This is a genomic window from Nocardia sp. NPDC052254, assembly GCF_040679495.1.
Classification (GTDB): domain Bacteria; phylum Actinomycetota; class Actinomycetes; order Mycobacteriales; family Mycobacteriaceae; genus Nocardia.
Genome location: NZ_JBFAUW010000024.1, coordinates 1 through 56,733, shown reverse-complemented (window position 1 = coordinate 56,733; position 56,733 = coordinate 1). Strand labels below are relative to the sequence as shown.

Here is a 56,733-nt window from a genome sequence, read left to right as displayed (position 1 = left end):
ATCTCGCCGCTGGCCTTCACCTTGGCCTGCTGCACGACCTTCGCGTAGTCGTCCTTGCGCGAGGAGTACTCCTCCTTGAGCTGGCCGGAGGCCACCGACAGCACCCGATCGATATCCTGCTGTGCGCTGTCGTCCTTGATGTTGGTGAGGTTCAGGACGGCTTGTTTGGCGGTCTGTACGTAATCGCCGCGCTGCGAGGCGAGCGAATCGACCTGATGCTGGTGATAGAAGTAGAAGCCGCCGGATCCGAGCAGCCCCAGCAGTGACAGCAGCGCGACAACGGCGGCCGCCCAGCCCAGCACGCCGAGCTTGCGTTTCGCGGGCGCATCCGCGGCATCGGCGGCAGCTACGTCCGCGGTGGTTTGTTCGACGGTCGAATCGTCCGCGTCGGCTGTCGCGAGCTTCACGGTGGCATCGGAGTCATCGTCGGCCGGAGCCGCGGGCTTCGCGAGCTTCACCGTCTTCTCTTCGGCGGGCTTCGCGATTTTCGCCGTGGTGTCCTCGGCCGCGGGCGTCGTGAGCTTCGCGGTGGTGTCCTCCGCCGCGGGCTTCTCGGTCGTGAGCTTCACCGTCTCCGCGCTGCTTTCGGCGGTGGCCGTCTTCCCGGCCGGAGCGGCATCGCCAGTCGTTTGCTGCGTGTCCGGCTTCGCTTTCGCGGGGGCCGTGGCACGCACACTCGAATCGGCTTTGTCGCCGTCCACCGGCGGACCCGCCGGGCGTCCGGCGCGCCGCCGGACCCTGCCGGTCTGCGTGGATTCGGTTTCACTCATGCCAGTACCTCGATAGCGCTACGCCCGGCCGGGCGCGACCGCGCACTGTTGTGGTTGCTTTGCTCGCTCATCGCTGCTGCTGCTCCAGCATCGACTGCCAACTCGACGGTACCGTGCCCGAACCGTTGGCACCGATATCCCCCTGACGGTAGGTCCGGCCATCGGGTCCGGTGAAAGTACCGCTGCTCGGATCCAGCGATCGGTTCGAGAACGAGGCCGGATGGGTATCGGTGGACGGGGCCTGCGGCTCACCGGCCGAAGGCACCGGTTGCGGCGGGCCGAACGGCGGGTTGTCACCCTCCGGGACGTATCCGCGCGGATCACGGCACAGCTCCGGAGTCGGAGCCCGCTTGCCAGGAACCTCGGCGCACGGGAAGTTTCGGATACCGCGCACCGCGGTGCTCGAATCCTGAGAGATCTTGCAGTAGAGCTCCGGTGTGTCCGGGATGCTGAAATCGGCTGCCGAACGCCGCTGATCCGGCGGCAGGAAGCCGGTGGTACATCCGGGCGGATCGTTCAGGCCGAGCATGAAGTCCGCCTTCGCGCCGTACTTGGTCGGACCACTCTTCGCGGCGGTCATCAGGGCCGCGATCATCGGCGGCAGCACCACGAGGATCTGTTCCACGCCGGCGTGATACGTCACGCCCACCTGTCCGACGGACACCAGATTCGACAGCAGGATCGGCAGCGTCGGCTTCAGATCCTGGAAGGTCGAGCTGACCTTCTGCGCGGCCGAGGGTGTGCGCTCGATCAGGCTCCGCAACGACGGATCGTGTTCGCGCAGTTGATCGGTCACCGTCGCGAGATTCTGGGTCCACGCCCGGATATCCGGATCGGACCGGTTCTGTGTGTCCAGCAGCGGCCCGAGCTTCGCCAGCAGATCCTTCGTCTGCTCCGAACTGCCCTTGGCCTCCTGCACCAGCAGCGACGCGGAGTCGATGAAGCGCTGCAGATCCGGCCCGGCGCCGTTGAACGCGACGAACGCGTCGTCGATCACCTCACGCAGTTTGGTGTCCGCGACCGAAGACAACAGGCGGTCGGCCTGGTCGAGCATGTCACCGACGTCCTGCGGAAGTCTGGTGCGCTGCACCGGAATCACGGATCCGTCGCGCAGATTTCCGCCGTGCGGATTCTGCACCGGCACCAGATCCACATACTGCTCACCGATCGCGGACACGCTCTTGACATAGGCGTCCACATCGGCGGGGACCTTGTACTTGCTGCTGATGGACATGTTCGCGTCCACCCCCTCGGGGGTGAGCTTCACATCCTGGACCTTGCCGATGTTCGTACCCCGGTAGGTCACGTTCGCCGTCGGATACAGCCCGCCGGTGGCCGCCAGTTTCACCGTGACCTGGTAGCGGCCGATACCGACCATCGCGGGCAGGTGCAGATAGCTGGCGGACATGACGACCAGGCTGACCACGGCCACGATCGCGAAGATGACGAGCTGGGTCCGGACGAATTTACTGAGTGTCACTGTCCCGGACCTCCTTGCGGCGCAACGGGAACCGGAACCGTCAACCCGGGAATCGCGGGCAGGCCCGGAATCGGCGGCAACCCGGGAATCGCGGGACCGGGGGGCGGCGGCTGCAACGGTCCCTGGACGGGATCGCCCTTCTCACCGGCGGTGCCGGCGATCGTGCCCAAGGCCGCCTCGACACCGTATTTCGCTTGGACGCCACCGAATTTGCCACCCAGCGGGGTGCCGGTGAGGAAATTGGAGTCCATGCGCGCACTGGTCAGGTCGTAGGTGACGAACAGGTTCATGTAGTCACCCTTGATCGCCTTGTTGATGCCCTTGATCGGGAAGGGGAAGGTGAGCAGCAACTGCAGCGACGAGGCGAGCCGGTCACCGGTGTTCGCGAGAGTCTGCAGCGTGGGCCAGAGATTGGCCAGGTTCGCCTTCAGGTTGTCACCGCTCTGAGCGATCACCTGCTGCACGACACCACTCAGATCGCCCAGGGCCGTAATGGTTTTCGTGACATTCTCACGCTTGTCGGCCAGTACGGTGAGCGCCGGGTGGATCTTGGTGATGGCATCGGCCACCTTGTCCTTCTCCTGCGCCAGCGCGCCACCGAACCGATCCAGCCCGCCCATCGCCGAGATGATGTCGCCGGTCTGCTGATCGAGCGTCGTGGTCAGCTGATTCAGCTGCGGCAGCAGGTCGCGAATCGCGTCCTCCCGGCCGTTGAAGGTGGCGTTCAGCTCGTGGGTGATCGTCTCCAGCTGCGAGATTCCGCCGCCATTGAGCACCACCGACAGCGACGACAGCGTCTGCTCGGTGGTCGGGTACGTACCCGCCCGATCGAGTGGGATCAGATCGCCGTTCTTCAGCTGTCCCTGCGGCGGCACAACGGTCGGGGCCGCCAACTCGACGTGATTGCTGCCCAGCAGACTGGTCTGCCCGATCCGGGCGACCGCGTTCGCGGGCAGGTTCACACCCTTGTCGAGACTCACGGTGACCAGGGCGTGCCAGCCCTCGAGTTCGATACCGCTCACCGATCCGACGGTCACGTCGGCGACCTGAACCGGTGAATTACGGGTCAGCGTGGTCACATTCGGCATCTGGATGCGCACCTTCCACGCACCTTCGCCGGTTCCGGCCGCACCCGGCATCGATACCGAGTTCAGCCCGTCCCACTCACATCCGGTGGCACCCATCAGTACGGCCACGCCGATGGCGACGGCCGCTATCCGCCTGCGACGGTTACGCATCAACGACCTCCTGGGATGGCCAGACCCGCGATGCCGTTCGGCACGCTGCTCGGCGGGGCGGTATTCACGCGCTCGGCCAGATCCGGTGTGCTGTAGGTGAGCTGCTGCGGGAACGCGGTCTGCAACGAGGCCGGATTCGCCAGGATCGGCGGGTAGTTCATCATCAGCGAATTGATCACCGGCGCCACATACTGCCTGCACAGCGCCGCGGACTTGTCGGACTGGTCGGCCTCGATGGCCTCGACGGAACCGCACAGGAAGGCCGACGCGTTGGCGAAGTTCGTACCGGTGACGGCACCGGCCAGTGACCCCTGCGCGGGCTTGTAGATCTGATAGAAGTTCACCAGGCCGGTGGGGCCGGCGTGCAGGACGCGCTCGATATCGCCGCGCTTGTCGGCGAGCAGCTGGGTCACATCGCTGAGCCGCTGCACACTCTCGGTCAGGGCACCACCGCGTTCGTCGAGGAACCGCTTGACGTCACCGATCGCGGAATCGAGGTTGTCCAGTCCCGCGCCGAGATCGTTCGAGGTATCGGCCAGCACCGACGAGACCGAGGCCAGCCGGCCACCGAATTGCACGATCTGCTCATTGCTCTTGGACAGCACGTCGACGAACTGCTGCAGATTGCGAATACTGCCGAACAGGTCCGTCCGCCCGTCGGACAGCGTGTTGAGGGTGTGCGACAGCTCCTGCAGAGTGTCGCGGAAGGCCTGGGCATTGCCGTTGCCGAGGTTGTTCGCCGCGGTGTCGATGACCCGGCCGAACGAGCCCTGCTTGTCCTCACCGACCGGTCCGAGCGCCTTGGACAATTCGGTCAGCTCTTTTTTGATGTCGTCCCACTCCACCGGAACGGCGGTGTGCTCGATCGGGATCCGGCCGTTGTTCGCCATCTTGGGCCCGCCGGTGTACACGGGCGCCAGCTGGACGAACCGGGCCGAGACCAGGTTCGGGGAAACGAGCACGGCCTTCGCGTCGGCGGGAACGTCCACGCCGCGGTCGACGGTCATATCGACCTCGACCTGGTCCTTACCAGGCTTGATCTTGTCGATCCGGCCGACCTCGACACCCAGCACCCGGATGTCGTCACCGGCGTACAGACCGTTGGTCGAGGGGAAGTACGCCGTGATGTGCTTCTTGCCGATATCGGCGACGACCCCGTAGATCAGCCATCCGATCAGGGCGATCACCACCACGGCGGCGACGATCTGCGCCCAGCGCGGCACCTTGGCGAGTCTGCGCACTGCGTTCATCGCGGCGGCTCCGTTTCGGCGGGGTTGGTGGTGATCGGGTGGCCGAAGGAGTCGTACAGATCCTGCGGCAGGCGCTCCGGCCACACCAACGCATCGACCAGCGACCTGAGCGGGATACTTTCGACATTCGACAGGTAGGCCTGGAAGTACGGCCCGCTGCCCACCTGTTCACCGAGTGCCGCGGCGTACGGGCCCAGCGCGTCGAGCGCCTTGCCGAGGTTGTCCTTGTTCCGCTGCAGCAACTGCAGCACCGAATTCAGTTTGTCCAGTGTGGGTTTCAGCTGTGCTTCGTTGTCGTTGACGAAACCGGTCAGCTGCTGGGCCAGTTGGTTGACGTAGACGATCAGCTGGCTCAGCGAGGTCCGCCGGGCATCGAGTTCGCCGAGCAGATCGTTGCCGTCGGTCAGCAGCGCGTTGATCTGATTGGCGCGATCGGACAGCACCTTGGTCACATTCTGCGCGTGCGAGAGCAGTTCGGTCAGCGCCTCGTCGCGCTTGTTGAGACTCCGCGACAGCGCCGTCACGCCGTCGAGAGCCGAGCGCAGCGGTGCCGGGGTGTCGGCGAAACTCTCCGACAGGGTGTCCAGGGTCTTGTTGACCTGGTCGAGGTCCAGCCCCTCCACGGTCTTGGTCAGATCGCCGAGTGCGTCGTTGAGCGAGTAAGGAGAAGTGGTGCGCTCCAACGGGATCGGCTGATCCTGCCGGATCGCGCCCGGCCCCTCCGGATCGACGTCCAGGGATTTGCGGCCCAGCAGGGTGTTGGTCTTGATCGACGCGGTCGTCTTCTTCCCCAGCACGATCGACTCGTCGAGGCTGAACCGGACCTTGACCTTCGGGCCGTCGAGGCTGACATCCTCGACCTGCCCGGACCGCACACCCGCGACGTGCACCTGGTCACCGGGCACCAGCCCGCCGGCGTCGGCGAAATAGGCGCTGAACTCGGCACCGCTGCGAATGAACGGCAGCCGGTCGAACTGCAGGGCCGACAGGGCCACCGACACCGCCACGACGATGCCGACGATGCCGGCCGAAATCAGAGGGGACCGTTCGGCTTTCACTTGTCCTCGCACCTTCCCGTGGTCTGGTTACCCGACAGGTGCACTTCCATCGGCTTACCGTCCGGGCCGTCGGCGAGCATGGTGACGCCACAGACGTACATGTTCAGGAACGATCCGTAGGAACCGATGCGGACGAGCTTGCGGTATGTGGTCGGCAACTGCTGGAAGATCCACTCGATGTCACTGGAGTGCGCGTCGATGTTCTGCGACAGCTGACCGAGTTGCCCGAAGGTCTCCTTGAGATCCGGGCGGGCTTGCTGCAGCAGACCCGTCAGATCGCCGGTCGCACCGGCCAGCTTCGGCAGTGCCGCACCGATCGGATCCTTGTCCGCGGCCAGGCCGCTGATGAGCCGCTGCAATTCGGTGAGCGTGGTGTCGAATTCCTTGTTGTGATCGTCGATGGTCCCCAGCACGGTCTTCAGGTTGTCGATCACACTGCCGATCAGCGCATCCCGATCGGCGAGTGTCTTGGTGAACGAGCCACCGCTGTTCAGCAGCGAGACCAGCGTTCCGCCCTGCCCCTGGAACACCTGCAGCAGCGCACCGGTCAGATCGTTGACCTGGGTCGGATCCAGACCGCGCAGCAGGGGTTTGAAGCCGCCGAGCAGCATGTCCAGATCCAGTGCGGGCTTGGTCTTGTCGGTTCCGATGGTGCCGCCCTTTTTCAGGACCTCCGCGGTACCGGGCCCCTCCATCAGCTCCAGATACCGGTCGCCCACGAGATTCTCGTAACGGACGGTGGCACGGGTGCTGACGTACAGCTTGTACTTCGTGTCGACATCGAAATCGACATGGGCGAGACGGTCGGACCCCACCTTGACGTTCTTCACCGAGCCCACCGGAACACCCGCGATGCGCACCTTGGAACCCGGCAGCATGCCGGACGAGTTGGTGAACACCGCGTGGTAGCCGGTCTCGCGCGAGAATCGCATCTGGCTGAAGACCACGACCAGGAAGGCCAGTACGACCACCATCACCAGGGTGAAGATCCCCAGCTTCAGGGTCGACGAGTGCATTTTCAGCTTCATGGGTTGGGCACCCCCGGCAGTCCGGCGAACATGATCTGGAAGACCCTGGGGCCGTTCAGGTGTGTGTGCAGCTCAGGAGTCCAGACCTCGCCCTCCGACGTATCGGTGACCAGGTAGTTGGCGTGATCGTCCGGCTGGCGGGTGGCGACGCCCTCACAGTGCGGGCCACCGGTCGCGTTCACCTTGGGCAGATCCTGCGGGTACTTGTACGGCTCGCCGCCGGGCATGAAGCCGGCGTTGAGCAGCACGGTTCCACCCGGCCCGCCACCGAAGATCTTGTCCATGATGTCGACGTTGTTCCCGATTCCCTCGACCACACAGCCGAGTCCCGAGCGGTATTCGTTGAGCAGCGCCGTGGTGGGGCGCAGCAGGTCCAGTGAGGTGGCCAGGGCCTGGGCGTTGTCACTCAGAATCGGACGGGTGGTGTCGGCCAGGCCGATCAGGTTCACCAGCATCGCGTCGAAGTTCTTGTTCTCGTCGACGATGGTCTTACCGGTGGTCGTCGCATTCTCGGTGGTGCGCAACAGATCCGGGGTCACATCCGCGTACAGATTCGTCACGCCGACCGAGGTCTGCAGATCGCGCTGTAGATCCGGCAGGCTCGGATTGATGTCGGCCAGATACTGATCGGAATCGACGAGCAGCTGTCCGAGTTTGTCGCCGCGGCCCTCCAATGCGGTGCCGAGTGCGGTCAGCGTCGCGTTCAGCTTCTCCGGCGCCACCTTCGACAGCACGTCGGTCAAATGCTGGAACACGGTATTGAATTCGACGGTCACCGACTGCGCCGCCACGGTGGAACCGGGCTGCAGGTGGTTGCTCGAAGGCTCCTGCGGTTCGATGAAATTCACGTACTTGGCGCCGAACACCGTCGTCGAGCGAATATCGACGGTGGCATTGGCGGGCACCATCTTCAGCTGATCCGGATTCATCGCCAGGGTCAGCCGCGCGTGATCATCGGTATACGAGATATCGGAGACCCGGCCGATTTCCACACCGCGGATCTTGACCTTCGCGTCCTTGTCCATGACAAGACCCGCACGCGGCGCATCCAGGTATACCGGCTTGGTGGTGGTGAAGCCGCCGACGAACATCGTCAGAGCGACGGCGACGATTGCCGCCAGGAACAGGATCAGGGCCAGGCCCGAAAGCTTCACGCCCCAGTCGGCGCCGAAAAACTTTCCGGCACCTTCCTTTTCGACGAGTTTATTTGCCGCCATGCCGCCTACCCGGAGAGATGGAAGTTGCCGGAGGTGCCGTAGATAGCCAGCGACATCAGCAGGGTCACCGATACGACGGCGACCAGTGAGGCGCGTACGGCATTGCCGACCGCGATTCCGACACCGACCGGTCCGCCGGTCGCGTTGTAGCCGTAATAGGTATGAATCATCATGACCGCCAGGGCCATCAGAATCGCCTGCAGGAACGACCACAGAATGTCGCTGGGAATCAAGAAGGTCGAGAAGTAGTGGTCGTACACGCCGGCCGACTGACCGTAGATGACGACGGTGGCGAAACGACTCGCCACGAACGAGGCGATGACCGCCAGCGAGTAGAGCGGGACGATCGCGATCATGCCGGCCAGCACCCGGGTTCCCACGAGGAACGGCATCGGCCGGATCGCCATGGACTCGAGTGCGTCGATCTCCTCGGCCACCCGCATCGCGCCCAGCTGCGCGGTGGCGCCGGCGCCGATGGTGGCGGCCAGGCCGATACCCGAGATCACCGGTGCCGCGATGCGCACATTGAGGAAGGCCGCGAAGAAGCCCGTGAGCGCCTCGACACCGATATTGCCCAGCGAGCTGTAGCCCTGGACGGCGATGGTGCCACCGGTGAACAGCGTAAGGAATCCGACGATCACGACGGTACCGCCGATGACCGCCAAAGCGCCTGTGCCCATGCTGATTTCGGCGATGAGCCGAATGGTCTCGGTGCGGTAGTGCATGAAGGCCTTGGGCATCGAGGCCAGGGACCTCGCATAGAACTGGGCGTGATGACCGATTCCGTCCATCGAGCCCGACACCCGCCGCACCCGTCGAACAGTACGGGGGAAGCGGGAATGAATCACGAATGCCATCGGATCACCGCACCGTGAACTTGATGCCGACGGCGGTGACCACGACGTTCACCACGAACAGGGCCATGAAGGAGAACACCACCGTCTGGTTGACCGCATCGCCCACACTCTTGGGACCGCCTCGCACGTTCAGGCCGAGGTAGCAGGCCATCAATCCGGCGATCAGGCCGAACAGTGTCGCCTTGACCTCGGAGATCACCAGTTCGGGCAGGTGGGTGAGCAGGGTGAGCCCGTTGACGAAGGCGCCGGGGTTGACGCCTTGCAGCAGGACCGAGAACAGGAAGCCGCCGGCGATACCGATCGTGGAGACCAGACCGTTGAGCAGCGCCGCGACGAACATCGACGCCAGCACACGAGGTACCACCAGGCGATGGATGGGGTCGATACCGAGCACCTTCATGGCATCGATCTCTTCACGAATGGTGCGGGCACCCAGATCCGCGCAGATCGCGGTGGCGCCGGCGCCGGCGACGATCAACACCGTGACGATCGGACCGACCTGGGTGACCGTGCCGAATGCGGCACCCGCACCGGAAAGGTCGGCCGCGCCGATTTCGCGCAGCAGAATGTTGAGCGTAAAGCTCACCAGGACCGTGAACGGGATCGCGACCAAAATGGTCGGGACGATCGAGACCCGCGCAACGAACCACGACTGGTCGACGAATTCTCTCCGTTGAAATGGCGGCCGTATCAAGGCCCGCGCCACCGCAGCGACGAGTTCGAAGAACCCACCGACCGCACGCAACGGCACGGCAAGAACCTCGTTCATTCCGCGATTCCTCCTTGCCGACCCGTACGCGCAACGCTGCGCCTGCGAGCCTCCACACCTCTACTGCTCCGACAGAGTAGAACACGTTCTTGTCGAATCGGAAGAGAATTTGACATTTTTGACCTGCCCTTTTCAGCCGGACACCAATCCAGAAGCTAGAACAGGTTCATACGGTGTACAGCGCTCCTCTGTGAGGCGCCCCACAACCGTCGACCCCCATGTCTACCAAGTGCGGGACCGCCGATCAACTGGAGTTGGTCGGTTGACCTACACCTGACAAATCAGCCGAGATCGTGCAGCGCACTCGCGGAAAACGTACGCCCGTCGGGGCGCTCGGCGAAGTAGGTGCCGAGTGTGTCGGCGAGCCCGTCGGCACTCCATTCCGCACCTTCGGCATCGAAGCGGGCCTCGACCTCAGGTGCGGCCATGAGCGCCACCATCGGGCCGTAGACGACAAAGACCTGCCCGTTCACCGCAGCGGCGCCGGGAGAGGCCAGGTAGGCCACCAGACGGGCCACATGATCAGGCGAAAGCGGATCGACTTCATCGTCGGGCGCCGCGGAGAAAACGGATTCGGTCATCGCCGTGCGAGCGCGCGGGCAGATGGCATTGGCGGTCACGCCGTATCGCGACAAACCACGCGAGGCGGACAACGTCAGCGCGGTGATTCCGGCTTTGGCGGCGGCATAATTCGGCTGCCCGGCCGGACCCAGCAAACCCGCTTCCGAAGAAGTGTTGATCAGGCGTCCATAAATTGGAGTACCGGATTCCTTTGATTTCCCCCGCCAGTAGGCCGCGGCATTACGCGAGAGCAGGAAATGCCCGCGCAGATGAACCGCGAGAACCGAGTCCCAGTCCTCGTCGGAGAGACTGAAAAGCATGCGGTCGCGAACAATTCCAGCATTGTTCACGACAATGTCCACACTGCCGAAGGTCTCCTCGGCGGTGCGAATCAGGGCGTCGGCGGTGGCCCGCTCGGCCACACTTCCGGGCACGAATTCGGCCTTGGCGCCGAGCGCGCGGATATCAGCGAGAGTGGCTGCCACCGCCTCGCTCTCGGCGAGATCGTTGACCACCACCGAAGCACCGGCACCAGCCAGTGCCAGCGCCTCGGCCCGTCCGAGGCCGGCGCCGGCGCCGGTCACGATCGCTACCTTGCCGGACAGATCCGTCCCCGACTGATTCGACGATTCACTCACGCCGCGACTCTAGAACGTGTTTCAGTTATCGGCAAGCATCGAATTCACTCGAGACGCAGGGCGGCCTTCGGGCACTGTGCGACGGCCGTCTCGACGTCCGCGAGCCGGTCCTCGGGCACGTCCGCGGTGACGATGTGCAGGTTGTCCTCATCGTCGAGTTCGAAGACGTCGGGGGCGATTCCGACGCAGATGCCATTGGCTTCGCACTGATCGAAGTCCACGATGACCTTCATTGATAACTCCTTCACCACCAGGTAATGCCGAGCCTACAAGCCCGGACCGGCCACTGCGGGCGAAGCAGCCGGATTCGGTATCCATACTGGAACATGTTTCAGTAGTTATGCAATGATCGAGAACAGGGCCGCCGGACGGCCGCGGTCACGTTCAGACAAGAGCCGATGTCGCCACATCCGCCATCGCCCCATCACCGAGTACGAGGTAACCGCCATGCGGATTGCTTATACCGAGCAACAGGAGCAGCTGCGCGCCGAGCTCCGCGAATATTTCGCCAAGCTGATCACCCCGGAACGCCGCGAGGCACTGTCCTCCCAGACCGGCGAGTACGGCCAGGGCAATGTCTACCGCGAGGTGGTTCAGGAGATGGGCCGCGACGGCTGGCTCGCCCTGGGCTGGCCGAAGGAGTACGGCGGCCAGGATCGCTCGACGATGGATCAGCTGATCTTCACCGACGAGGCCGCCCTGGCCGGCGCTCCGGTGCCGTTCCTGACCATCAACTCGGTGGCGCCGACGATCATGCACTACGGCAGCGAGGAACAGAAGAAGTTCTTCCTGCCCAAGATCGCCGCCGGTGAACTGCACTTCGCCATCGGTTACTCCGAACCCGGCGCGGGTACCGACCTGGCCTCGCTGCGGACCGGCGCGGTGCGCGACGGTGACGACTGGGTGATCAACGGCCAGAAGATGTGGACCAGCCTGATCCAGTACGCCGACTACATCTGGCTGGCCGCGCGCACGGATCCGAGCGCCAAGAAGCACAAGGGCGTGAGCATGTTCATCGTGCCCACCGATGCCGAGGGCTTCTCCTGGACGCCGGTGCACACCATGGCCGGACCGGACACCAGTGCCACCTACTACCAGGACGTGCGGGTACCGCACAGTTCGATGGTCGGGCCGGAGAACGGTGGCTGGGCGCTGATCACCAATCAGCTCAACCACGAGCGGGTGGCGCTGACCTCCGCCGCACCCCTGGCACTCGCGGTCACACAGACCACCGAGTGGGCGCGCGATTCCAAGGACTCCAGCGGCGCACGCATCATCGACAACGAGTGGGTGCGGCTGAATCTGGCCCGGGTGCACGCCAAGGTCGAATTCCTCAAGCTGCTGAACTGGGAGATCGCCTCGGGCGCCGATGCCGGTGGCGACGCCGCACCACGGCCGTGGGATGCCTCGACCTGCAAGGTGCTGGGAACCGAACTGGCCACCGAGGCCTACCGGCTGCTGATGGAGATTCTCGGACCGCAGTCCTATCTGCGGCAGGACTCCCCCGGCGCGCAGCTTCGCGGACGGCTCGAGCGCATGCATCGCGCCTGCCTGATCCTGACCTTCGGCGGTGGCACCAACGAGGTGCAGCGCGACATCATCGCGATGACCGCCCTGAAACAGCCCGCTGCCGCCCGCTGAGCCGCGCAGAGTCGAAAGCTAGGTATCACCAATGGATTTCACACTTACCGAGGGGCAGCAGGATCTCGCGCGGCTGACCGGCGAGGTCTGCGGCAAACTCGTCACCGCCGATCGGCTGCGTGAACTCGACACCGCCGCGGTCCGCTTCGACGAGGCACTGTGGCGCTCGCTCGCCGAGACCGGCGTGCTGGCGGCGACCTTGCCGGAGTCGGTGGGCGGCAGTGACCTCGGCGTCCTGGAGCAGACCGCCATCCTGCGCGAACTGGGCAAATTCGTTGCCGCGGTGCCGTATCTGTGGTCGGTCGTCCTGGGCGCCGGCGCACTGGCGCGCTGGGGCAACGACGCACAGCGCGAGCAGGCGGCGAAAGCCGCTGCGGGCGAGACGATTCTGACGGTGGCCCTGTCCGAGGAGCGCAACTGGGAGCCGGCCCGGCCCACCACCACCGCCACCGAGGACGGCGGCTGGAAGCTCACCGGCGCCAAGACCGTGGTGCCGTTCGCCGCGCAGGCATCCCGGATCCTGGTGCCGGCCACGGTCTCCGGTGCGACCGCGGTCTTCCTGGTCGATCCGGCGGCGGCCGGAGTGCGTTCGGCGGATCAGCAGGTCGTCGACCGCAGCCCCGAGGCTCAACTCGAATTCGACGGCACCCCGGCGGAATTGCTCGGCACCCTCGACGACGGCCCCGAGATCCTGGACTGGTTGCTCGCGCAGGGCTGGCTGGGTCTGGCCGCACAGCAGCTCGGCACCCTGGAACGGGCGATCGAGCTGGTCGCCGAGTACGGCCGCGAACGCGAGCAGTTCAACCGCAAGATCGGCAGTTTCCAGGCCGTGGCCCAGCGCCTGGCCGACGGCTACATCGATCTACAGGGTCTGCGTCTGGCGGTCACGCAGGCCGCCTGGCGGGTCTCGGAGGGCTTGTCCGCCGACGCCGAGATCCACACCGCCAAGTTCTGGGCCGCCGAGGCCGGTCATCACATCGCCCACACCGCCGTCCACGTGCACGGCGGCGTCGGCATCGACCGTGACCACATCGTGCAGTGCTATTTCACCGCCGCCAAACACAACGAATTCGCGCTCGGCGGCGCCACCGACCACCTGCGTGCTCTGGGCACCCTCCTGGCCGAGGTCCACTGACGCAGGCGCTCGCCCGGGTTCGATCCGCCGCTCCACCGGACCGAACCCGGGCGAGCATTTTTCGTTCGACGGCCGGCTGTCCGCCGGTGAATTCCTCGAGCGGTTCCGCTATCGCGGCCACCTCCAGTTCCCCCTGACACACCGCGAGCACAAACGCCTCGGCGGAGTCGACATCGAAGGCGACGTTCAGCGGGTGCCCATTGAGGTGGAGAAATACCCACGTCGCGTACCAGGCGAGGCGCTTGTTGCCATCGATCAGCGCGTGATCGCGCGCCAGTGACTCCATCAGCGCCGCGGTCTTCTGCCATACCTCCGGATAATCGTGCCGGCCGAGGACACTCGCCGAACAGCTTTCGAGAGTCCTGGTGGCAGCCTCGAAGCACGCTCCGCAAGCACGTAGGAGTGCAGTGGCATGATCGGTCCGGCGGTGACGGCGAGGAGGGCCACTTCCATGGTGCGATCGGATGGTGCGCAGTCGCGCGCTTCGACCGGCAGAGCCTCACGGCGGGACAGCATCTGCGCGGCCGCCCTCGAACTCGCCGCCGAGGGCGGTAATCGAGCGGTGACCCATCACGCCATCGACGACCGGCTCGGCATCGCCCGGGGTTCGACCTCGTATTATTACCGGACGCGGCGAGATCTGTTGACGGCCGCCATCACTCACCTGACCACGACATCCCGCACTGCGTTCCGGGCAGCGCTCGACACCTCGCCTCGACGGCCGGACCCGGTCGGCGCCGCCGCCGATCTCATCGCCGGGCAGCTCGATCTGCTGATCGGGGAACGGCGGCGAGATGCCTTGGCCCGCTGCGCTCTTGCGGCGGATACCGCAGACGACGAGGAGTTGCGCCGGGCGCTGGCAGGATGTCTGTTCTCGGTACCCGCCGCCGAGAACCTGCTGATCTCCCTGAGCGCACCGGATCCGGTCGCAGCGGCGCGGGACCTGGTCAGCCTGCTCGAGGGGTTGCTCTTCGACCGACTGCTGGGGACCCGCGCGCTGCTCGACCTGCGGGCCGGAACCTCCGCGAGCATCGACGACCTCCGGGCGCCCGTGCACCGATGGCTCACCGCCCTGCTGGGCGACAGCTGACCCGGCCCCGGGCTAGGCCCCGGACGGATCACGTACCGGCTCGGCACGCCGCAGGATCTCGTCCACGGTCTGATCGACGGTGAGATCCGTTGTATCGAGCCATAATCCGATCGCCGGGGTTTCGGCGTGCAGCACCTCGTCGAGCTGTTCCACGGTGAAGGTGCCGTACGCCTTCTTGGCGCGCCCGGCCTCGCGCGCCGCGACAGCGGCCGGACGCGGCGACAGCACGATCACATACAGCGGATCGGTCCGTATCCGGTCGATCATCCACGGCAACAGCTCACCCAGCACGACGTCCTGAACGATCGCGGTGAAGCCCGCCCGCGCGTACTCGTCGGCCACGGACGCGGCCAGGTGATGACGTAATTCCAACTGCCGCAACGCCTCCGCGCTCGGCGTCGCGCACATCTCGGCGCGGCCACCGATCACGAAGCGCCGGAACACATCTCCGTGCACATGCGCGGAGCGGGGCAGGCGCTGCGCCAGCGCCTGTGCGACCGTCGACTTGCCCGCGGCCTGGATGCCCGTGATCAGGTACACGGCGCCGGGTGCGGTGTCCGGACGGTCGGCGGTTGCGGGATCTCCCATGGTCCGACGCTAGCGCGGCACCGTGTCGATCGGCGATCAATTTTCTTCGACCGAATTCGCTTCTGCACTGTTCAGCACCCCTATCGAGGCCGTCCGATGAGTTTCGAACCGCCACGGCGTCGGTATTGGTGACAACGACGAACGCAGGTGAGAGGACCCCCGCACATGGCCAGCAAGATGATCTTCATCAACCTCCCGGTCGAAGATCTGGAGCGATCGAAATCCTTCTACGAGGCACTGGGCTGGAAAATCAATCCCGACTTCACCGACGAGAACGCCGCCTGCGTGGTGGTCGACGACAACATCTGCATCATGCTGCTCACCCACCATCATTTCGAGGTCTTCACCAGCCGTCCCATCGCCGATACCCGTGCGGCCACCGGATCGATCTACGCGCTGTCCCTCGGCAGCGCGGCCGAGGTCGAAACGCTGATCGAGGCGGCCAAGGCGGCCGGCGCCACCGAGGAGATCAGTGAGGACAAGCGCGCCCAGGAGGAGGCGGTCGGCATGTTCAGCCGCGCCTTCCTCGACCCGGACGGGCATCACTGGGAGGCGTTCTGGATGGATTACCCGGGCGGCAACTGACCCGCGCCGATCGGCGGTCCGGTGCGAGCGGGTCCGCCGATCGCATCCGGTCAGCTCGTCCGGTCGTCGAGGAAGCCGACGATCTTGGCGATGAAGCCGTCGGGATCCTCCCCCGGCGCACCGTGCCCGGCATCGATTTCGGCGTACCGGGCATCGGGGATCGCGGCCAGCAGTTCCCGTTGCTGCACAGCCGGAATGATCCGATCGTGCGCGCTGGCCAGCACGAGCGCCGGTGCCGTGATCCGGCCGAGCAGATCGGTCAGATCGACGGTGCGGTCCACCTCGGTCTGCCGGATCGCACCGGGCGCGATCACTGTTGCCAGCTGTTTCACCAGCGCATCATTGTCTGCCGCGGTGACGTTGTCCCAATAGCGCGGCCCGAATGCCATCAGCGGCAGCATGCGGGCGAACAGATCGGTGCCGCGCTCGCCGTCGTGGCGCAGCAGGTCGATCCAATACCGGAATTCGGCATCCATCCGGGTATCGGTACGCACCCAGCCCGCGTGCATGAACAGCGACCGGACCCGGTCGGGCGCGGTGGCCGCCACCTGCGCGGCCACGACCGCGCCCAGGGAATGACCGACGAGATGGAACTGCTGAATCCCGGCGTGATCGGCGACCGCGGCGACCTCGGCGGCCAGATCGGCCACGGTCAGCGGCCCGCCGTGGTCGACGGTGTCACCGGATCCCGAATAGTCCAGTGCCACAACGGTGTAGCGGTCGGCAATCCGCTCGGTGAGCGGCGCCCACTGGTCGCGGGCGGCCGCGGTGCCGTGTACCAGGATCACCGCCGGGCCGGTTCCGGTGAGTTCATAGGCGACCCGGGCTTCGCCGCCGTGGAGTCGAGCTGTCGCGATAGGCATGATGGAGTCCTCGAATAGCAGAGTGGATGGTGATGCGGCAGCGGAAGTTCAGGCAGCCGCGGGGATTCGGAAGCCGGCCACGGCCGCCCGCAGCGCGGCGTTGAATTCGGCCGCGCGTTCCTGCTGCGCCATGTGCCCGGCGCCCTCGATCACGGTCACTCCCGCACCGGGGGTGAGGGCGGCGCACACCCGCGCCACCTCGACCGGGATCTCGGCATCCAGTTCACCGTGCAGGTAGTGAATGGGGGTGCCCAGGAGCGGAAGGTGCGGGCGCGGATCGTAGGTGGCGAAGGCATGGAACAGCTCGTCGATGTACACGCCCGAGTCGAGGATCTGCCGGATGGTCCAGTCCACCAGCACCGGCGTGGTGCCCGGCGCGTACCAGTTTGGCACCCAATTCGACAGGAATTCCGCTCGCCGATACCGCATTTCGTCGATGATCTCGGCCAGCGGCATCCCCTGTCCGGGCCAGTAGGCCGGTCCGTCCACGGGGATCACGCCGCCCAGCAGATCCGGATGTGCCAATGCCAGTTCGGTGGCGAAGGTCGCGCCGATCGACGAACCGACCACCACCGGCCGGTGCAGGTTCAGCTGCTGGATCACCTCGGCGATATCGGCGACCACGCCGGCGAGCGTATTGCCCTCCAGCGGGCGGTCCGAACGCCCGCAGCCACGCCAGTCGATGGTGACCACCCGGAAGTCCTGCGCCAGTTCGGCCTGCTGCGCGCCCCAGACCCGGCCGCTGGTACCCCAGCCGTGCAGGAACAGCAGCGGCAAGCCGGCGCCCTGATCTTCGTAGTAGAGCTGAGTGTTGTTCACGGTGATGTTCGGCATGCCATAAGACAACCGCGTTCGGCGTCCGCGAAAAATGGCCGAACCGAGCTGGCACTGTTCACGAAAACTGATTAATCTCGCACCGGTGGAATTCCGACAGTTGCAGTACTTCCTGACCGTGGCCACCGAACTGCACTTCGGTCGCGCGGCCGAGCGCCTGCATATCGTGCAGTCGGCGGTGAGTCAGCAGATCACCCGGCTGGAACGCGAACTCGGCGTCGCACTGTTCGAACGCACCACCCGCAGCGTGCGGCTCACCGAGGCCGGACGACGCCTGCTCCCCCATGCCGAGGAGGTACTGGCGGCGGCGTCACGGGCACGGGATGCCATCGATGATCTGCGTGTCGAGCGCTCGGGCACCATCCGGCTCGGCACCAGCACCGGACTCGGCACCAGGCTGGAGAACATCCTCGTCGAATTCGCGCGCTCGGCGCCCGATGCCCATCTCGAGCTGGTCAATGCCGATACCGAGGAGCGGATGAAGCGCGTGCGGTCGGGCGAACTGGATGCCGCGATCGTGCGCGGCGCCCGGGAGGAGCCCGGCCTCGAATTACTGCCGCTGTGGTCGGACCGGCTGGTCGCGGCGATTCCCGCCCGCCACGATCTGGCCGTGCTGCGCGAGGTCGAACTGGCCCGCCTGGCCGAACTTCCGCTTCGCCTGGTCGACCGCGCCCGCAATCCCGCCCTGCACGACCTGATCACCGACTCGTGCCGCCGAGCCGGTTTCGAACCGTGGTTCGGCCCCGGGTTCACCACCGAGCAGGACACTTTGGCCGCCATCGGTTTCGGCGCGCCCAGCTGGACGGTCTATTACGCCGCCCAGGCCGCCCAGCTGACCTTCCCGGGCGTGGTCTGGCGGCCGTTGCGCGATCCGGAGCCGACGATGCAGAGCTACCTCGCCGTGCGACCGGATCCGCCCCGGGCGGAATTGCGCGCCCTCGTCGCGGCCTGCCACACCATCGGCGACTGACCGCGAAACCCGTTCCAGCACAACGGAGTGCGAGCGCCGCGGGAGGACTTCGGCGATACCGCCGGCGGTCCGATCGCGGTCGGCACCGCCGGCGGTAGCGCCGACCGGCGACCCGGCCACCCTCTCCAGGAGGGATATCTCGACGTAGGCGGATCGGTTGCGCCCCTTGAATTTCGAACCGATTCCGCATGCCGGCCGGGCAACGACCGGCATGCGACAGCCCCACCAATCCATTGGTACCCCGTTAGGGTATACGGCGAAATAGCGGCCGCGACCTCGACGCCGCCGACACGACAGTTCCCGCGAACGTCATTTCCCGCGCAGCCTCGTTGGTTGGCAGCACTCCCGAATCGGCCCGCGCTGGATATTTGCCGTTATCACGGTGTGGCACAACCGATTCCACGTCTCGTATCCTTGAACTCCGAGCGGTGGGGGGTATCCGGTGAAACGTCTGCTCATCTTCGTCATCGCGGCCATCGTCGCGCTATCGGTGTACGACTACGCCCGCTCCCCCGGCCATATCGGCATGGTGATCGCCGGGGGCGTGGTCGTCGCCATCTGGCTCACCGCCAAAGCGATCGACTGAGCGCTACCCGTCGGCGGGCTCGCGCAGTTCACCCGGCAGACCGAACAGCGGGAACAGACGCTCGGTATCGAGGAAGAAGTTCAGGCCGCTGATCTCGTCACCGTCGAACTCCAGCACCGTGATCGACCAGGGGGAGTAGACGCCGGGCTCCTCGGTCGGCTTGTACTGACCGAAGGCGGGCAGTCCGTTGGCACCCGCCAGCGGAACCATCCGCGAGCCGCGACAGGCCGAAGGCCCCTCCGACAACATGAACTCCGCGACGTTCTGCGGTCCCGAGATCCACAGTTCGAGCGGCGGCATCGACAGCGCCACATCCTGTTTCAACAGCGAGGTCAGCGCATCCATATCGTAGGCCTCGAAGGCGCGGACGAAATCCTCGACGAGTTCACGCTGTGTGTCATCTGATTCGTCGTAGCTGCCGGACTCCGACGGCTGCACCTTCGACATGGTGGCGCGGGCGCGCTGCAGGGCGCTGTTCACCGAAGCCGGTGACATGGTGAGCATCTCGGCCGTCTCGTTGGCCGAGAATCGCAGCACCTCACGCATGATCAGAATCGCGCGCTGGGTGGCCGGCAGATGCTGACAGGCCGCGACGAAGGCCAGTCGCAGCGAATCCTTGGTGCTGGCATGTTCGGCCGGGTCAGCACCGAAGGCGAGTGCGTTCGGAATCGGCTCGACCCAGACGTAGTCCGGCTGTGGCGGCGGCATCGGACTGTCCGGACGCGACGGACCCGACAGATCCATCGGACGGGCCCGCCGCTGCGGCCCGTCGAGCATGTCCAGGCAGATGTTCGTGCAGATCTTGTACAGCCAGGACCGCACACTGGACCGGCCCTCGAACGAGTCGTAGGCCTTCCACGCCCGCGTGAAGGTGTCCTGGACCGCATCCTCCGCCTCGAACGAGGAACCCAGCATGCGGTAGGCGTAAGCGCACAGCTCCCGCCGATAACTCTCGAATTGCTGCAACACATCGTCGACGGTGCCGACGGATGCCTTTTCGCTCATGCCGATCACTGTGGCACAGGCCACCGACAGAAAACACCCCGGAAACCGGGGCACGGCGGACGACCCGCAACCATGCCGCGTAATGGCGCACAACGGCCAGGTGGCAAGGTGACGCCACCGCATCGGAAAACGGGAATCGCCGCGCCCCGGACCACGCTGTCCGAGACACGGCGATCTCGATTGCCGAATATTTACTTCGGCCAGGTAACTACTTCGACGTGGCGTGCGATTCCTCGTCGGCCGGCCGCGACTGGGCGTGATCATTGGCCCAGCGGTAGTCGGGCTTACCGGCCGGCGACCGCTTGATCTCGTCCACGAACCACAGGCTGCGCGGCAGCTTGTACGCGGAGATCTCCTGGCTCAGCACCGGGCGCAACTCCTCGAGGGTGGGCCGGTCACCACCGCGGCACTGCACGACCGCGGCCACCCGCTGACCCCAGCGCTCGTCCGGCACACCGATCACCAGGGCGTCGAAGATCTCCGGGTGACACTTCAGCGCACCCTCGACCTCCTCCGGGTAGATCTTCTCGCCACCGCTGTTGATGCTGACCGATCCGCGGCCCAGCATGGTGACGGTGCCGTCTTCCTCGACGCGGGCGAAATCGCCTGGGATCGAGTAGCGAACCCCGTTGAACTCCTTGAACGTCGCCGCGGTCTTGACCGGGTCGTTGTAGTAGCCGAGCGGGATGTTGCCGGTCCGCGCCAGCAGACCGACCTGACCGGAACCGGGCGCGACCGGAATGCCGTCGTCGTCGATGACAGCGGTGGAAGCATCGATCTTGACCCGCGGACCGCCGGTGTGGGTGGCGCCCTTGGCCGCCACCGACAGCCCGCCGAACCCGGTCTCCGAGGAGCCGATGGAGTCGGTGATCACGGTATTGGGCAGCAACTCGATGAACTCGTCCTTGAGCGCCGGGGAGAACAGCGCCGCACTGCTGGCCAGCGCCCACAGGTTCGAATGCTGGTAGTCCGCACCGGTTTCCGGGTTCCCGGTCTTCAGTGCGTCGAGCATGGGCCGCGCCATCGCGTCGCCGGTGATGAAGATGAGGTTCACGCCGTGGCGGTCGATCGCCTGCCACACACCGTGCGCGGTGAACTCCGGCAGCATGATGGTCTTGCCACCGTCGAACAAACCGTGGAAGGTGGCCGACTGCGAACCGCCGTGGATCATCGGCGGAATCGGGTAGCGCACCATCTGCGGGCCCGCGGCGCCGGCCTTGGCCTGCTGCCACTCGTCCTCGATGGCCTCACCGGTGACGAAGTTGATGCCACCACCGAGCACCCGCCACCAGTCCTCCTGACGCCACATCACACCCTTGGGCATGCCGGTGGTACCACCGGTGTAGATCATCATGATGTCGTCGTTGGATCGATCGCCGAAGTCGCGCTCACCGGACGTACTCGCCAGCGCCGCCTCGTATTCCACCGAATCCGCGGGCAGCGGCACGTCGGCCTCGGTGCCGTCGTTCACGGCGATGACCGCCTTCAGCTTCGGCGTATTCGGCCGCACGGCCGATACCCGCTCGCTGTACCGACGCTCGTGAATCAGCGCGACCATGTCCGAATTGTCGAAGATGTATTGCAACTCGTTCTCGACGTATCGGAAGTTCACGTTGACCATGACTGCCCGCGCCTTGAAGATCGCGACCATGGTCTCCACGGCCTCGATCGTGTTGCGCGAGTAGATGCCGACCTTGTCACCCGGTTGCACACCCTGTTCTTGCAGGTAGTGCGCCAATCGGTTGGCCCGATCCTCCAGCTCGGCATAGGTCACCGAGCGGACGTCGTCGGCCAGCGCGACACGGTCCGGCACGAGGTCGATAGTGTGTTCGACAAGGTCCGCTATGTTGTAGCTCACAGGACCAAAATAGAACGTGTTCACTCTCCTGACAAGAGCTAATTAACACAGTTTACTAATTCGCCCGATCCACCGATGAGTTTTCCCGAAAGGCGTATTCTGCGACGACTACGAGCCCGCCTGGTACCACCAGGCGGGCTCGGCCGTCACGGTATCGAGGGCGCCCGTCACAGGGCAGGACGAACGGGACGCCGGCCTCGATCCGCGAGTTCGTCGCTACGCGGTCACATACCGCTCGCGCAGCTTGCGCTTGTAGAGCTTGCCGTTCGGATCACGCGGCAACTCGGGCAGATAGTCGATGCTCCTGGGCAGCTTGTACTTCGCCAGGCGCGCCCTGGCGAACTCCATGAGCTCGGCGGTGAGCGCCTCGTCGCCGGCGATCCCCTCGACCGGCTGGACCACCGCCTTGACCTCCTGCCCCCAATCCGGGTGCGGGATACCGAAAACCGCCACATCGGCAACCTTCGGATGGGTGATCAAGTCGCTCTCGATCTCGGCCGGGTAGATGTTCACTCCCCCGGACAGGATCAGATCCGAGCGCCGATCATGCAGGAACAGGTACCCGTCGGCATCCATGTGGCCGATGTCGCCGACGGTGAACAGATCACCGACGCGCGCGTCCTCGGTCTTGGACTTGTCCTTGTGGTACTCGAAATTGGAACCGCCCATCTTCATGTAGACCTGGCCGATCTCGCCGGGCGGTAGTTCGACGCCGTCCTCACCGAGCACCTTCACCACCGCGTACGGCCAGGCCTTGCCCACCGAACCCGGCTTGCGCAACCACTCCTCGCCCGAGATCGACGTTCCGCCACCCTCGGTCGCCGCGTAGTACTCGGTGACGACCGGCCCCCACCAGTCCAGCATCTTGCGCTTGGTCTCCTGTGGACACGGCGCGGCGCCGTGGATCATGCACCGCAGCGAGGACACGTCGTAGCGAGCGCGAACCTCCTCCGGCAGCGCCAGCAGACGATGGAACTGAGTGGGCACCATGTGGCTGTGGGTGACCCGATGGGTGTCGATCAGCCGCAGCATCTCCTCCGGATCCCACTTGTCCATCAGAACGACCTTGTGCCCCAACTGGATCGAGATGGAGGCGAAATTCAGCACGGCGGTGTGATAGAGCGGCGAACCGCAGATGTGCACATGATCGTCGAAGGGCCGGATGCCGAACAGCCCGAAGAAGCCGGTCGCCTGCGGGCCGACCACATCCGGATCGGCCCCGGTGAGCGGACGCCGAACACCCTTGGGACGCCCCGTGGTTCCGGAGGTGTACAACATCGGAGCACCGGTGGTGCGCACATCCGGGCGCCCCCGCTCACCCGCACCCAGTTCCGACAGCGGCCGGAAGCCGTCGATGGCGCCGACCGAATAGCGCTCCTGGGCACCCACATTCGCCTCGGTCGCCGCGATCGTGGCGGCTTCGGCGAAGCGCTCGTCGGCGACGAACACCTTCGCCTCGCTGTCCCCGAGAACGTAGGCGACCTCGGGCCCGGTCAGATGCCAGTTGACCGCGACGATGTACAGACCGGCCTGATAGGCCGCGAAGTACACCGCGAGCGCATCGACGGTGTTGTGCACCATCGATACCAGAACATCACCGGGGACCAGCCCCTTGGCTTGCAGACCACGCGCGATCCGATCGGCCGCATCGGCCAGTTCCCGGTAACTCACCTCGCGACCGGACGGCTCGGCGACGGCGATCCGATCGGGATCGGATCCGGCGATATTCCACAGTCCCAGCGGCTGCTCCATCGAAGTCACTCCTCGAATCTAGAACGTGTTCTACTCCTGGACAAGGGGGGCGATACGCTGCAGCTGGTCGACATCACGCAGCGACACCGTCAGCATGCCGACCCCCGCGGCCTCCCAGACCTTCAGCTGGGAACGCACATGGTCCTCATCGCCGATGATCGCGGTATCGAGGATCAGCTGGTCCGGAATCACCGCCGCCGCCTCGTCCTTGCGTCCGGAGCGGAACAGTCTGGTGATCTCGTCGACCTCGGCGCCGTAGCCCATCCGGCGGTAGACCTGAGCGTGGAAGTTGAGCTCCTCGGCGCCCATCCCGCCGATGTAGAGCGCCATCACCGGCTTGATCCGGTCGATCTCGGTACGGGGGTCGTCGGTGATGATCACCTGGCAGCTCGCCGCGATCTCGAAATCCTCCCGCGAACGCCGGGCACCCGGACGCGCGAAACCCTCGTCGAGCCATTCGTCGTACATCGAGGCGAGCCGGGGGGTGTAGTAGATCGCCAGCCAGCCGTCCGCGATCTCCGCGGTCAACGCCACGTTCTTGGGCCCTTCGGCGCCGAGCCAGATCGGCACATCCGCACGTAGCGGATGGGTTATCGGCTTGAGCGGCTTACCGAGACCGGTGGAGCCGGGGCCGTCGTAGGGCAGCCGGTAATGCTTGCCGTCGCTGACCACCGGGGCCTCGCGGGCCAGCACCTGCCGGATGATCCCCACGTATTCGCGGGTCCGGGCCAGCGGTTTGGCAAACGGCTGGCCGTACCAGCCCTCCACCACCTGCGGTCCGGATACACCGAGTCCCAGGATGTGCCTGCCACCGCTGAGGTGATCGAGCGTCAGCGCCGCCATCGCGGTGGCGGTGGGCGTACGGGCGGACAACTGGACCACCGAAGTGCCCAGCCGCACCCGGTTCGTCGACGAACCCCACCACGCGAGCGGCGTGAAGGCATCCGAACCCCACGACTCCGCCGCGAAGACGGCGTCGAAGCCGATCTCCTCGGCCGCCACCACCAACTCCGCGGCGTTCGACGGCGGAGCAGCGCCCCAATACCCGAGCTGCAGTCCGAATCGCATCATCGACTCCTTTCGCCGAACCCCGTCGCCGGACGGCCTTTCCCTGGTAACTCTTGCCACCAGAATAAGAACCTGTTCTACTCGATATCGTGACCAATGGGAACACCATGACCGGCGCAATCGCGAAAGGCAGCGGTCCGGAAGCGGAACCCGCCCCCGAGGTACTCGGCGCCGAACTACGTATGAAGTTCGACTACACCCGATCGGTCGGACCGACCATAGGCCGGTTCCTGACCGGACTGCGCGAGGGCCGGATCGTCGGCGTCCGCGGCAGCGACGGCCGGGTGATCGTGCCGCCGGCCGAATTCGATCCGGTGACCGCGAAACCGCTGACCGACTTCGTCGACGTGTCGGATGTCGGGACGGTGCAGAGCTGGAGCTGGGTGGCCGATCCGCTGCCCGGTCAGCCCTTCGACCGTCCCTTCGCCTGGGCGCTGGTGAAATTCGACGGCGCCGACACCGCACTGCTGCACGCCCTGGACGTGTCCACGGCCGATGACGTGCACAGCGGGATGCGGGTGCGGGTCCGCTGGGCCGCCGAACGGACCGGGGACATCCACGACATCGCCTGCCTGGAGCCGGGGGACACCTCCGCGGCCCCCACGGAATCGACTGCGGGAGAGCCGGTTACCGGAATCGTCACCCCGATCGACCTGGTCTACAAGCACACCGCCTCCCCCGCCGAGACGCTGTATCTGAAGGCGCTCGCCGAAGGCCGGTTGATCGGCGGCCGCGCCGATGCCGACAGCAAGGTGTACTTCCCCGCTCGCGGTGCCGACCCGATCGACGGGCGGCCGGCCGAAGAGATGGTGGAGCTGGGCGACACCGGAACCATCACCACATTCTGCATCGTGAACGTGCCGTTCATGGGCCAGAAGATCAAACCTCCGTTCGTGGCGGCCTACGTGCTGCTCGACGGCGCCGATATTCCGGTACTGCACCGGGTGCTGGGCTGCGATCCCAGCGATGTACGCATGGGCATGCGGGTCAAGGCCGTGTGGAAGCCGCGCGAGGAATGGGGTTACACGTTGGAGAACGTGGACCATTTCGAGCCCAACGGCGAGCCGGACGCAGACTACGACAGCTACCGGCACCACCTCTAGGAGCTGAAAGACCTTGAGCGACAACGCGACAGATATTGCCGTGGTGGGCTTCGCCCACGCACCGCATGTCCCTGAAACCTACGGCACCACCAACGGTGTCGAAATGCTGGTGCCGTGCTTCCAGCGACTGTACGACAAGCTCGGAATCGGCGTGTCCGACATCGGCTTCTGGTGCTCGGGCTCGTCCGATTACCTGGCCGGCCGTGCCTTCTCCTTCATCTCGGCCATCGACTCGATCGGTGCCGTGCCGCCGATCAACGAGTCACACGTCGAGATGGACGCCGCCTGGGCGCTGTACGAGGCGTGGGTGAAACTCCGCTCCGGACAGGTGGATACGGCTCTGGTGTACGGATTCGGCAAGCCATCGGCCGGTACGCTGCGGCAGGTTCTGACGATGCAGATGGATCCGTACCTGGTGGCCCCGCTGTGGCCGGACGCGTATTCGGTGGCCGGATTGCAGGCACGCGCGGGACTCGATGCCGGCACCTGGACCGAACGCGATATGGCCGCGGTCTCGGCAGCTGACGAGGCCGAGATCGAAAAGCGGCTCGCCGCACCGTATGTCGCGAGCCCGCTGCGCGAGCACGACATCGCGCCGATCACCGACGGCGCCGCGGCGATCGTCCTGGCCCGTGGCGACAAGGCTCGTGAACTGTGCGAGCGCCCGGCTTGGCTCACCGGCATGACACATCGCATCGATACACCGATGTTCGGCGCGCGCGACCTGACCACTTCGCCCTCCACCGCAGCGGCGGCCCGGGCCCTCACCGGTGGCGACGGCGGCGGTTTCGACGTCGCCGAATTGCACGCGACCTACAGTCATGAACAACTGATCCTGAAGGAGGCCATCGGCCTCGGCGAGTCCACCCGCATCAACCCCTCCGGTGGTGCGCTGGCAGGCAACCCGATGTTCGCCGCCGGCCTGGAACGCATCGGCTTCGCGGCCGACGAAATCATCAACGGCACCGCCGGTCGAGCCCTCGCACACGCCACCAGTGGTCCGGCGTTGCAGCAGAATCTGGTGGCCATCCTGGAGGCACGATGACTCACCAAGCTGCTGTACTCGGCACCGGACAAACGCATCATGTGACGAAACGGTCCGACGTATCGATGGCGGGCCTGTGCCGTGAGGCAATCGACCGTGCCCTCGAAGATGCCGATCTGACCATGGACGACATCGACGCGGTCGTCGTCGGCAAGGCGCCGGACCTGTTCGAGGGCTCGATGATGCCCGAACTGTTCATGGCAGATGCGTTGGGCGCCACCGGAAAACCGCTGCTCCGCGTGCACACCGCGGGTTCGGTCGGCGGATCGACCGGAATCGTGGCCACCAACCATGTGCAGGCCGGCGTCTACCGCCGGGTGCTGGCCATCTGCTGGGAGAAGCAGTCCGAGTCCAACGCCATGTGGGCGCTGTCGAACCCCGTGCCGTTCACGGCGCCGGTCGGCGCGGGCGCGGGCGGCTACTTCGCACCCCATGTGCGCGCCTACATCCGGCGTGCCAACGCTCCCCTGCACATCGGCGCCATGGTGGCGGTGAAGGATCGGCGCAACGGGGCCAAGAACCCCGTCGCCCACCTGCATCAGCCCGATATCACCATGGAATCGGTGCTGGCTTCCCAAATGCTCTGGGATCCAATTCGTTTCGACGAGACCTGCCCGTCCTCGGACGGCGCCTGCGCCATCGTGATCGGTGACGAGGAGTCGGCGAAGGCTGTGGAGGCCAAGGGTAAGAAGGTCGCCTGGGTGCACGGCACCGCCATGCGCACCGAGCCGCTCGCCTACTCCGGCCGCGACCAGGTCAATCCACAGGCCGGCCGGGATGCCGCGGCGGCGCTGTGGAAGCAGGCCGGGATCACCAATCCGCTCGAGGAGATCGATGCGGCCGAGATCTACGTGCCGTTCTCCTGGTTCGAGCCGATGTGGCTGGAGAATCTGGGGTTCGCCGCCGAGGGCGAGGGCTGGAAGCTCACCGACGCACGCGAGACCGAGATCGGCGGAAAGCTGCCGGTGAACCCGTCGGGCGGGGTGCTGAGCTCCAATCCGATCGGCGCCTCCGGAATGATCCGGTTCGCCGAGGCCGCCAAGCAGGTAATGGAGCGGGCCGGCGATTACCAAGTCGACGGGGCGCGAAAAGCATTGGGCCATGCCTACGGAGGCGGGTCCCAGTACTTCTCGATGTGGGTGGTCGGCTCCGAGCCTCGGTGATCCGCAATTCCGGCGGTAATTCCGGGTCCGGAGAACCCGTCGGAAAGCTCATTTGCAATTCCATCAGCAAATTCACCGAAACCGCCGAGCCGGGAGTTTTGACATGACCACCACGACCACCGAGCATCCGGCGCGCATCGCCGGGCACGCATCGCAGTCCGCGGTGCGTGCCCGGGACAAGGTCGCCTGGCTGGCGTTGTTCGCCGCGGACGGCGTCGTCGAGGACCCGATCGGGCCCTCGGTTTTCGATCCCGACGGCGTCGGCCACCGGGGCCACGAGGCCATCTCGGCGTTCTGGGACAAGGCGATCGCGCCGACCGAATCCATCGAATTCGTCTTCGGCGACTCCTTCGCCTGTGGTCAGGAGGTCGCGTTCACCGGACTGATCCGCACACGACTGGGCGGGCACGTCATCGATGCCGAGGGTGTATTCACCTACAAGGTCGACGAGGCCGGAAGGATCCTGGCACTGCGTGCGTTCTGGGAGACCGACCGCGCGATGGGGACGATGCGCAAGGAATAGCGTCGGACCGAGTACAAGAAGGGCGGGCACCCCGGTTGGGTGCCCGCCCTTCTTGTATTTCGGTTCAGCTGGGACTTCTCGGATCGTCGACTGATTTCGCAAGGACATGGGTAACCCGCCGGGTACGCCCAGAACTTGTTCCGCGCCTCACGCAGGACCTGCGATCGGCTCCCACTGGTATGGCCTCAATCTCGGAGCGGCGGCACAGTGGCACCGTAGTCGACCTGGAATTCCTTGATGCCGTTGAGCCAGCCCGAGGTCAGACGCTTGGGATCGTCGATCTTGGTGATGTCGGGCAGGTGGTCGGCGATCGCATTGAAGATCAGGTCGATCTCCAGCCGGGCCAGGTTGGCGCCGATGCAGAAGTGCGCACCGGTGCCGCCGAACGACAGGTGCGGATTCGGGTCGCGCGTGATGTCGAAGGTGTTCGGATTCTCGAAGACCTCCTCGTCGAAGTTGGCCGAGCGGTACATCAGGAGTACGCGCTGCCCCTTCTTGATCTGCACACCCGACAGCTCGGTGTCGACCAGCGCGGTGCGCTGGAACGAACTGACCGGCGTCGCCCAGCGGATGATCTCGTCGGCCGCGGTCGCGGGCCGCTCGCGCTTGTAGAGCTCCCACTGCTCGGGGTTCTCCAGGAAGGCGTGCATACCGTGGGTGATGGCGTTGCGCGTGGTCTCGTTGCCGGCCACGGCCAGCAGGATCACGAAGAAGCCGAATTCCTCCGAGGTCAGCGCCTCACCGTCGATGTCCGCGTTGACCAGCGTGGTCACGATGTCGTCGGCCGGGCTGCCCTTGCGCGCTTCGGCCATCTGCCAGGCGTAGCCGAGGATCTCCATCGACGACATGGCCGGATCGGCGTCGCTGTCCGGGTCGTCGTAGCCGGTCATCTCGTTCGACCACTGGAAGACCTTCATCCGGTCCTCCTGCGGCACGCCGATCAGTTCCGCGATGGCCTGCAGCGGCAGCTCACACGCCACCTGGGTGACGAAGTCGCCGGTACCGCTGGCCGCGGCCGCGTCCACGATGGACTTGGCCCGGGCCGACAGCTCGGCACGCAGGCTGTTGATCGCGCGGGGGGTGAATCCCTTGGAGATCAGCTTGCGCAGCTTGGTGTGTTCGGGCGCGTCCTTGTTGATCAGGATGTGCCGCTGCAGTTCGATGGCCTCGCGCGGGATGTCGTCGTTGAAGCGCGGGATCGCGGTGTTCTCGTAAGTGGAGAAATCGTCGCGCCGCGAGACCTCTTTGACGTCGGCATGCTTGCTCACCACCCAGAACCCGTCGTCGTGGAAACCGCCGACATCCGGCGACTGCGGGTTCCACCAGATCGGAGCGGCCCGACGTAGTTCCGCGAACTCCTCGGCAGGGATGCCGCGGGCCCACATATCGGGATCGGTCGCGTCGAACCCTTCGGGGAGGTTCGGGGCTACTTGGGCGTCAACCACCAGTTGTCTCCTTCGACTAACTGAAACACGTTCTACCTTCATTGCAACACAGGTGGTATCAGTAGTAAAGAAGCCATAGTCCGCCCTCAGTACATCCACAGAACTTGTTTCAGTTTCTGTCCTGTTCCAGGTCTCTGTTCGAAAGGTTGAAGTTATGGGCACCCCCGTCATCGTCGAGGCCGCACGCACTCCGATCGGTAAGCGCAACGGCTGGCTGGCCGGTCTGCACGCCGCCGAAGTCCTCGGTGCCGCACAGCGCGGCGTGCTCGAGCGCGCGAAACTCGACCCGGCTCTGGTCGAACAGGTCATCGGCGGCTGCGTCATGCAGGTCGGCGAGCAGGGCAACAACATCACCCGCACCGCGTGGTTGCACGCCGGTCTCCCCTGGCAGGTCGGCGCGACCACCGTGGACTGCCAGTGCGGCTCGGCCCAGCAGGCCAATCATCTGATCGCCGGGCAGATCGCCCAGGGCGCGATCGATATCGGCGTGGCCTGCGGCGTCGAGTCGATGAGCCATGTCCCGCTGGGCGCCAACGTGGGCGAGAACGCTGGCCCGCGCCGGCCCGCCACCTGGGACATCGACATGCCGAACCAGTTCGAGGCGGCGGAGCGAATCGCCAAGCGGCGCGGTATCACCCGTGACGACATCGACGAATTCGGCGTGCGGTCACAGCGTTTGGCCGCCCAGGCCTGGGCCGAGGGCCGGTTCGACCGCGAGGTCCTGACCGTCACCGGCGCGCCCCAGGTCGACAAGGAGGGCAACCCCACCGGCGACAAGCTCGACGTCAACCGCGACCAGGGCCTGCGTGAGACCAGCCGGGAGAGCTTGGCGAAACTGAAGCCGGTGCTGGAGGGCGGCATTCACACCGCCGGCACCTCGTCGCAGATTTCCGACGGCGCCGCCGCGGTGCTGCTCATGGACGAACAGGCCGCCGTCCGTGCGGATCTGCGCCCACGCGCCCGCATCATCACCCAGTGCCTGGTCGGCGCCGAGCCCGAATTCCATCTCGACGGTCCGGTGCAGGCCACCACCCGGCTGCTGGAGCGTTCGGGTATGAGCATTTCCGATATCGACCTCTTCGAGATCAATGAGGCCTTCGCGGCGGTTCCGCTGTCCTGGGCGTCGGTGCACAAGCCGGATATGGATCGGGTCAATGTCAACGGTGGCGCGATCGCGATCGGACATCCGGTCGGCAGCACCGGCTCGCGCCTGATCACCACCGCCCTGCACGAGCTGGAACGCTCCGACAAGTCGGTTGCCATGATCCTCATGTGCGCCGGTGGCGCACTTGCGACTGGAACCATCATCGAACGGCTGTAATACCACACAGATTTCGATGGTGGTTGAACGTTCATCCGCACAACGTCAGAACGTGTCGTACGCCACACATACTTCGACGCAGGCAAAAGGATGAGACGTCAGCTATCTTCTGGTTAACAATAGCCCGTCGGGCGAGAGTCGTCCGACGGGCTAGAACCGGAGCGTACCGCCGTACGACCAGTCAGCCTGCGGTGACCCGCAAACGCCCCGACGCCGCCCGGTTCCCAGACCGGCCACCTGGAAGCTTCAAGGAAATCCCGAATCAGGCGTAGGTTTTCAGTTACTCAGCCGCTAATATCAATGATACGTATCCGAGATAACGACTAGTTAGTACAGCGAAGGGAATTGGGCGGCTCACAATGGCTGATTTCGCGGCGCGGCTGAACAAGCTGTTCGAAACCGTGCATCCCCCGGGGCGTAAGCCGCACACCAATGCCGAGGTGGCGGCTGCGCTCACCGCCTCTGGGCATCCGATCTCGAAACCGTATCTCTCGCAGCTACGGTCGGGGCAGCGGACCAACCCCTCAGACGAGACGGTTGCCGCATTGGCAAAGTTTTTCAAGGTCAAGCCGGACTACTTCTTCAACGATATCTACGCGGCCAAGATCGACCACGATCTGGAGTTGCTGTCCCAGCTGCAGGGCTACGGGCTGCGACGGCTTTCGAGCAGGGCGTTCGATCTCTCCGAAGAATCGCAGAACCTGCTGACCTCGATGGCCGAAAAGCTCCGGGCGAGTGAAGGTTTGCCCGAGGTACCACCGGACGGCACGGAATAGCACGTTCTTACACGAGAAACACAGTGCGGCACTCGGACTGCACTGTGTTTCTCGTGTAAGTCGGGTCGAAACAACGCGACCAGTCGATCGGCGCCGCCCGCCGCGCAGTGGCGCCCATCGACTGTTCGTCAATCGGCTTGTGCCGCCGCGGGTTTCCGATCGGAAGCAGTGGCACTGTCGAAGGCACGAGCGATGGCCTGCACCCAGCCCCTGGGGCTCAATCCCTCCGGTGGCGCTATCCACCGCGCGTCGACGATGTCGTCGCCCAATGGATTACGGGCCCAGCGGGCCACCTTCTGCGCGCGTTCGGTGACCGATCGCGCGGGATCTCCGGCCGCGGCCAGCTCCATTCCCCCACCGGTCTGCAGATACAGGGCGTCCATGATCTGGGCCACCTGATCCGATGCCTTGAGCTGTGTGGCCGATACCGTCTGCTCGTGTGCAAGGACCTCGGGGAACCGCTTGATCAGCGTCCGATGCAGGGACCGAGTCTGGCGCAACAACAGCCGGGCCCGCAGCCACAGTTCGATGACGATCCACACCGCGCCCACGGCGATCAGCAGACTCGCGACCTGCCAGGCCGGCCAGAACCAGCCCGGTTCACCGGCCCGCACCGGATGATCATCGACTGCGAGGCGCCGAATCGAGAGTGCGGCAAGGATTCCCGCGAGAATCGTTCCCGTGGTGTAGAGCGCGATTCCCCGGCCCAGCGCGGTCCAGTCGAGATTGCGCAGACCCGTCACCGCGATGAAGACACAGCCGATCAGCGTCATGATCCAGCCGAACATCAGTGACCAGGCGATGGTCACCGCGATCACCACGGCGCCGAGTGCGTAGACCAGCCAGGCGATCTGGCGCAGATTGCGGCGCGAGACCACCGGCCAGGCGGCGGCCGCCACGACGGAGGTCGCCACCGTGAACAGCAGCCAGGTCGCCACCACCAAGCGGTCGGCCAGTGCCGCACCGTTGATTCCCTGCGGCAGTGCATGATCCACCGCGACGCCGATCTCCGGAATCCCCAGGGTCGCCGACGCCGCGACCGCGGCCACCGCGATCACCACCGCCACCCGTGCGGTGGTCGCGGGTTTCACCAGTACCCGGCCGATTCGGGCGCCGGCCGCCATCCAGACCAGCAAGGCCGTCAACCAGAACGTCATTCGTCTACCCTGTTCCCCTCATCGGATGACCGAGAGACTCGGTCATCCGTGCCTTCCCCGGACGACCGAGAGGCTCTCCGTGGTAACGCAAGCTGCCGCCTCCGAGCCCTGACTCGCTCATCGGTATCCTCCGCGGACGACCGAGAGGCTCTCCGTGGTAACGCACGCTGCCGCCTCCGAGCCCTGACTCGGTCATCGGTGCCTTCCGCGGATGACCGAGAGGCTCTCCGTGGTAACGCAAGCTGCCGCCTCCGAGCCCTGACTCGGTCATCCGAGGGCCTCGTCGAATCGGAGTACCGAGACACCGGCACCCCGGTTGTTGAATACGCGCAATCGGGTCATCAGCATGCTGGCGAAGGTTTCGGCCTCCCACTCGTACTGGTCGTCCTGACCGTCGTCGACGATCTGCTGATGGGCACGCTGCGAGAGCATGTAGGCGATCAGGTCGTCACTGGCCTCGAGGGTGACCTCCGCGGCCGGTTCGCCCGGATGGTCGAAGACCACATGTCCCAATTCGTGCGCCAAGGTGTGATCGCGGCTCGGCAGAGCGGTGGCCAGCACGATCACATCCTTGTCGGGATAGCTGCGGCGCTGGCCGCACACCCCCGGGCCGAGCTGCGCATCGGCGATCTCGATCATGCGCCCGCGTTCGGCGGCGATCGCGAGGACCACCTCGTCCAGGGTGGTGGCATCGAAATCGGCGGCGACCGCGCAGACCGCGTCGACCGCGGCCGCGACCCGGCGATAGGAACGGCCCGTTTGAATCCGGCTCTCGGTCATCGCACGGCCCCTCATGCCCTCGGTCCGAAGAATTCCGCGCGCGCGGCATCGACACGTGCCTGCGCTGCGGCGGCGCTCTGGAAGCTGACCGCACCCGAACCGGCCGCGGCCAGTGCCATCGCGACCACGCCACCGAGGACCGCCAATGTCTTGACCTCGGGCAGACCACTGCTGGCCGCCGTCGGGCGCACGGCGGGATTCGGGGCGGCCACAGCGGGAGCCGCCGGTGCCGCGGGGGCGGCCGGCGGTGCCGCGGGCGCGGCCGGCGGTACGGCGGCCGGTGCCGGCGGAGCGGCGACCATCGCCGGAGCACCCGGCACCGCGGGCACCGGAGGCGCGGGCGGTGCGGCAGCGGGCGGTGGAGGAGCCGCTACGGCCGGGGGTGGCTGCAGGAGCAGCAGCAGGAGCAGTGGTGACATCGCGGCAGCGGATCCGACCGCCGCCGAGCCGGTGATCGCGGAGCCGGTGCCCAACAGGGTCGCCAGCGTGGCAGCCGTTGCAGCAGAACCGGTTCCGGCCAGACCCGCCAATGCCGAACCGGTCGCCGCGGAGCCCAGCCCGGTCAGACCGGCGAGTGCGGACCCGGTACCGGCCAACGCCGAACCGGTCGCGGCGGCTGCGGCCGAGCCTGTCGCCGCCGCCGCGGAACCTGTTGCGGCAGCGGCAGATCCGGTGCCCGCCAATGCGGAGCCGGTGGTGGCGCCTACCGAACCCGCTGCGGCGGAGCCGGTTCCGGCAAGTGCGGTACCGACACCGGCCAGGGCCGAACCGGTCAACGCGGAACCGGAGGCCCCCGCAGCGGAACCCGCTGCGGCCGAACCTGTTCCGAGGATGCTCAGCAATCCGGCGAAACCCTCACCGGCCACGGGGGTCGGCGTGATCGGCGGTGCGGCCGGACCGGAGACCTCGGCGGAATCCGGTGCGGCGGAGGCGGCCGAGCGACCGGGGATCGTCAGGGCGCCGTCGTAGTCGGCATCGTCGGAGGGCACCGGCCCGGTGGAACCGGTATCGGAGGGGGTGCGAGCCACCGGACCCTCCTGGCGCGATGCGGTGTCATCCGAGTGTCCGGTGGTACCCGGCGACTCGACCCGCCCCTGCGACGGATCACCGGGGCCCTGATCGGGTCCCGATCCGGGCGCCGGATCGGCGCCCGGCCGACCGGCGCCGGCTCCCGGTTGCGTGGCACCCGGTCCCTGCTGGGCCGATCCGGTGTCCAGCGGTACGGGCAACGACGGTACGGAATCGGTACGAATTTGCGGTGTCGCGGGGTTTGCCGGCGCGGGATTCGTGCCACCCGGGCCCGCCGGCTGTGCATTGGCGACGAAGGGTCCCAGCACCCCGCAACTACCTACTATCCCGGCCACAGCAATAACGCGCGCTATGCGACCCATGGTCATGCGCTTGCCTTCCCTCAACTTCTCAGCGCAGATTTCTACCCGGTCGCTAACCACCTCCGGGATTGAACGAATGCGGTCATCTTAGCTGCCCGCAGTTTGCTCGTGCAGCAAGATCGAGTGAGGCGGATCACTCCCGCCCGCCCGAGCGCATCGACGAACCGGGACTCGCGCCGCTCGCACTGCAGAGCCGAAGCGCCAGCTCATCGGGTATCGCCACGCGCACAAGGCAATTCGTGACGAACGCGCGGGCCGATCGCGGCCACGGGAAGGTTGCGGCGTGTCGCGATCGGCCCGCGCGTGTGTCGTTATCGAACAGTTGCGACGATCAGGCGCCGTAGACCGGTTCGGGGTCAGTCGATTTGGCGATCAACTCGCGCACCACCGGCCCCAATTCGGACGGCTGCCAACGCGCTCCGCGGTCCTCGGCGACACCGTGCCGCCAGCCGTCGGCCAGCGCGATCTTGCCGCCCTCGACCTCGAACATGCGACCGGTCACACCGGCCGAATCCGGGCTGCCCAGCCACACCACGATCGGCGAAATGTTTTCCGGCGCCATGGCATCGAACCCGTCGTCGGGGCGAGCCATCATGTCCGCGAAGACGGTCTCGGTCATGCGGGTCCGCGCCGACGGCGCGATGGCGTTGACGGTCACTCCGTAGCGGCCGAATTCCGCTGCGGCAGTGATGGTCAGCGCCGCGATGCCGGCCTTGGCCGCACCGTAGTTGCCCTGCCCGACACTGCCCTGCAGGCCCGCACCGGAACTGGTGTTGATGATGCGCGCATCGCGGGTGCGTCCGGCCTTCGATTCCGCGCGCCAGTACTCGGCCGCGTGACGCATGGTGGCGAAGTGGCCCTTGAGGTGCACGCGGATGACGGCGTCCCACTCGTCCTCGGCCAGATTGACCAGCATCCGGTCCCGGACGATTCCGGCGTTGTTGACCACCACATCCAGACCACCGAAGGTCTCGACGGCCTGGTCGATCAGGCGCTTGGCACCGGCCCAGTCGGCGATGTCGTCACCGTTGACCACGGCTTTTCCACCGCCGGACACGATCTCCTCGGCAACCTGAGCGGCCGGCGAATCGACGCTGGGGGCACCGTCGAGTTCGGCGCCCAGATCGTTCACCACGACATTGGCGCCCGCCGCGGCGAAGGCCAGGGCGTGCGCCCGGCCGATGCCGCGACCGGCCCCGGTCACGATGACGGTGCGCCCGGCGCAGATCTTCTCGGGGTTGTCGGTCATAGCTGGTGCTCTCATTTCCCTAGTGCTGCAGTGGTTTTCCCGGTCAGGCGTTGGCGGTGGCGGCGTCCAGGAAGGCGGGGCGCTCACCGCCGCCGTGCACGATCAGCGAACCGCCGTTGACGTAACCGGCCAGTGGCGAGGAGAGGAAGACCGCGACCCGGCCGATGTCCTCGGGGGTGGCGAGCCGGCCCTGCGGAATTGTCGCCTCGACCGCCGCGATGCCCTCGTCGTCGCCGTAGTGCAGATGACTGGATTCGGTACCGACCATGCCCACGACGATCGAATTGATCCGCACCTTGGGGGCCCATTCCACCGCGAGTGAGGACACCAGACTGTCCACCCCCGCCTTGGCCGCACCGTAGGCGGCGGTACCCGGCGAGGGGCGGTGGCCGCTGACGCTGGAGATCATCACGATCGAACCGCCCTGCTCCTGCTTCTGCATGACGGCATTGGCCGCCTGCGAAACCAGCAGCGGTGCAAGCAGATTCAACTCGACGATCTTGGAGTTGAAATTCCGGGAGGCGGTGGCGGTAGGGGCGAACGGCGCGCCACCGGCATTGTTGACCACATGGTCGAGACGGCCGTGGCGCTGCACGATCTCCTCGACCAGATCGGCCACCGCGTCACCGTCACGCACATCGCACGGCAGAAATTCCGCGGTGCGGCCGGAACTCTCGATCGGCGCCTCACCGGGACGGCGGGCGCACACCACGACGGTCGCGCCGGCGTCCAGGTAGACGCGGCTGATACCGGCGCCCACTCCCCTGACACCGCCCGTTACCAGAACGACGGATCCGGACAGGTCCACTTCGATTGCCACCGTGATAACCTACCAAGCACTTGCTTGTTTTGCCAACGAATGGACATGCGATGGGGATCAACCGTCACACCGAGACCTCCGGTATCGAGGTCGTCACTATCGACTATCCGCCGGTCAACGCGCTGCCCACCGCCGGCTGGTTCGGCGTGGCCGATACGCTTCGCGAGGCAGGCCGCGATCCGGAGACCAAGGTGGTCGTGTTGCGCGCCGAGGGCCGCGGCTTCAATGCCGGGGTGGACATCAAGGAGATCCAGCGCAATCCGGGGCATCAGACGCTCATCGATGCCAACCACGGCTGCTTCGATGCCTTCGCCGCCGTCTACGACTGCCCGGTTCCGGTGATCGCGGCGGTGAACGGCTTCTGCCTCGGTGGCGGCATCGGCCTGGTGGGCAACGCGGATGTCATCGTCGCCTCCGACGACGCGACCTTCGGCCTGCCCGAGGTGGAGCGCGGCGCACTGGGTGCGGCCACCCATCTGGCCCGCCTGGTCCCCCAGCACATGATGCGCACGCTGTTCTACACCGCGTCCACCGTGACCGCACAGCAGCTGCACCACTTCGGGTCGGTGCACAAGGTCGTCCCGCGGGCCGAATTGGATTCCGCGGCACTGGAAGTCGCGAAAGACATCGCCGCCAAGGACGGCCGGGTGATCCGGGCTGCCAAGCGCGCGCTCAACGGAATCGACGTCCAGGACGTGCACCGCAGCTACCGGTACGAGCAGGGCTTCACCTTCGAACTGAACCTCGCGGGTGTGGCCGATGAGATCCGGGCGCGGTTCGACGAGGATCTGGCAGCCAAGAAAGAGGCCCGATGAGTCCACAATGCGAAGCCGGACCAACGGGCCGATCGGGTGCGGGCGCCCCGCAATTCACAGCAGGCCCGATGAGTCCACAATGCGAAGCCGACCATCGGGCCGATCGGGTGCGGGTGCCCCGCAAAAAACAGGAGGCGAAGTAAGTGCGCGACAAGCGGATTTCGTTGGAAGAGGCCGTTTCCCAGCTGCGTAGCGGGATGACCATCGGCCTCGGCGGCTGGGGCTCGCGGCGCAAGCCGATGGCGTTCGTGCGGGCGCTGCTGCGCACCGATGTCACCGACCTGACCGTCGTGACCTACGGCGGACCCGATCTGGGGCTGCTGTGCTCGGCGGGCAAGGTTCGCAAGGCCTACTACGGGTTCGTCTCGCTGGATTCGGCGCCGTTCTACGACCCCTGGTTCGCCAAGGCGCGCACCGGCGGTGAGCTGGTCTCCCGCGAAATGGACGAGGGCATGGTCAAATCCGGTCTGCAGGCGGCCGCCGCTCGGCTGCCGTTCCTGCCCACGCGGGCCGGCCTGGGATCGGATGTACCGGCGTTCTGGGACGGTGAGCTGCGCACCGTGCAGTCCCCGTATCCGGATGCCGACGGCCGCACCGAGACTCTGGTCGCGATGCCCGCGCTGACCCTGGACGCCGCGTTCGTTCATCTCGATCTCGGCGATGAGCACGGCAATGCCGCCTACACCGGCGTCGACCCGTACATGGACGATCTGTACTGCCTGGCGGCCGAGCGCCGCTTCGTGTCGGTGGACCGGGTCGTCGAGACCGAGGAGCTGGTGAAAGCCGTTCCACAGCAAGCGATCGTGCTCAATCGCATGATGGTCGACGGGGTGGTCGAAGCGCCCGGCGGCGCGCACTTCACCCTGTCCGGCAGCCACGGCCGCGACGAGAAGTTCCAGCGTCACTACGTGGAGGCCGCCAAGGATCCCGAGACCTGGGCGGCGTTCAAGGCGCGCTATCTCGATGTCTCCGAGGCCGACTATCAGTCCGCGGTCGCGGAATTCGCAGCGGAACAGGCGAAATGACCGCGTCCCGCATATTTGAGGAGGCCCGATGACCGACACCACCACCATCACCCGCGCGGAGGTCTGCGCGGTCGCTTGCGCCGAGATCTTCCGGGGCGCGGGCGAAATCATGGCCAGCCCGATGTCGCCGACCCCCACCATCGGGGCCCGGCTGGCACGGCTGACCTTCGAGCCGGATCTGCTGCTGTCCGACGGTGAGGCGCTGTTCTTCGCCGAGACACCGGCGCTGGGCGCCAAGGCCCCCACCGAGGGCTGGATTCCGTTCGGCAAGGTGTTCGATGTGGTGGCCTCCGGGCGGCGCCATGTTGTCATGGGCGCCAACCAGATCGACCGCTTCGGCAATCAGAATCTGTCCGCCTTCGGCGCATTGCAGCAGCCGAACCGGCAGATGTTCGGGGTGCGCGGCGCGCCGGGTAACACCATCAACCACCCGACCAGCTACTTCGTGCCCAAGCACAGTAAGCGGGTGTTCTGCGATCAGGTCGACATCGTCTGCGGAATCGGTTACGACAAGATCGATCCCGAGAACCCGGCCTACCGGTTCCATCACCTGCACCGCGTGATCAGCAACCTGGGTGTCTTCGATTTCGGCGGGCCCGACCACACCATGCGTGCGCTGTCGCTGCATCCCGGTGTGAGCGCCGACGACGTCGCCGAGAACACCGCGTTCGAGATCGTCGGCCTCGACACCGCCGAGGTGACCCGCACGCCCACCGAGGAAGAGCTGCGGATCATCCGCACCGTGCTGGATCCGAAGGGGATTCGGGAGAAGGAAGTGGCGTCGTGAGTGTCCGCCTGCGCACTCCGCTGACCGAACTGGCCGGCATCGAACATCCGATCGTGCAGACCGGTATGGGCTGGGTCGCCGGCCCGGGTCTGGTCGCGGCCACCGCCAATGCCGGTGGCCTGGGCATTCTGGCCTCGGCGACGATGACGCTCGAGGAACTCGAGGTCGCCATCACCAAGACCAAGGCGAAGACCGACAAGCCCTTCGGCGTGAACATCCGCGCGGATCTGTCCGACGCACCCGACCGGATCGAACTGATGATCCGCGAGGGTGTGAAGGTGGCCTCCTTCGCACTGGCCCCCAAGAAGGAACTGATCGCGCGCCTGAAGGACAACGGCGTGGTGGTCATGCCGTCCATCGGTGCGGCCAAGCACGCGGTCAAGGTGGCCTCGTGGGGTGCGGACGCCGTGATCGTGCAGGGCGGTGAGGGCGGCGGGCACACCGGTTCGGTGGCCACCACCCTGCTGCTGCCTTCGGTGCTGGACGCGGTCGACATCCCGGTCGTGGCCGGTGGCGGTTTCTTCGACGGGCGCGGCCTGGCCGCGGCCCTGTCCTACGGCGCCGCCGGTGTGGCGATGGGTACCCGATTCCTGCTCACCCAGGATTCGAGTGTGCCGGATTCGGTGAAGCAGCAGTATCTTTCGCGTGGCCTGCAGGACACCGTGGTTTCGCTGAAGGTCGACGGAATGCCGCACCGGGTGCTCAACACCGAACTGGTCGACAAGCTCGAACATTCGGGTAGCTATCGCGGCCTGGCCGCCGCGGTGTCGAATGCCGTCAAGTTCAAGGGTATGACCGGCATGAAGTGGTCGACCATGATCAAAGACGGACTCGCCATGCGCAAGCAGAAGGATCTGACCTGGTCTCAGGTGATCATGGCGGCGAATACCCCGATGCTGCTGAAAGCCGGCCTGGTGGAGGGCGATACCCACGCCGGCGTGCTGGCCTCCGGTCAGGTCGCCGGCATCATCGAGGATCTGCCCACGGTCGCCGAGCTGATCGACCGGATCGTCGACGAGGCGGTGGAGCGGATCGACGCGCTCGCATCGCTGCGCGACAGCGCCGGCTCGGGCACCTCCGCATAACGGAAAATCTCTCGGTCACAACGTAGGAGGCCGTCGCATCCCGGATGGGACGCGACGGCTTCCTGCGGTTCACTGCCCCGACAGATCCGCGGACAGGTCCCGCACCTCGACACCCTCCGGAATCGCCACCTCCTCGATCGGTTCCGGCCGGTCGTCGAATTCCAGCCGTAGCGCCCGGCACATCGTGGCGTGCATCTCGTAGAGCGCGGTGATGTAGGTGAGCTCCAGGATCTCCGGATCGCCGAGGTTGGCCCGCAGGATCGCGAACACCTCATCGGGCACCCGGCCACCGTCGTGGACCAGGCAGTCGGTGTAGGCCAGGATCGCGCGTTCGAGTTCGGAGAAGCAATCGGCGACCTGCCACGACGGAATGGCCGCGATCTTCTCCTCGGGCGCACCCAGCGAACGCATCTGCTTGCAGTGCTGGGAGAAGACGAACTGACTACCGCGCGCGTATCCGGCCCGGCACTGGCCCAGCTCCCGCAACAATGGATCCAGCCGGGAGTTCCGGTACACCGCGAAGCCCCGGACCGCGTGCCGGAACACCTCCGGTGACTGGGCGAAGACGGTCCACCAGTCGCCCGGGGTGGCGTGGATGGTGCCATGATCCACGGCCGGGTCCTTGTCGGGACCGAACAGCCGATCGTAGTAGAACAGAATTCGCTCGTCGGTGACTTCGGCGCGGGGAACCTCACGCAAGCGGGGCATATTCGTAAACCTCTCGGGTAGTGCCGATTTCGCTGCTGATGCGGCCGTCAGAGTCCGGCGGGGGCATGCCGGTCGGCCGCCGTCTTCGGCTCGTGTGACACATCGGATGCGGTGAATGTGCGCGTCCAGCAAGCGAATTCGAGAAGAATGCCGTCCGGGTCCTGAAAATAGAACGAACGCACGAAGGTGCCGGGATGTACGTGCCGCGATACGCCGTCGGGGCTGTCGTCGTGATTGAGAACCCGGCTGACCTTGATGCCATCGGCCTTCAATCGCTGGTAGTAGTCGTCGAACCGCTCCGGCGGCACCGCGAAGGCGACATGGTTCATCGACCCCACCCCACTGGCCAGCTCACCTTCGTCCGGCAGCCCCTTCGGCGCCGCGAGCCCCGGGGTGGCATCGGGTGAATCCGCCAGCCAGAAGAAGGCGACGGTGTTGCCGCCACCGCAGTCGAAGAAGAAGTGCTGCCCCAGCCCACGCGGTAGATCGATCGTCTTGATCAGGGGCATACCCAGTGTGCCGGAATAGAATTCGATCGTTCGCCGCATATCGGAACACACCAGCGCCAGATGGTTGATTCCGCGTAGTTCGAATTTCTCGTTGGAGGCGCTCATCGCAATCCTTTCGACCACCTTAACTGACTTGACAGTCATGTCATGTTCAGGAATAGTGTGGTCCGTGCCGAAGTCATCTGTCAATAGCGCACCCGCCGCTGTCGAGACCCTCACACCGCGCGGTCGCCGAACACGTGACGCGTTACTGGATGCCGCACAGACGGTTTTCGAGACGGTCGGATTTCTCGACACCCGGGTGGAACAGATCAGCGAGGCGGCCGGTGTCTCCTACGGGACCTTCTACCGGTATTTCGAATCGAAGGATCATGTGTTCGGCGAGCTGAGCACCCGATTGTTCGAGGACATGCACCATCGCGATCCGGCCCCGGGCGAGCTGTCGCCGACGGCCCGGCTGATCGCGGCCAATCGTTCCTACTACGCGGCCTACCGGCGCAATGCCCGCATGATGGCGATCGTCGAACAGGTCGCGACGTTCAACGAGGAGTTCCGGCAGCTGCGCCACGAACACCGGCGCCAGCTGATCGATCGCACCTCCCATGCCATTGCCCGCTGGCAACGCGAAGGGCTGGTACGCAAGTCCCTCGATCCCGAGCTGGCCGCACGGGCCATGGCCGCGATGGTCGAACACACGTTGTATCTGTGGTTGATCCAGGGCGAGGACGCCGACGAAGAGGCGCTGCTGAACACCCTCGACCAGATGTCGGTCGGCGCACTAGGACTCGATCCGGACGACAAGTAGGCAGCTGGGACCGGGTGCGGGCGCTTCGCATCGACACAGGAGGCATCGTGAGCGACAATCGCGCAGCGGCTCACGATGCCGACCGGGTGCGGGTGCCCCGCATCAATACAGGAGGCATCGTGAGCGACAATCGCGCAGCGGCTCACGATGCCGACCGGGTGCGGGTGCCCCGCATCGACACAGGAGGCATCGTGACAACCGATCCGCAATCCAGTTCGCCGGCCGAAACCGACATGGCGCCAATGGATCCCGGGCCCGGCGCCCTGGACGGGTTCCGGGTCCTGGAGCTCGGGACGCTGATCGCGGGACCGTACTGCGGCCGGCTGCTCGGTGACATGGGCGCCGACGTGATCAAGATCGAGGCGCCGGATCGCCCCGACCCGCTGCGGGATTGGGGGCAGGCCAGCGGCGGCCACCAGTACTTCTGGACCGTGCACGCCCGCAACAAACGTTGTGTGAGTCTGGATCTGCGGGTACCGGCCGGGCGCGAGGTGTTTCTCGAGCTGGTGCGTACCGCGGATGTCGTGGTGGAGAGTTTCCGGCCCGGCACCCTGGAGCGCTGGGGTATCGGATACGACGTGCTGAGTGAGCTCAATCCGGGGCTCGTGCTGGCGCGCGTCTCCGGCTACGGGCAGACCGGGCCGTATGCCTCGCGCGCGGGCTACGCCTCGGTCGCCGAGGGCATCAGCGGCCTGCGCCATCTCAACGGATTCCCCGGGCAGGCGCCGCCGCGCATGGCCCTGTCGATCGGTGACAGCCTGGCTGGGCTGTTCGCCTTCCAGGGTGTGCTCGCCGCATTGCTCGTGCGGGAACGGACCGGTCGCGGCCAGATCGTCGATGCCGCGTTGACCGAGGCGTCGCTGGCGATTCAGGAGTCGACGGTGCCGGATTACCACAAGACCGGCCATGTGCGGCAGCCCTCGGGTACCCGGCTGGACCGGGTCGCGCCGTCGAATCTGTACCGGGCCAAGGACGGGCTGTGGGTGATCATTGCGGCCAATCAGGACACCGTGTTCAAGCGACTGGTGACCGCGATGGAGCGACCCGAGCTGGCCACCGACTCCCGCTACGCCACACACGGTGCGCGCGGTGAGCGCCAGGACGAACTCGACGAGATGATCGCGGCGTGGGCGGGCGATTTCACCGCCGCCGATCTGATCGAACTGCTGAACCGGCACGGCGTGGTCGCCGGCCCGGTCAACACCGTCGCCGAGGTCATGGCGGATCCGCAGTTCACCGCGCGCGGGATGTTCGTCGATCATGTCGATCCCTCGGTGCGCAGCACGGAGCCCGAGTTCGATCCGGTTCCGGTCAAGGGCGTGGGGGTCGTGCCGCGGCTCAGCGACACCGCGGGCGGAGTGCGCTGGGGTGGTCCGAGCCGACCCGGAACCCATACCGACGAGGTACTCACCGACCTGCTGGGATATGACCGCCAGCGGCTCGACGGCCTGCGGGAACAGGGCACGATCGGATGAACGCCACACCCGATGTCGAGATCCGCGAGGTCGGCCCGCGCGACGGACTGCAGATCGAGGATCCGATCCCGACCGAGGCCAAACTGGAGTTCATCGACGCGCTCGTCGCCACCGGTGTGCGCCGGGTCGAGGTGACCTCGTTCGTGTCCCCGCGCGCGATTCCGGCGCTGGCCGATGCCGAAGCGGTTGCCGCCCAGCTGAATCGGTGGCCGGGTGTCGAATTCTCGGCGCTGGTCGCGGGTCTCGGCGGGGTGCGTCGTGCCCTGGCCGCCGGAGTGAACGGCCTCGAGTACGTGGTCTCGGCCTCCGACGGGCACAGTCGCGCCAATGTCGGCCGCGACAGTGCCGAATCGGAAGCCCTCATCGCGCCCATCGCCGAGCAGGTGCACCGCGCGGGTGGGCGGCTCGAGGTGATCATCGCCATCGCCTTCGACTGCCCGTTCGACGGACGCACGCCGCCGGATCGAGTCGTCGACATCGCGGCGCGAGCGCTGGCGGCCGGAGCCGACACCCTGTCGATCGCCGACACCGTGGGCACCGCGTCTCCGGTCCGGACACAGGATCTGATCGACCGCGTCCGTACCGTGGCACCCGAGGTCGATCTGGGGATTCACCTGCACGACACGCGCGGTCAGGGGCTCGCCAACGCCTGGGCCGCCTACGGGCACGGCATTCGCCGATTCGATTCCGCCGCAGGCGGTCTCGGCGGTTGCCCGTTCGCGCCCGGTGCGAGCGGCAATATCGCGACCGAGGAGTTGGCGTACCTGTTCGAAGACGGTGGCATCAGCACCGGCATCGATATCGACCGGGCGCTCGATGCCGCCCGGTTGATCTCCCGGCTGCTCGGCAAGTCCGTCGGCAGCAATCTGCTCGCCGCGGGCGGCCGCCTGCGACCGGGCGCCCCGACGGCGCGCTGATCCGCCCGCCGCGTACGAGAATCACCCCGGAAGAAGGTTCTTCGCATGGACGAACTGGCCGATCGCTTCTTCGCCGCAGTCAGTGCGGGCGATACCGAAACGCTCACCTCGCTGTATTCACCCGATGCCCGGATCTGGCACAACGACAAGCAGGCCGAGGAGACCGTCTCCGAGAATCTGCGAGTGCTTCGCTGGCTGTCACGGACGGTGGAAGACCTTCGCTACGAGGACATTCGGCGGCACTGCCTGCCCGACGGTTTCGCCCAGCAGCATGTGCTGCGCGGCCATCTGCCCGGATACGGCGCGCTGGAGGTACCGGCGAGCCTGTTCGTGCGGATCGACGACGGTCACATCACGCGGATCGACGAATACGTCGACTCCGCCGCGACGCAGCCTCTGCGCGAGGTCTCGGATCGGACCCGCCGATGAGCACCACACCGCAGCTCGCCGAATTGATCACGCGCATGCGCTCCTTCATCGACGAGGAGGTCGTTCCCGCGGAACCGGTGCTGGCCGCCGAGAGCGCGGAGGCCGACGCCGCGCTGTCCCGATTGAGGGATCGCGCGAAGGAACTCGGACTGTGGGCGCTGGGCCATCCCGCCGAACTCGGCGGTGGCGGTGTGCCTTTCCTGGATTTCGTCCATCTCAACGAGATCATCGGCCGCTCGGAATTCGGGATGCTCGCGGTCGGATCGGTGTCCATGCAGGACACCATCATGATGTACCGGCACGGCAGCGATGAGCAGCGACAGCGCTGGATTCCGCCGATGGTGGCCGGTGACATCCTGCCCTCGGTGGGGCTGACCGAACCGGAGGTCGCCGGATCCGATCCCACGCTGATCGCGACCACTGCCGAACTCGATGGCGACACCTGGATCGTCAACGGGCACAAGTGGTTCACCACCGGTGCGCAGCAGGCCGCCTACTGTACGGTCTTCGCGCGCACCGAACCGGAATCCGAACCTCGGCACGCCCGGATCAGCGCGATCATCGTGCCCACCGATACCCCCGGCTTCGAGATCGTCCGCTCCATTCCGACCATGGGACACGATCCGAGCGATCACTACGAGGTGCGCCTCACCGATGTGCGGGTGCCGGCCGCCAATCTGCTCGGTGAACGCGGTGCGGGTTTCGTGGTGGCGCAGGATCGGCTGGGCCCGGGACGGATCTTCCACTGCATGCGGTGGCTCGGGCAGGCGCAGCGTGCCTACGAATTGATGTGTGCGCGAGCCAATTCCCGCTACGTTCACGGGTCGCTGCTCGCGGACAAGGGCGAAATACACCGCTATGTCGCCGAATCCGCGGCCGAGATCCACGCCGCCCGGCTGATGACCCTCGATGCCGCCCGCGCGATGGACGCCGGCGAGGACTATCGGGTGCGGGTGGGGTTGATCAAATTCTGGGGTGCGCGCATGCTGCACAATGTGATCGATCGCGCTATCCAGGTGCACGGTGCCCTCGGACTCACCGCCGACACCCCGCTGGAGCGGATGTACCGCCAGGCCCGCTACGCCCGTATCTACGACGGTCCCGACGAGGTGCATCGGATGTCGACCGCGCGCCGGCTACTGCGCTCCTCCGAGGCCGCGCCGTGGCTGTGACTCCGGAACCGGCGGCGGGACAATCGATCACATTCGAAGACGGTGTGCGTGCGATTCTCGGCGCCGTCACCGGGCAGGCGGTCTCCGATATCGCGTTGCGACAGTTCACCGGCGGTGCGAGCCGGCAGGTCTACGCGATCGACGCGCGTGGTGAGACGGATGAACCGCTCCGCGCGGTGCTGCGCCGCGACCCACCCGGGCACGGCGATGCGCTGCGCATGCGTGCCGAGGCGGCCTGCCTGCGGGCCGCTGCCACAGCCGGGGTCCCGGTGCCCGCGGTCTTCGCGGCGGCCGACGACGCGGCGGGGATCGACGCGCCGTATCTGCTGATGGAACGAGTCGACGGTGAGTCGATTCCCCGTCAACTGCAACGGAATCCGGAGTTCGAACAGGTGCGGCCGCGGCTGGCCGGGGAACTCGGTCACGTGCTCGGCCTGATCCATCGCACCCCGCTCGACACGCTGGACATCCTCGACGACCACGACCCCCTGGCCACGATCGAGCAGATCTACCGCGATCTCGACGATCCCCGGCCGGTGGTCGAGGCGGGACTGCGCTGGCTGCGCGAGAATCCACCGCAAGATCACCCGAAGGCGCTGGTGCACGGTGACTTCCGGCTCGGCAACTTCCTGATCGCACCGGACGGGGTGCGCGCCGTACTCGACTGGGAGCTCGCCCATCTCGGCAATCCGATCGAGGACCTGGGCTGGTTGTGCGTGCGCTCCTGGCGGTTCGGCGCCGAACCGCCGGTGGGCGGACTGGGAACCCGCGAGCAGTTGCTGGATGGGTACCAGCGGGCCACCGGCTATCGGCCGAGCGCGGCGGAGCTGCACTGGTGGGAGGTTTTCGGGACGCTGAAATGGCTGGTCCTGAGCCGCTTTCAGGCCGAGCGCCATTTCAGTGGGGCCGAGCGCTCGATCGAACTGGCCGCCATCGGCCGCCGGGCGTGCGAATCGGAATACGATCTGCTCGACGTCCTGGGACTACTCGACCCATCGGTGGAAATTCCGGCGTCGGCGCACACAGCCGCGACCGTTCACGATCGGCCCGCGCCGACCGAGATCCTCGAACTCGTCGCCGCGACTCTCGAGGACGACATCGGTTCCGCACTGACTCCAGAGCAGGGCCGGTCCCGCTATCTGCTGCGGGTGTGCGCCAACCTGCTGGGCATCGCGGCGCGGGAACTGTCGGCGGGTCCCGCGACCACCGGCGAAGTGCTCGGATCGCTCGGCGCGGTGGGCTGCGAATCGGAGCGGGAGCTCGCCGAACAGCTGCGCGGCGGACGGTTGTCCTACTCGGAAGACACCGTGCGCCGGACCATGTCGACCGCAGTGCTCGCTCGCCTGCTCATCGCGAACCCCCGCCACATCGGCTGATCCCGGGCCGACACGGTGCCACCGGTCGCCGTCCGAGCGCTGTGCGCTGGTGGGGCCCGTCCCGATTCGCCCAGCGGCAGACCGCTCCTACTCCCGGTCCTGGGTCTCGTCCGCGCGCTCCTGTTCGTTGAACAGCGCGCGCGCCTCGTGCGGCGGAATCGAGGACGACACCTCGACGATGCGACCGGAGTCACCGACCAGGAAGATCGATCGGCCGACCGGCACATCGAGAAATGCCATGGGGTCGTTGTCATCCACCTCGACCGGGGCGTACACACTCCAGCCGGTTTCGAATCGCTCCGCGGTCAGATTCTGCGTCGGATAATCGATTTCACGATCTTCGATCAGCTCCACCACCCGGGCGATCGCCGCGTCGGCCCCCGTGGGCGCTGCCGGGCTGGACTCGCCGCGCTGCTCGGCTTCGAGCCGATCCGCGAGCTGCGACCGCTCGGCCTCCTGGCGGGCCAGGAGTTCGGCACTGTAGGCGTCCCACAGCTTTCCGTCCCGTTCGCTGTCCGGGGTGTCCTCACCGAAGCCGAATTCGTTGCCGGGATGGTCACGGCAGAACTGATCGAACAGCCGGCCCAGTTCGATACTGTGCCGGCGATTGAGCTCTATTCTTCTCGGATCCATCGGCAGGTCCTCATCGTCTGTCGAACCGCGATGGAACGGGAGGATCCACCGCATTCGTCCTAGCGCGACGGTAGCAATTCCGGCTGGTCCGGTCACCGGAGTTCACGAAGGTATTCCCGATCCGAGACGACAGTGGGCCCGCCCGAGGTCGGGCGGGCCCAGCGTCGAGGTCACTCAGGAGAACCGATCGCGGAGATCGCGTTTGAGAATCTTGCCGGTGACGTTCTTGGGCAGCGCCTCGACGAACTCCACCCGCCGGGGTACCTGGAATCCGGCCAGATGTTCGCGGCATGCCGTGATGATGTCGTCAGCCGTCGCGGTGACCTGGTCGCGCAGAACGACAACCGCGCACACCACCTCACCCCAGGTGTCGTCTCGCACGCCGATCGCCGCGGCCTCCGCCACCTGCGGATTGCGGTACAGCGCCTGTTCCACCGTCAGCGAGGCGACATTCTCACCGCCGCTGATGATCAGGTCCTTCTTCCGATCGACGATGTAGACGAACCCCTCCTCGTCCTGGCGGACCATATCGCCGGTGCGGAACCAGCCGTCGGTGAAGGCGGCCGCGGTGGCTTCGGGGTCGTCCCAGTAACCGATGCTCACCTGATCCGCGCGTACCACCATCTCGCCGATCGCACCGGTCGTCACCTCCGCGAAGTCCTCGTCGACGATCCGGATATCGGCCAGCCGCATGGGCTTTCCGGCCGAAGCCAGCAGGTGGGTCTCTCCGTTCGCGGCCCGGCGATGCGCGTATTCGTCCAGATGCAGGACATTGCCGGCGAGTTCGGTCATCCCCATGCCCTGGTAGAAATCGCAGCCGAACCGTTCCAGCCCCGCGCGCAGGACGGCGGACGGGATCGCCGAGGATCCGTATCCGATCGCCCGCAATGTCTGGAGCGAGTGGTGCTCCAGTGCCGGGTCCTGTAGCAGGAAGTTGATCATCGTCGGCGCCAGGCCGGTCTGGGTGACCTGCCATTCGTCGACCAACCGCAGGAAAGTCGCGTTGTCGTAGCCGCGCAGAATGCCCACGGTGGCGCCGAGCAGATGATTGATCAGCACCACGTACCCGCCGACGTGGCACAGTGGGAAACAGAACAGGAAGACCGTCTCCTCCGGAATCGGCCACTGCAGTGCCGAAGAGGTCACGCCCGCAATCAGATTGCGATGCGAGACCATGACGCCCTTGGGGGTGCCGGTGGTTCCACTGGTGTACACCAGCCAGGCGATATCGTCGGGGCCCGGCCGGTACGCCGGTGCCTGCGAGGAGGCCGGTCCCACGAACCCGTCCCAGTCGAGCGCATCGTCGGAGCTCCCGATCACCACGACCGTGGTCACCGATGGAATGCGGTCGCGAATCCCGCGCACCAGATCGGCGAACTCCTGCGCCACGATCAGCACCCGTGCCCCGGAATGCTGGATCAGCCCGGCGATCTGGTCCGGATGCAGCCGGAAGTTGAGGATCGTCAAGGCCATTCCGGCCATCGGCACACCGTAGTAACAGTGCAGATAATGCGTGTTGTTCGTCGACAGGATCGCCACCCGATCCCCCGGATCGGCCACGCCCAGCAGTGCGTTCGCCAGTCGCCGGCAGCCGTCGCGCAAGGCGCGATAGTCCAGCGTCTCGTTCTCGAACCGCACCGCTATCCGGTCCGGATGTTTGCGTGCGCCGTATTCGACGATGTCACCGATCAGCATCGAACCGACCTCACCGGATCGCCAGCGGGTTGATCGGCGAGCCGACACCGCGGGTGAACGGCAGCGGCGGTCCGGCGTAGAAGAAGTCCCATCGGCCGTCGGCCGCACAGGCGGCGGCGAGCTCCTCGAAGTCCAGCATCTCCGCGAGTGTCATGCCCATATCGCGAATGAGGACCATGTGCAGTTCGAAGGCGCTGCCCGGATGTTCGCCCGGCATGACCTCGATCGCCCAGTTGTCGGAGCCGACCACGGCCACATCGCGGTCCCGCAGCCAGCTCGCACAGTCCAGACCCAGCCCGGGTTCGCCGGCCATGAATCCCGCTGCGTCCTTGTCCGCCAGGAACTTCCGCCGCCAGCCGGTGCGGATCAGGAGAATGTCACCGGCACCGACCTCGACCTGCTGTGCCGCGGCAACGGCCTCGAGTTCATCCGGACCGATCGCCGTACCGGCGTCGAGCCAGTCCACCCCGCGATGGCGTGCCACATCGAGCAGCACCCCGCGCCCGGCGATACCTCCGGCCTGGGTGTGGATTCCGCATTTGCCGGCACCCTTCACCGTCACGCCGTCGCCGGGATGACCGTTGTAGAGCTGATCGTCGTAGTGCACATGGGCCAGCGAGTCGTATTGCGAACCGGCCTGCAGCGGCATGAACACATAATCGTCGGCCCATTTGAAACCACCGGGCAGCACCTGTTCCTGACCGGTCTCCGACATCAACCGGATCGGGTTGGTTCGCGCACCGCCGGGTTGCGGGCCGTCCCCGTCGAGTGGGATGCCGAGCGCGAACATCTCACCCGTACAGATGAGCTCCGACGCGGCCCGCACCCGTTCGGCGGTGATCAGATTCGTTGTGCCCCGCTCGTCGTCGGCTCCCCACCGACCCCAGTTGCGAACCTTCCGGCCCAGCGCGCGCATATCGGGAACTTCCGGCACCGTTGCCTCCTGCCAACTCATGACCTGACAGTCATGTCATTTTTGTGCGGCAAGTGTGTCCGAAGGCACATCGAGTGTCAATAGACGGATGTCAACTTGCGCCGGAAAGGCCAGGCCCTCCACGTTTCCGCAGGAAATCCTGGTTATTCACCTCGGCTATCCGGACGTGTCGCCGACCGGCATCGTGGTGGCGGTCAGATCGGCGAGGATCCGCAGGGCCGCGTCGGAGGGTGAGCCCGGTTCGGCATTGAAGACGGCCACGCGTTGTCCGTCGTCGTTCGGGAGGGTCATGAATTCGGTCGTGAGTGCCATGGTCCCGACGAGGGGGTGGCGGTAATTGCGGTCGGCTCCACCACAGTCGCCGACTGCGTGCGCGGCCCACAGCTTCGCGAACTCGGGACTTCCCAGACTCAGTTCGCCGATCAGGTTGCCGAGAGCAGGGGCAGCGGAGTGCTGTCCGGCGATCAGTCGCAGGTCCGCCACGGTGGAGCGGGCCTTGCGAGGCCAGTCCTCGTAGAGCTCGCGGATATGTGGGTCGAGGAACACCATGCGGGCGATATTGGGGCGATCGCCGGGACGGTTCGGGGCATCGAAGTCGAGGTGTCCGGCCAGCAGGGCGTGTGCCATCGGATTCCACGCGAGCACGTCGACGAAGCGTCCCAGGACCAGCGCGGGCACATCCCCGAACGACTCGATCATCAGCCGGACTCCCGGCCGTACCCGCTCGGGTTTGTCCGGGCGCCGACTCTTCGGCTTCGGCCGGGCCAGCGAATACAGGTGAGCACGCTCGGCCTCGTCCAATCGCAGAACGCGGGCGACAGCGTCGAGGACCGCGTCGGAGGCGTTGGGGCTCTGCCCCTGTTCGAGACGCGTGTAGTAACCGGCGCTCACCCCGGCCAGCTGGGCGAGTTCCTCGCGGCGCAGGCCAGGAACGCGGCGGCGGCCACCGTAGGTGGGAAGCCCGGCGTCGGCGGGCCGAAGTCGCGCCCGCCTCGATCTCAGGAACTCTCCCAGCTCGGTACGCGCGCTCATGCGTACCAGTGTCACCTACGCGCGGCGGCCGAGCCTGTACCTGTCGGATGTAGTCACGGCAGACCTACGTCCGGCAGCGGGCTGGGTCCGGGTCGTCGACCGTTGCAGGCTCGTTCCGACACAACAGCCGCGATCTGGATCCATGAGGGACGAACTATGAAGATTCTCGTGATCGGTGCCACCGGGACCATCGGCAGCGCCGTGGCCGACAGCCTGGCAGCGCGCCATGAGGTGGTACGGGCCGCACGCCGCGGACCGGTATCGGTGGACATGGCCGATGCCGAGACGATCGACGCCCTGCTCGCAGCGGTCGGCGAAGTGGACGCGGTGGTGTGCTGCGCCGCGAGCGGCGGTCTGACACCGCTGAACACCCTGTCGGACAACGACTTCTGGACGGGCCTCGACGGAAAGCTCATCGGTCAGGTGAATCTGGTCCGGCGCGCGATCGCCCACGTACGGGACAGCGGATCGGTGACGCTGACCAGCGGCCGGTTCGCCGAGCCCGTCCCGGGAAGCTCGCTGGGATACCTGGTCGACGCGGGCCTGGAAGCGTTCGTACACGCCGCGGCCACCGAGATGCCGCGTGGCATCCGCTTGAATACGGTGAGCCCGGGCTGGGTGCGCGAAACCCTCCTCGGGCTGGGGATGGATCCGGCCGCCGGCACCCCGGTCGCCGATGTCGCGCAGGTATACGTGGACGCCGTGGAAGGCACGGCCCACGGCCGCACCCTCGATGTGGGCGCGGCGTGAGCGTCGACCGAAAGACCGGATCCGGGTTGCCTGCGGACAGCGATCGCCGCCGCAGGCTCGCCGGACCCCTCAGGCGATCCGCTCGATGATGGTGGCGTTGGCGGTGCCGCCACCCTCGCAGATGGTGAGCAGGCCGTAACGGCCGTTCACGCGCTCGAGTTCGTTGAGCAGGGTGGCGAACAGCTTCGCTCCCGTGGCGCCGAGGGGGTGGCCCAGCGCGATGGCGCCGCCGTGGACATTGACCTTGTCGGGGTTGGCGCCGGTTTCCTTCAGCCATGCCAGGACCACCGAGGCGAAGGCCTCGTTGATCTCGATGACATCCATGTCGTCGATGGTCAGGCCGGTCTTCTCCAGCGCCCACCTGGTCGCCGGGATGGGCGCGGTGAGCATGTAGATCGGATCGGCGCCGCGGGCGCTGACGTGGTGGATGCGGGCGCGCGGCTTCAGACCGTATTCGGCGACGGCCCAGTCGGAGGCGAGCAGGGTGGCGCTGGCGCCGTCGGAGATCTGGCTGGCGACCGCCGCGGTCAGCCGGCTGCCGTCGGCCAGCGGCTTGAGGCCGGCCATCTTCTGCAGGCTGGTCTCGCGCGGTCCCTCGTCGATCCAGAAGTCCCCGACCGGGACGATCTCACGGTCGAAGGAACCCTCGGCGATGGCCTTACGGGCGCGCTCGTGCGAGCGAAGTGCCCAGTGCTCCATATCTTCCCGGCTGATGTCCCACTTCTCGGCGATCATCTGCGCGCCATTGAACTGCGAGACCTCACCGGTGCCGTAGCGGTGGTCCCAGCCCGTCGAGCCGACGAACGGGGAATCGAAGCCGTACTCCTTACCGGCGAGCATGGCGGCCGAGATCGGGATGGCGCTCATGTTCTGCACACCACCGGCGACGATCACCTCGGCGGTGCCGCTCATGATGGCCTGGGCGCCGAAATTGATTGCCTGCTGGCTGGATCCGCACTGCCGGTCCACCGTGGTGCCGGGCACCTCCTCCGGGTAGCCGGCCGCCAGCCACGCGGTGCGCGCGATATTTCCGGCCTGCGGGCCGATGGCGTCGACACAGCCGAAGATCACATCGTCGACCTTGCCCGGGTCGATGTCGTTGCGGCCCAGCAGACCCTGCAGTGCGGCGGCACCGAGATCGGCGGGATGCACACCGGCCAGCGCACCACCGCGCTTGCCGATCGGGGTCCGCACGGCATCGATGACATAGGCCTCGCGCACCGGTGCGTACTGGCGGCGATCGGACGGTGTGGACATGTAACGCTCCTCTTGAAAAGGTGCCGGGAGCCATGCGTCGCAATGACACGGTCCGGCGGACGCGGCTTCGGATTATGTTGTTTCGGAACGGGTTTCGGGATTGGTGAGCCCGTCCAGCACGATGGTGAGGTACTGCTTGGCGAGGATGTCGGCGGTGATGCGGCCACCGGGCGCGTACCAGCGCACGGCCACCCACACGGTGTCGCGCAGGAAGCGGAAGGCGAGTTCGACATCGAGTTCGGACCGGAAGCTGCCGTCGCGGACCCCCTCGGTGAGCACATTGCGCCACAGCCCCCGGAACTCCCGGTTGTATTCGGCGATGTACTCGAAACGCGGTGTCTCACTGAGCCTTTTGGCCTCCGCCTGGTAAATCGCCACGGCGGAATGCCAGCGATCGAAGGATTCACAGGACGCGATGACCAATGCCTCGAGCGTGGCCCGGGGCGACAGGCTGGCAGCGACGATCTCGCGGTAGCGGCCGAACAGATCGTCGAGGAAGCCGCGCAGGATCTCGTCCACCATCGCCTCTTTGGAGTCGAAATGGTGATAGAGACTGCCCGACAGGATGCCGGCCGCATCGGCGATATCGCGGACCGTGGTCGCACGCAGGCCGCGCTCGGCGAACAAGCCGGCGGCCAGGCCGAGCAGTTCGTTGCGGCGTGCGGATTTGGAGGCCTCGGATGCGGTCACTCGGCCATAATACAACCAAGCATTTGCTTGGTCCAGCATGGCCGATCCACGCAGGCGGTCGCTCAGCGAATGGAATAGCGCAACGGCGAGGACATCGACAGATCGACGAGCAACCGATCACAGATCTCCAGAGGCGGCAGCCCGGCCCGCTTCATCCGCGCCACCAGCGCCAGCCGCCGTTCACAACTGTCCCATTCCACCTGCAGCGGGCCGCGATCCGGACCGGCGTCGACGGTCGCGAACACCCGGGGCGGGCCGCCGGGTTCAGGAACCTCGCTGAGCTTGAGCACCATTCCGCGCCGCCACGCCAGATAGGTGTCGCGATCGGCCGCGTCCTCGAGTTTGCCGGTCGCGGCCGACAGCCCCTGGTCGATACCTTCGGTGAACGCGATGTGATCGAACCGGAACCGGCGGCAGCGGCGCACCACCTCCAGCAGATCGGCGCGGACCTCACACAGCAATTCGGTCTGTTGCCGCCGACGCTCCCGGGCCGGATCGGACTCCCCCGGCGCGCACGCCGCGCCGATCCGGCGAGCACGTCGCAGGTCACGGGCCATATCGGCGCGCAGCGCGGCACGCGGATCGCGGGCGATCTCGGCTTCGTCCACCTGATGCGCACGCAGAATCCGCGCGGCACGCGAAGCGATGTCACCAGCGTGATCGAGTAATTCGGCGCCGAGTGTGAGCGCGGCCAGCACCACGCCGTCCTGCTGCCGCCGAGCCAGCACCATTCGGCGTATCAGCTCGAGCTCCAGTAATTCGTTGTCATCCTGAGAACCGTCCAGACCCATGGGGCTTGGTCCCTTCGAACCGTCGGAACCGGACAATCTCAGGATCGCACAGGTGGAGGCGGTCGGCGCAGTGATTATTTGCCTCCGCTTCGCTCCGGCGGGGTTTTTGGCCTTCGCTTCGCTTCGGCGGGGGTTCACGGCCCCTTGGTCTCGCCGTTCGGGTGCCGCTGCTTGCTCCTTCGTCGCTTGCGCGAAGTGTTCGAGATTAACGATCAGCCCGCCGCCGGCGTCGTC

The 56,733-nt window shown here is 66.3% G+C and carries 56 protein-coding genes and 1 pseudogene (1 of these 57 only partly in view); 23 read left to right on the top strand and 34 right to left on the bottom strand.

The window, feature by feature from the left end; translation table 11 throughout:
• From AB0L57_RS31880 to AB0L57_RS31830, 11 genes are all read right to left on the bottom strand, one after another.
• A protein-coding gene (locus AB0L57_RS31880; RefSeq protein WP_364970259.1) for a hypothetical protein crosses the window boundary here: on the bottom strand, window positions 1-770 show its 5' portion. Its footprint begins 178 nt before the window's first position; 770 of the gene's 948 nt are visible here — the first part of the coding sequence; its start codon is at window positions 768-770; the stop codon falls past the left edge of the window.
• Between the two features lie 67 nt (window positions 771-837).
• Complete coding sequence (locus AB0L57_RS31875) at window positions 838-2,250, bottom strand: MlaD family protein (RefSeq protein WP_364970256.1); 1,413 nt, start codon at window positions 2,248-2,250, stop codon at window positions 838-840.
• Window positions 2,247-3,488: an MCE family protein gene (locus tag AB0L57_RS31870; RefSeq protein WP_364970254.1), complete on the bottom strand. Its 1,242-nt coding sequence runs from the start codon at window positions 3,486-3,488 to the stop codon at window positions 2,247-2,249. The genes AB0L57_RS31875 and AB0L57_RS31870 overlap by 4 nt, the downstream gene beginning before the upstream one ends.
• The gene (locus AB0L57_RS31865) at window positions 3,488-4,738 is read right to left on the bottom strand and encodes an MCE family protein (RefSeq protein WP_364970251.1); all 1,251 of its coding nucleotides are present in this window, start codon (window positions 4,736-4,738) and stop codon (window positions 3,488-3,490) included. Before AB0L57_RS31865 ends, AB0L57_RS31870 begins: the two co-directional genes overlap by 1 nt.
• Entirely contained in the window at window positions 4,735-5,796 is a 1,062-nt protein-coding gene (locus AB0L57_RS31860; RefSeq protein WP_364970248.1) for an MCE family protein, read from the bottom strand. Before AB0L57_RS31860 ends, AB0L57_RS31865 begins: the two co-directional genes overlap by 4 nt.
• The gene (locus AB0L57_RS31855; RefSeq protein WP_364970244.1) at window positions 5,793-6,824 is read right to left on the bottom strand and encodes an MCE family protein; all 1,032 of its coding nucleotides are present in this window, start codon (window positions 6,822-6,824) and stop codon (window positions 5,793-5,795) included. Before AB0L57_RS31855 ends, AB0L57_RS31860 begins: the two co-directional genes overlap by 4 nt.
• On the bottom strand, window positions 6,821-8,041 hold the full coding sequence (locus AB0L57_RS31850; protein ID WP_364970242.1) for an MCE family protein: 1,221 nt from the start codon (window positions 8,039-8,041) through the stop codon (window positions 6,821-6,823). Before AB0L57_RS31850 ends, AB0L57_RS31855 begins: the two co-directional genes overlap by 4 nt.
• A 5-nt stretch (window positions 8,042-8,046) precedes the next feature.
• Window positions 8,047-8,898 carry an ABC transporter permease gene (locus AB0L57_RS31845; RefSeq protein WP_364970239.1) on the bottom strand — a complete coding sequence of 284 codons (852 nt, stop codon included), beginning with the start codon at window positions 8,896-8,898 and terminating at the stop codon, window positions 8,047-8,049.
• 4 nt (window positions 8,899-8,902) lie between these two features.
• Entirely contained in the window at window positions 8,903-9,667 is a 765-nt protein-coding gene (locus tag AB0L57_RS31840) for an ABC transporter permease (protein ID WP_025346897.1), read from the bottom strand.
• Window positions 9,668-9,948: 281 nt separating this feature from the next.
• Window positions 9,949-10,866: a 3-oxoacyl-ACP reductase gene (locus AB0L57_RS31835; RefSeq protein WP_364970236.1), complete on the bottom strand. Its 918-nt coding sequence runs from the start codon at window positions 10,864-10,866 to the stop codon at window positions 9,949-9,951.
• 44 nt (window positions 10,867-10,910) lie between these two features.
• On the bottom strand, window positions 10,911-11,099 hold the full coding sequence (locus AB0L57_RS31830; RefSeq protein WP_364970235.1) for a ferredoxin: 189 nt from the start codon (window positions 11,097-11,099) through the stop codon (window positions 10,911-10,913).
• A 214-nt stretch (window positions 11,100-11,313) separates the two neighbouring features.
• Between AB0L57_RS31830 and AB0L57_RS31825 the strand changes: the two genes are divergently transcribed.
• Both AB0L57_RS31825 and AB0L57_RS31820 read left to right on the top strand, forming a co-directional pair.
• Window positions 11,314-12,507, top strand: coding sequence for an acyl-CoA dehydrogenase family protein (locus AB0L57_RS31825; RefSeq protein ID WP_364970233.1), 1,194 nt, complete (start codon window positions 11,314-11,316; stop codon window positions 12,505-12,507).
• 31 nt (window positions 12,508-12,538) lie between these two features.
• Window positions 12,539-13,642, top strand: coding sequence for an acyl-CoA dehydrogenase family protein (locus AB0L57_RS31820; protein WP_364970231.1), 1,104 nt, complete (start codon window positions 12,539-12,541; stop codon window positions 13,640-13,642).
• 157 nt (window positions 13,643-13,799) lie between these two features.
• On the opposite strand, the pseudogene AB0L57_RS31815 reads toward AB0L57_RS31820, so the two are convergent.
• Window positions 13,800-13,985 (bottom strand): annotated as a pseudogene (locus tag AB0L57_RS31815) (Fic family protein); the annotation flags it as partial.
• A gap of 108 nt (window positions 13,986-14,093) precedes the next feature.
• Here AB0L57_RS31815 and AB0L57_RS31810 point away from each other — a divergent pair.
• A complete protein-coding gene (locus tag AB0L57_RS31810; protein WP_364970228.1) occupies window positions 14,094-14,732 on the top strand; it encodes a TetR family transcriptional regulator in 639 nt (212 codons plus the stop codon).
• A gap of 12 nt (window positions 14,733-14,744) precedes the next feature.
• Here AB0L57_RS31810 and AB0L57_RS31805 read toward each other — a convergent pair whose 3' ends face one another.
• Window positions 14,745-15,320, bottom strand: coding sequence for an AAA family ATPase (locus AB0L57_RS31805; protein WP_364970226.1), 576 nt, complete (start codon window positions 15,318-15,320; stop codon window positions 14,745-14,747).
• A gap of 165 nt (window positions 15,321-15,485) precedes the next feature.
• On the opposite strand from AB0L57_RS31805, the gene AB0L57_RS31800 reads away from it, so the two are divergent.
• Window positions 15,486-15,905 (top strand): VOC family protein, encoded by a 420-nt coding sequence (locus AB0L57_RS31800; protein ID WP_364970224.1) that lies wholly within the window; start codon window positions 15,486-15,488, stop codon window positions 15,903-15,905.
• 50 nt (window positions 15,906-15,955) lie between these two features.
• On the opposite strand, the gene AB0L57_RS31795 is transcribed toward AB0L57_RS31800, so the two are convergent.
• Together AB0L57_RS31795 and AB0L57_RS31790 are read right to left on the bottom strand one after the other, a co-directional pair.
• Window positions 15,956-16,768 carry an alpha/beta hydrolase gene (locus AB0L57_RS31795; RefSeq protein ID WP_364970223.1) on the bottom strand — a complete coding sequence of 271 codons (813 nt, stop codon included), beginning with the start codon at window positions 16,766-16,768 and terminating at the stop codon, window positions 15,956-15,958.
• A 48-nt stretch (window positions 16,769-16,816) separates the two neighbouring features.
• The gene (locus AB0L57_RS31790; RefSeq protein ID WP_364970220.1) at window positions 16,817-17,602 is read right to left on the bottom strand and encodes an alpha/beta hydrolase; all 786 of its coding nucleotides are present in this window, start codon (window positions 17,600-17,602) and stop codon (window positions 16,817-16,819) included.
• 85 nt (window positions 17,603-17,687) lie between these two features.
• Here AB0L57_RS31790 and AB0L57_RS31785 point away from each other — a divergent pair, with 85 nt between their 5' ends.
• Window positions 17,688-18,572, top strand: coding sequence for a LysR family transcriptional regulator (locus AB0L57_RS31785; protein ID WP_364970217.1), 885 nt, complete (start codon window positions 17,688-17,690; stop codon window positions 18,570-18,572).
• 442 nt (window positions 18,573-19,014) lie between these two features.
• Window positions 19,015-19,158 carry a hypothetical protein gene (locus AB0L57_RS31780; protein WP_364970214.1) on the top strand — a complete coding sequence of 48 codons (144 nt, stop codon included), beginning with the start codon at window positions 19,015-19,017 and terminating at the stop codon, window positions 19,156-19,158.
• A gap of 3 nt (window positions 19,159-19,161) precedes the next feature.
• On the opposite strand, the gene AB0L57_RS31775 is transcribed toward AB0L57_RS31780, so the two are convergent.
• From AB0L57_RS31775 to AB0L57_RS31760, 4 genes are all read right to left on the bottom strand, one after another.
• Window positions 19,162-20,163: a sigma-70 family RNA polymerase sigma factor gene (locus AB0L57_RS31775; RefSeq protein ID WP_364970211.1), complete on the bottom strand. Its 1,002-nt coding sequence runs from the start codon at window positions 20,161-20,163 to the stop codon at window positions 19,162-19,164.
• Between the two features lie 208 nt (window positions 20,164-20,371).
• Window positions 20,372-22,021, bottom strand: a complete 1,650-nt coding sequence (locus AB0L57_RS31770; protein WP_364970208.1) for an acyl-CoA synthetase — start codon at window positions 22,019-22,021, stop codon at window positions 20,372-20,374.
• Between the two features lie 216 nt (window positions 22,022-22,237).
• Complete coding sequence (locus AB0L57_RS31765) at window positions 22,238-23,773, bottom strand: acyl-CoA synthetase (protein ID WP_364970296.1); 1,536 nt, start codon at window positions 23,771-23,773, stop codon at window positions 22,238-22,240.
• A gap of 30 nt (window positions 23,774-23,803) precedes the next feature.
• Window positions 23,804-24,841: an LLM class F420-dependent oxidoreductase gene (locus tag AB0L57_RS31760; RefSeq protein WP_364970205.1), complete on the bottom strand. Its 1,038-nt coding sequence runs from the start codon at window positions 24,839-24,841 to the stop codon at window positions 23,804-23,806.
• A gap of 107 nt (window positions 24,842-24,948) precedes the next feature.
• Here AB0L57_RS31760 and AB0L57_RS31755 point away from each other — a divergent pair, with 107 nt between their 5' ends.
• The 4 genes from AB0L57_RS31755 to AB0L57_RS31740 all read left to right on the top strand — a co-directional run bounded on the left by AB0L57_RS31755 (window position 24,949) and on the right by AB0L57_RS31740 (window position 28,675).
• Window positions 24,949-25,944 (top strand): OB-fold domain-containing protein, encoded by a 996-nt coding sequence (locus AB0L57_RS31755; RefSeq protein ID WP_364970294.1) that lies wholly within the window; start codon window positions 24,949-24,951, stop codon window positions 25,942-25,944.
• A 13-nt stretch (window positions 25,945-25,957) separates the two neighbouring features.
• Window positions 25,958-26,989 (top strand): thiolase domain-containing protein, encoded by a 1,032-nt coding sequence (locus AB0L57_RS31750; RefSeq protein WP_364970202.1) that lies wholly within the window; start codon window positions 25,958-25,960, stop codon window positions 26,987-26,989.
• Window positions 26,986-28,152 (top strand): thiolase domain-containing protein, encoded by a 1,167-nt coding sequence (locus tag AB0L57_RS31745; protein ID WP_364970200.1) that lies wholly within the window; start codon window positions 26,986-26,988, stop codon window positions 28,150-28,152. The genes AB0L57_RS31750 and AB0L57_RS31745 overlap by 4 nt, the downstream gene beginning before the upstream one ends.
• Window positions 28,153-28,255: 103 nt before the next feature.
• On the top strand, window positions 28,256-28,675 hold the full coding sequence (locus tag AB0L57_RS31740; protein ID WP_364970197.1) for a nuclear transport factor 2 family protein: 420 nt from the start codon (window positions 28,256-28,258) through the stop codon (window positions 28,673-28,675).
• Between the two features lie 185 nt (window positions 28,676-28,860).
• On the opposite strand, the gene AB0L57_RS31735 is transcribed toward AB0L57_RS31740, so the two are convergent.
• Window positions 28,861-30,060: a cytochrome P450 gene (locus AB0L57_RS31735; protein ID WP_364970291.1), complete on the bottom strand. Its 1,200-nt coding sequence runs from the start codon at window positions 30,058-30,060 to the stop codon at window positions 28,861-28,863.
• 214 nt (window positions 30,061-30,274) lie between these two features.
• Between AB0L57_RS31735 and AB0L57_RS31730 the strand changes: the two genes are divergently transcribed.
• On the top strand, window positions 30,275-31,441 hold the full coding sequence (locus AB0L57_RS31730; protein WP_364970194.1) for a steroid 3-ketoacyl-CoA thiolase: 1,167 nt from the start codon (window positions 30,275-30,277) through the stop codon (window positions 31,439-31,441).
• 359 nt (window positions 31,442-31,800) lie between these two features.
• On the top strand, window positions 31,801-32,217 hold the full coding sequence (locus AB0L57_RS31725; RefSeq protein ID WP_014348820.1) for a helix-turn-helix domain-containing protein: 417 nt from the start codon (window positions 31,801-31,803) through the stop codon (window positions 32,215-32,217).
• A gap of 128 nt (window positions 32,218-32,345) precedes the next feature.
• Here the strand turns inward: AB0L57_RS31725 and AB0L57_RS31720 are convergent, their stop codons facing one another.
• The 5 genes from AB0L57_RS31720 to AB0L57_RS31700 all read right to left on the bottom strand — a co-directional run bounded on the left by AB0L57_RS31720 (window position 32,346) and on the right by AB0L57_RS31700 (window position 37,608).
• The gene (locus AB0L57_RS31720; protein ID WP_364970190.1) at window positions 32,346-33,374 is read right to left on the bottom strand and encodes a hypothetical protein; all 1,029 of its coding nucleotides are present in this window, start codon (window positions 33,372-33,374) and stop codon (window positions 32,346-32,348) included.
• A 267-nt stretch (window positions 33,375-33,641) separates the two neighbouring features.
• Window positions 33,642-34,154, bottom strand: a complete 513-nt coding sequence (locus AB0L57_RS31715; protein ID WP_364970188.1) for an ImmA/IrrE family metallo-endopeptidase — start codon at window positions 34,152-34,154, stop codon at window positions 33,642-33,644.
• Between the two features lie 11 nt (window positions 34,155-34,165).
• Window positions 34,166-35,182, bottom strand: a complete 1,017-nt coding sequence (locus AB0L57_RS31710) for a hypothetical protein (RefSeq protein ID WP_364970185.1) — start codon at window positions 35,180-35,182, stop codon at window positions 34,166-34,168.
• Window positions 35,183-35,876: 694 nt separating this feature from the next.
• Window positions 35,877-36,794, bottom strand: coding sequence for an SDR family oxidoreductase (locus AB0L57_RS31705; RefSeq protein ID WP_364970183.1), 918 nt, complete (start codon window positions 36,792-36,794; stop codon window positions 35,877-35,879).
• Between the two features lie 43 nt (window positions 36,795-36,837).
• Window positions 36,838-37,608, bottom strand: a complete 771-nt coding sequence (locus AB0L57_RS31700; RefSeq protein ID WP_364970290.1) for an SDR family oxidoreductase — start codon at window positions 37,606-37,608, stop codon at window positions 36,838-36,840.
• Between the two features lie 56 nt (window positions 37,609-37,664).
• Here AB0L57_RS31700 and AB0L57_RS31695 point away from each other — a divergent pair, with 56 nt between their 5' ends.
• The 4 genes from AB0L57_RS31695 (at window position 37,665) to AB0L57_RS31680 (ending at window position 41,326) form a co-directional block, all read left to right on the top strand.
• The gene (locus AB0L57_RS31695) at window positions 37,665-38,429 is read left to right on the top strand and encodes an enoyl-CoA hydratase family protein (protein WP_364970180.1); all 765 of its coding nucleotides are present in this window, start codon (window positions 37,665-37,667) and stop codon (window positions 38,427-38,429) included.
• Window positions 38,430-38,572: 143 nt separating this feature from the next.
• Window positions 38,573-39,454 carry a CoA-transferase gene (locus tag AB0L57_RS31690; protein WP_364970178.1) on the top strand — a complete coding sequence of 294 codons (882 nt, stop codon included), beginning with the start codon at window positions 38,573-38,575 and terminating at the stop codon, window positions 39,452-39,454.
• A 28-nt stretch (window positions 39,455-39,482) separates the two neighbouring features.
• Window positions 39,483-40,241: a CoA-transferase gene (locus AB0L57_RS31685; RefSeq protein WP_364970175.1), complete on the top strand. Its 759-nt coding sequence runs from the start codon at window positions 39,483-39,485 to the stop codon at window positions 40,239-40,241.
• Window positions 40,238-41,326 carry a nitronate monooxygenase gene (locus AB0L57_RS31680; protein WP_364970172.1) on the top strand — a complete coding sequence of 363 codons (1,089 nt, stop codon included), beginning with the start codon at window positions 40,238-40,240 and terminating at the stop codon, window positions 41,324-41,326. Before AB0L57_RS31685 ends, AB0L57_RS31680 begins: the two co-directional genes overlap by 4 nt.
• Window positions 41,327-41,395: 69 nt before the next feature.
• Here AB0L57_RS31680 and AB0L57_RS31675 read toward each other — a convergent pair whose 3' ends face one another.
• Together AB0L57_RS31675 and AB0L57_RS31670 are read right to left on the bottom strand one after the other, a co-directional pair.
• Window positions 41,396-42,034, bottom strand: a complete 639-nt coding sequence (locus AB0L57_RS31675; RefSeq protein ID WP_364970169.1) for a carboxymuconolactone decarboxylase family protein — start codon at window positions 42,032-42,034, stop codon at window positions 41,396-41,398.
• Window positions 42,035-42,081: 47 nt separating this feature from the next.
• Complete coding sequence (locus AB0L57_RS31670; RefSeq protein WP_364970166.1) at window positions 42,082-42,648, bottom strand: VOC family protein; 567 nt, start codon at window positions 42,646-42,648, stop codon at window positions 42,082-42,084.
• Between the two features lie 64 nt (window positions 42,649-42,712).
• Here AB0L57_RS31670 and AB0L57_RS31665 point away from each other — a divergent pair, with 64 nt between their 5' ends.
• From AB0L57_RS31665 to AB0L57_RS31640, 6 genes are all read left to right on the top strand, one after another.
• Window positions 42,713-43,348: a TetR/AcrR family transcriptional regulator gene (locus AB0L57_RS31665; protein ID WP_364970163.1), complete on the top strand. Its 636-nt coding sequence runs from the start codon at window positions 42,713-42,715 to the stop codon at window positions 43,346-43,348.
• A 242-nt stretch (window positions 43,349-43,590) separates the two neighbouring features.
• Window positions 43,591-44,823: a CaiB/BaiF CoA-transferase family protein gene (locus AB0L57_RS31660; protein ID WP_364970288.1), complete on the top strand. Its 1,233-nt coding sequence runs from the start codon at window positions 43,591-43,593 to the stop codon at window positions 44,821-44,823.
• On the top strand, window positions 44,820-45,740 hold the full coding sequence (locus AB0L57_RS31655; protein WP_364970160.1) for a hydroxymethylglutaryl-CoA lyase: 921 nt from the start codon (window positions 44,820-44,822) through the stop codon (window positions 45,738-45,740). The genes AB0L57_RS31660 and AB0L57_RS31655 overlap by 4 nt, the downstream gene beginning before the upstream one ends.
• 45 nt (window positions 45,741-45,785) lie before the next feature.
• Window positions 45,786-46,169, top strand: coding sequence for a nuclear transport factor 2 family protein (locus AB0L57_RS31650; RefSeq protein ID WP_364970158.1), 384 nt, complete (start codon window positions 45,786-45,788; stop codon window positions 46,167-46,169).
• Complete coding sequence (locus tag AB0L57_RS31645; RefSeq protein ID WP_364970155.1) at window positions 46,166-47,341, top strand: acyl-CoA dehydrogenase family protein; 1,176 nt, start codon at window positions 46,166-46,168, stop codon at window positions 47,339-47,341. The genes AB0L57_RS31650 and AB0L57_RS31645 overlap by 4 nt, the downstream gene beginning before the upstream one ends.
• On the top strand, window positions 47,332-48,717 hold the full coding sequence (locus tag AB0L57_RS31640) for a phosphotransferase family protein (RefSeq protein WP_364970152.1): 1,386 nt from the start codon (window positions 47,332-47,334) through the stop codon (window positions 48,715-48,717). The genes AB0L57_RS31645 and AB0L57_RS31640 overlap by 10 nt, the downstream gene beginning before the upstream one ends.
• An 87-nt stretch (window positions 48,718-48,804) precedes the next feature.
• On the opposite strand, the gene AB0L57_RS31635 is transcribed toward AB0L57_RS31640, so the two are convergent.
• The 4 genes from AB0L57_RS31635 to AB0L57_RS31620 all read right to left on the bottom strand — a co-directional run bounded on the left by AB0L57_RS31635 (window position 48,805) and on the right by AB0L57_RS31620 (window position 53,011).
• On the bottom strand, window positions 48,805-49,350 hold the full coding sequence (locus tag AB0L57_RS31635) for a hypothetical protein (protein ID WP_364970150.1): 546 nt from the start codon (window positions 49,348-49,350) through the stop codon (window positions 48,805-48,807).
• Between the two features lie 174 nt (window positions 49,351-49,524).
• On the bottom strand, window positions 49,525-51,045 hold the full coding sequence (locus tag AB0L57_RS31630; RefSeq protein WP_364970147.1) for a long-chain-fatty-acid--CoA ligase: 1,521 nt from the start codon (window positions 51,043-51,045) through the stop codon (window positions 49,525-49,527).
• Between the two features lie 10 nt (window positions 51,046-51,055).
• Entirely contained in the window at window positions 51,056-52,000 is a 945-nt protein-coding gene (locus tag AB0L57_RS31625; protein ID WP_364970144.1) for a cyclase family protein, read from the bottom strand.
• Window positions 52,001-52,135: 135 nt separating this feature from the next.
• Entirely contained in the window at window positions 52,136-53,011 is an 876-nt protein-coding gene (locus tag AB0L57_RS31620) for a helix-turn-helix transcriptional regulator (protein ID WP_364970142.1), read from the bottom strand.
• A gap of 156 nt (window positions 53,012-53,167) precedes the next feature.
• Here AB0L57_RS31620 and AB0L57_RS31615 point away from each other — a divergent pair, with 156 nt between their 5' ends.
• On the top strand, window positions 53,168-53,761 hold the full coding sequence (locus AB0L57_RS31615; protein WP_364970139.1) for a short chain dehydrogenase: 594 nt from the start codon (window positions 53,168-53,170) through the stop codon (window positions 53,759-53,761).
• A 69-nt stretch (window positions 53,762-53,830) separates the two neighbouring features.
• On the opposite strand, the gene AB0L57_RS31610 is transcribed toward AB0L57_RS31615, so the two are convergent.
• The 3 genes from AB0L57_RS31610 to AB0L57_RS31600 all read right to left on the bottom strand — a co-directional run.
• Entirely contained in the window at window positions 53,831-54,982 is a 1,152-nt protein-coding gene (locus AB0L57_RS31610) for an acetyl-CoA C-acetyltransferase (protein WP_364970285.1), read from the bottom strand.
• Between the two features lie 108 nt (window positions 54,983-55,090).
• A complete protein-coding gene (locus AB0L57_RS31605; protein ID WP_364970138.1) occupies window positions 55,091-55,708 on the bottom strand; it encodes a TetR/AcrR family transcriptional regulator in 618 nt (205 codons plus the stop codon).
• Between the two features lie 62 nt (window positions 55,709-55,770).
• Window positions 55,771-56,733, bottom strand: a 963-nt coding sequence (locus tag AB0L57_RS31600) for a hypothetical protein (RefSeq protein ID WP_364970136.1), incomplete at its 5' end; no start/stop codon positions are given.

Bases quoted from the DNA above. Each gene is read 5' to 3' on its own strand.
- AB0L57_RS31645 (WP_364970155.1), top strand. From the start codon at position 46,166: ATGAGCACCACACCGCAGCTCGCCGAATTGATCACGCGCATGCGCTCC.
- AB0L57_RS31865 (WP_364970251.1), bottom strand. From the start codon at position 4,738: ATGAACGCAGTGCGCAGACTCGCCAAGGTGCCGCGCTGGGCGCAGATC.
- AB0L57_RS31730 (WP_364970194.1), top strand. From the start codon at position 30,275: ATGGGCACCCCCGTCATCGTCGAGGCCGCACGCACTCCGATCGGTAAG.
- AB0L57_RS31670 (WP_364970166.1), bottom strand. From the start codon at position 42,648: ATGAGCGCCTCCAACGAGAAATTCGAACTACGCGGAATCAACCATCTG.
- AB0L57_RS31630 (WP_364970147.1), bottom strand. From the start codon at position 51,045: ATGCTGATCGGTGACATCGTCGAATACGGCGCACGCAAACATCCGGAC.
- AB0L57_RS31620 (WP_364970142.1), bottom strand. From the start codon at position 53,011: ATGAGCGCGCGTACCGAGCTGGGAGAGTTCCTGAGATCGAGGCGGGCG.
- AB0L57_RS31705 (WP_364970183.1), bottom strand. From the start codon at position 36,794: ATGACCGACAACCCCGAGAAGATCTGCGCCGGGCGCACCGTCATCGTG.
- AB0L57_RS31675 (WP_364970169.1), bottom strand. From the start codon at position 42,034: ATGCCCCGCTTGCGTGAGGTTCCCCGCGCCGAAGTCACCGACGAGCGA.
- AB0L57_RS31800 (WP_364970224.1), top strand. From the start codon at position 15,486: ATGGCCAGCAAGATGATCTTCATCAACCTCCCGGTCGAAGATCTGGAG.
- AB0L57_RS31760 (WP_364970205.1), bottom strand. From the start codon at position 24,841: ATGCGATTCGGACTGCAGCTCGGGTATTGGGGCGCTGCTCCGCCGTCG.
- AB0L57_RS31805 (WP_364970226.1), bottom strand. From the start codon at position 15,320: ATGGGAGATCCCGCAACCGCCGACCGTCCGGACACCGCACCCGGCGCC.
- AB0L57_RS31810 (WP_364970228.1), top strand. From the start codon at position 14,094: ATGGTGCGATCGGATGGTGCGCAGTCGCGCGCTTCGACCGGCAGAGCC.
- AB0L57_RS31685 (WP_364970175.1), top strand. From the start codon at position 39,483: ATGACCGACACCACCACCATCACCCGCGCGGAGGTCTGCGCGGTCGCT.
- AB0L57_RS31790 (WP_364970220.1), bottom strand. From the start codon at position 17,602: ATGCCGAACATCACCGTGAACAACACTCAGCTCTACTACGAAGATCAG.
- AB0L57_RS31745 (WP_364970200.1), top strand. From the start codon at position 26,986: ATGACTCACCAAGCTGCTGTACTCGGCACCGGACAAACGCATCATGTG.
- AB0L57_RS31855 (WP_364970244.1), bottom strand. From the start codon at position 6,824: ATGAAGCTGAAAATGCACTCGTCGACCCTGAAGCTGGGGATCTTCACC.
- AB0L57_RS31715 (WP_364970188.1), bottom strand. From the start codon at position 34,154: ATGACCGAGAGCCGGATTCAAACGGGCCGTTCCTATCGCCGGGTCGCG.
- AB0L57_RS31635 (WP_364970150.1), bottom strand. From the start codon at position 49,350: ATGGATCCGAGAAGAATAGAGCTCAATCGCCGGCACAGTATCGAACTG.
- AB0L57_RS31660 (WP_364970288.1), top strand. From the start codon at position 43,591: ATGGATCCCGGGCCCGGCGCCCTGGACGGGTTCCGGGTCCTGGAGCTC.
- AB0L57_RS31850 (WP_364970242.1), bottom strand. From the start codon at position 8,041: ATGGCGGCAAATAAACTCGTCGAAAAGGAAGGTGCCGGAAAGTTTTTC.
- AB0L57_RS31765 (WP_364970296.1), bottom strand. From the start codon at position 23,773: ATGGAGCAGCCGCTGGGACTGTGGAATATCGCCGGATCCGATCCCGAT.
- AB0L57_RS31820 (WP_364970231.1), top strand. From the start codon at position 12,539: ATGGATTTCACACTTACCGAGGGGCAGCAGGATCTCGCGCGGCTGACC.
- AB0L57_RS31775 (WP_364970211.1), bottom strand. From the start codon at position 20,163: ATGAGCGAAAAGGCATCCGTCGGCACCGTCGACGATGTGTTGCAGCAA.
- AB0L57_RS31740 (WP_364970197.1), top strand. From the start codon at position 28,256: ATGACCACCACGACCACCGAGCATCCGGCGCGCATCGCCGGGCACGCA.
- AB0L57_RS31725 (WP_014348820.1), top strand. From the start codon at position 31,801: ATGGCTGATTTCGCGGCGCGGCTGAACAAGCTGTTCGAAACCGTGCAT.
- AB0L57_RS31840 (WP_025346897.1), bottom strand. From the start codon at position 9,667: ATGAACGAGGTTCTTGCCGTGCCGTTGCGTGCGGTCGGTGGGTTCTTC.
- AB0L57_RS31795 (WP_364970223.1), bottom strand. From the start codon at position 16,768: ATGCCTATCGCGACAGCTCGACTCCACGGCGGCGAAGCCCGGGTCGCC.
- AB0L57_RS31625 (WP_364970144.1), bottom strand. From the start codon at position 52,000: ATGAGTTGGCAGGAGGCAACGGTGCCGGAAGTTCCCGATATGCGCGCG.
- AB0L57_RS31870 (WP_364970254.1), bottom strand. From the start codon at position 3,488: ATGCGTAACCGTCGCAGGCGGATAGCGGCCGTCGCCATCGGCGTGGCC.
- AB0L57_RS31755 (WP_364970294.1), top strand. From the start codon at position 24,949: ATGACCGGCGCAATCGCGAAAGGCAGCGGTCCGGAAGCGGAACCCGCC.
- AB0L57_RS31720 (WP_364970190.1), bottom strand. From the start codon at position 33,374: ATGACGTTCTGGTTGACGGCCTTGCTGGTCTGGATGGCGGCCGGCGCC.
- AB0L57_RS31615 (WP_364970139.1), top strand. From the start codon at position 53,168: ATGAAGATTCTCGTGATCGGTGCCACCGGGACCATCGGCAGCGCCGTG.
- AB0L57_RS31650 (WP_364970158.1), top strand. From the start codon at position 45,786: ATGGACGAACTGGCCGATCGCTTCTTCGCCGCAGTCAGTGCGGGCGAT.
- AB0L57_RS31655 (WP_364970160.1), top strand. From the start codon at position 44,820: ATGAACGCCACACCCGATGTCGAGATCCGCGAGGTCGGCCCGCGCGAC.
- AB0L57_RS31825 (WP_364970233.1), top strand. From the start codon at position 11,314: ATGCGGATTGCTTATACCGAGCAACAGGAGCAGCTGCGCGCCGAGCTC.
- AB0L57_RS31845 (WP_364970239.1), bottom strand. From the start codon at position 8,898: ATGGCATTCGTGATTCATTCCCGCTTCCCCCGTACTGTTCGACGGGTG.
- AB0L57_RS31695 (WP_364970180.1), top strand. From the start codon at position 37,665: ATGGGGATCAACCGTCACACCGAGACCTCCGGTATCGAGGTCGTCACT.
- AB0L57_RS31735 (WP_364970291.1), bottom strand. From the start codon at position 30,060: ATGTGGGCCCGCGGCATCCCTGCCGAGGAGTTCGCGGAACTACGTCGG.
- AB0L57_RS31830 (WP_364970235.1), bottom strand. From the start codon at position 11,099: ATGAAGGTCATCGTGGACTTCGATCAGTGCGAAGCCAATGGCATCTGC.